The 57,671-nt window shown below is 42.2% G+C and carries 53 protein-coding genes, 1 tRNA gene and 2 pseudogenes (1 of these 56 only partly in view); 41 read left to right on the plus strand and 15 right to left on the minus strand.

Features of this window, described 5'->3' with window-relative positions:
* Positions 1 to 2 precede the first annotated feature (2 nt).
* From HMPREF9007_RS18205 to HMPREF9007_RS25935, 21 genes are all read left to right on the plus strand, one after another.
* Entirely contained in the window at positions 3 to 1,484 is a 1,482-nt protein-coding gene (locus HMPREF9007_RS18205; RefSeq protein WP_008760661.1) for a nucleoside-diphosphate sugar epimerase/dehydratase, read from the plus strand.
* A 34-nt stretch (positions 1,485 to 1,518) separates the two neighbouring features.
* A complete protein-coding gene (locus tag HMPREF9007_RS18200) occupies positions 1,519 to 2,835 on the plus strand; it encodes a nucleotide sugar dehydrogenase (RefSeq protein WP_008760662.1) in 1,317 nt (438 codons plus the stop codon).
* Positions 2,836 to 2,839: 4 nt separating this feature from the next.
* Complete coding sequence (locus HMPREF9007_RS18195) at positions 2,840 to 3,898, plus strand: NAD-dependent epimerase/dehydratase family protein (protein ID WP_008760663.1); 1,059 nt, start codon at positions 2,840 to 2,842, stop codon at positions 3,896 to 3,898.
* A 1,416-nt stretch (positions 3,899 to 5,314) separates the two neighbouring features.
* A complete protein-coding gene (locus HMPREF9007_RS18190; RefSeq protein WP_008760665.1) occupies positions 5,315 to 6,778 on the plus strand; it encodes a lipopolysaccharide biosynthesis protein in 1,464 nt (487 codons plus the stop codon).
* Positions 6,779 to 6,784: 6 nt separating this feature from the next.
* A complete protein-coding gene (locus HMPREF9007_RS18185; protein ID WP_008760666.1) occupies positions 6,785 to 7,969 on the plus strand; it encodes a hypothetical protein in 1,185 nt (394 codons plus the stop codon).
* Entirely contained in the window at positions 7,966 to 9,066 is a 1,101-nt protein-coding gene (locus HMPREF9007_RS18180; protein ID WP_008760667.1) for a glycosyltransferase, read from the plus strand. The genes HMPREF9007_RS18185 and HMPREF9007_RS18180 overlap by 4 nt, the downstream gene beginning before the upstream one ends.
* Before the next feature lie 18 nt (positions 9,067 to 9,084).
* The gene (locus HMPREF9007_RS18175) at positions 9,085 to 10,197 is read left to right on the plus strand and encodes a radical SAM protein (RefSeq protein ID WP_008760668.1); all 1,113 of its coding nucleotides are present in this window, start codon (positions 9,085 to 9,087) and stop codon (positions 10,195 to 10,197) included.
* The gene (locus HMPREF9007_RS18170; protein ID WP_008760669.1) at positions 10,194 to 11,246 is read left to right on the plus strand and encodes a polysaccharide pyruvyl transferase family protein; all 1,053 of its coding nucleotides are present in this window, start codon (positions 10,194 to 10,196) and stop codon (positions 11,244 to 11,246) included. The genes HMPREF9007_RS18175 and HMPREF9007_RS18170 overlap by 4 nt, the downstream gene beginning before the upstream one ends.
* Positions 11,239 to 12,177, plus strand: coding sequence for a glycosyltransferase family 2 protein (locus tag HMPREF9007_RS25930; protein ID WP_008760670.1), 939 nt, complete (start codon positions 11,239 to 11,241; stop codon positions 12,175 to 12,177). The genes HMPREF9007_RS18170 and HMPREF9007_RS25930 overlap by 8 nt, the downstream gene beginning before the upstream one ends.
* Positions 12,177 to 13,073: a glycosyltransferase family 2 protein gene (locus tag HMPREF9007_RS18165; RefSeq protein WP_008760671.1), complete on the plus strand. Its 897-nt coding sequence runs from the start codon at positions 12,177 to 12,179 to the stop codon at positions 13,071 to 13,073. Before HMPREF9007_RS25930 ends, HMPREF9007_RS18165 begins: the two co-directional genes overlap by 1 nt.
* 11 nt (positions 13,074 to 13,084) lie before the next feature.
* Positions 13,085 to 13,606 carry an acyltransferase gene (locus tag HMPREF9007_RS18160; RefSeq protein ID WP_032850173.1) on the plus strand — a complete coding sequence of 174 codons (522 nt, stop codon included), beginning with the start codon at positions 13,085 to 13,087 and terminating at the stop codon, positions 13,604 to 13,606.
* Position 13,607: 1 nt separating this feature from the next.
* On the plus strand, positions 13,608 to 14,642 hold the full coding sequence (locus tag HMPREF9007_RS18155; protein WP_008760673.1) for a glycosyltransferase: 1,035 nt from the start codon (positions 13,608 to 13,610) through the stop codon (positions 14,640 to 14,642).
* A gap of 638 nt (positions 14,643 to 15,280) precedes the next feature.
* A complete protein-coding gene (locus HMPREF9007_RS0124760; RefSeq protein ID WP_008760674.1) occupies positions 15,281 to 16,378 on the plus strand; it encodes a glycosyltransferase family 4 protein in 1,098 nt (365 codons plus the stop codon).
* Position 16,379: 1 nt separating this feature from the next.
* Positions 16,380 to 17,153 (plus strand): glycosyltransferase family 2 protein, encoded by a 774-nt coding sequence (locus HMPREF9007_RS18150; protein ID WP_008760675.1) that lies wholly within the window; start codon positions 16,380 to 16,382, stop codon positions 17,151 to 17,153.
* Positions 17,154 to 17,165: 12 nt separating this feature from the next.
* Complete coding sequence (locus tag HMPREF9007_RS18145; RefSeq protein WP_008760676.1) at positions 17,166 to 17,759, plus strand: sugar transferase; 594 nt, start codon at positions 17,166 to 17,168, stop codon at positions 17,757 to 17,759.
* 28 nt (positions 17,760 to 17,787) lie between these two features.
* Positions 17,788 to 19,119 carry a DegT/DnrJ/EryC1/StrS family aminotransferase gene (locus HMPREF9007_RS18140; RefSeq protein ID WP_032850175.1) on the plus strand — a complete coding sequence of 444 codons (1,332 nt, stop codon included), beginning with the start codon at positions 17,788 to 17,790 and terminating at the stop codon, positions 19,117 to 19,119.
* A 144-nt stretch (positions 19,120 to 19,263) separates the two neighbouring features.
* On the plus strand, positions 19,264 to 19,419 hold the full coding sequence (locus HMPREF9007_RS27045; RefSeq protein ID WP_165000509.1) for a hypothetical protein: 156 nt from the start codon (positions 19,264 to 19,266) through the stop codon (positions 19,417 to 19,419).
* A 71-nt stretch (positions 19,420 to 19,490) separates the two neighbouring features.
* On the plus strand, positions 19,491 to 19,787 hold the full coding sequence (locus HMPREF9007_RS0124765) for a hypothetical protein (RefSeq protein ID WP_129593453.1): 297 nt from the start codon (positions 19,491 to 19,493) through the stop codon (positions 19,785 to 19,787).
* A gap of 893 nt (positions 19,788 to 20,680) precedes the next feature.
* The gene (locus HMPREF9007_RS18135) at positions 20,681 to 21,475 is read left to right on the plus strand and encodes a polysaccharide biosynthesis/export family protein (protein WP_008760680.1); all 795 of its coding nucleotides are present in this window, start codon (positions 20,681 to 20,683) and stop codon (positions 21,473 to 21,475) included.
* Between the two features lie 12 nt (positions 21,476 to 21,487).
* Entirely contained in the window at positions 21,488 to 23,935 is a 2,448-nt protein-coding gene (locus HMPREF9007_RS18130) for a tyrosine-protein kinase (RefSeq protein WP_008760681.1), read from the plus strand.
* A gap of 88 nt (positions 23,936 to 24,023) precedes the next feature.
* Positions 24,024 to 24,257, plus strand: coding sequence for a DUF4248 domain-containing protein (locus HMPREF9007_RS25935; protein ID WP_008760682.1), 234 nt, complete (start codon positions 24,024 to 24,026; stop codon positions 24,255 to 24,257).
* Between the two features lie 73 nt (positions 24,258 to 24,330).
* On the opposite strand, the gene HMPREF9007_RS18125 is transcribed toward HMPREF9007_RS25935, so the two are convergent.
* The 4 genes and pseudogenes from HMPREF9007_RS18125 to HMPREF9007_RS18115 form a co-directional block, all read right to left on the minus strand.
* The gene (locus HMPREF9007_RS18125) at positions 24,331 to 24,774 is read right to left on the minus strand and encodes an N-acetylmuramoyl-L-alanine amidase (protein WP_008760683.1); all 444 of its coding nucleotides are present in this window, start codon (positions 24,772 to 24,774) and stop codon (positions 24,331 to 24,333) included.
* Positions 24,775 to 24,783: 9 nt separating this feature from the next.
* Positions 24,784 to 24,885, minus strand: coding sequence for a smalltalk protein (locus HMPREF9007_RS27050; RefSeq protein ID WP_008766084.1), 102 nt, complete (start codon positions 24,883 to 24,885; stop codon positions 24,784 to 24,786).
* Between the two features lie 34 nt (positions 24,886 to 24,919).
* Positions 24,920 to 25,417, minus strand: a complete 498-nt coding sequence (locus tag HMPREF9007_RS18120; RefSeq protein WP_008760684.1) for an HU family DNA-binding protein — start codon at positions 25,415 to 25,417, stop codon at positions 24,920 to 24,922.
* Positions 25,418 to 25,675: 258 nt separating this feature from the next.
* A pseudogene (locus HMPREF9007_RS18115) lies at positions 25,676 to 28,002 on the minus strand (DUF3987 domain-containing protein).
* Between the two features lie 153 nt (positions 28,003 to 28,155).
* Here HMPREF9007_RS18115 and HMPREF9007_RS18110 point away from each other — a divergent pair.
* Positions 28,156 to 28,515 carry a hypothetical protein gene (locus HMPREF9007_RS18110; protein ID WP_008760685.1) on the plus strand — a complete coding sequence of 120 codons (360 nt, stop codon included), beginning with the start codon at positions 28,156 to 28,158 and terminating at the stop codon, positions 28,513 to 28,515.
* Positions 28,516 to 28,538: 23 nt separating this feature from the next.
* On the opposite strand, the gene HMPREF9007_RS18105 is transcribed toward HMPREF9007_RS18110, so the two are convergent.
* From HMPREF9007_RS18105 to HMPREF9007_RS18095, 3 genes are read right to left on the minus strand one after another with little or no spacing between them, the layout of a single operon-like run.
* Positions 28,539 to 28,796 carry a hypothetical protein gene (locus HMPREF9007_RS18105; RefSeq protein ID WP_008760686.1) on the minus strand — a complete coding sequence of 86 codons (258 nt, stop codon included), beginning with the start codon at positions 28,794 to 28,796 and terminating at the stop codon, positions 28,539 to 28,541.
* An 8-nt stretch (positions 28,797 to 28,804) separates the two neighbouring features.
* The gene (locus tag HMPREF9007_RS18100; protein WP_008760687.1) at positions 28,805 to 29,164 is read right to left on the minus strand and encodes a phage holin family protein; all 360 of its coding nucleotides are present in this window, start codon (positions 29,162 to 29,164) and stop codon (positions 28,805 to 28,807) included.
* Positions 29,165 to 29,192: 28 nt separating this feature from the next.
* Entirely contained in the window at positions 29,193 to 29,402 is a 210-nt protein-coding gene (locus HMPREF9007_RS18095) for a YtxH domain-containing protein (RefSeq protein WP_008760688.1), read from the minus strand.
* Positions 29,403 to 29,603: 201 nt separating this feature from the next.
* On the opposite strand from HMPREF9007_RS18095, the gene HMPREF9007_RS18090 reads away from it, so the two are divergent.
* The 18 genes and pseudogenes from HMPREF9007_RS18090 to HMPREF9007_RS18005 all read left to right on the plus strand — a co-directional run bounded on the left by HMPREF9007_RS18090 (position 29,604) and on the right by HMPREF9007_RS18005 (position 47,958).
* The gene (locus HMPREF9007_RS18090; RefSeq protein WP_008760689.1) at positions 29,604 to 30,374 is read left to right on the plus strand and encodes an SDR family NAD(P)-dependent oxidoreductase; all 771 of its coding nucleotides are present in this window, start codon (positions 29,604 to 29,606) and stop codon (positions 30,372 to 30,374) included.
* A 117-nt stretch (positions 30,375 to 30,491) separates the two neighbouring features.
* Positions 30,492 to 30,986 (plus strand): SPOR domain-containing protein, encoded by a 495-nt coding sequence (locus HMPREF9007_RS18085; RefSeq protein ID WP_008766080.1) that lies wholly within the window; start codon positions 30,492 to 30,494, stop codon positions 30,984 to 30,986.
* Positions 30,987 to 31,179: 193 nt separating this feature from the next.
* Entirely contained in the window at positions 31,180 to 32,004 is an 825-nt protein-coding gene (gene cysQ, locus HMPREF9007_RS18080; protein ID WP_008760691.1) for a 3'(2'),5'-bisphosphate nucleotidase CysQ, read from the plus strand.
* An 11-nt stretch (positions 32,005 to 32,015) separates the two neighbouring features.
* A complete protein-coding gene (locus HMPREF9007_RS18075; RefSeq protein WP_008760692.1) occupies positions 32,016 to 33,569 on the plus strand; it encodes an SLC13 family permease in 1,554 nt (517 codons plus the stop codon).
* A 16-nt stretch (positions 33,570 to 33,585) separates the two neighbouring features.
* Positions 33,586 to 34,191, plus strand: coding sequence for an adenylyl-sulfate kinase (cysC, locus tag HMPREF9007_RS18070; protein ID WP_008760693.1), 606 nt, complete (start codon positions 33,586 to 33,588; stop codon positions 34,189 to 34,191).
* An 8-nt stretch (positions 34,192 to 34,199) separates the two neighbouring features.
* Entirely contained in the window at positions 34,200 to 35,120 is a 921-nt protein-coding gene (cysD, locus tag HMPREF9007_RS18065; RefSeq protein WP_255309879.1) for a sulfate adenylyltransferase subunit CysD, read from the plus strand.
* Positions 35,121 to 35,160: 40 nt separating this feature from the next.
* Positions 35,161 to 36,618, plus strand: a complete 1,458-nt coding sequence (gene cysN / locus HMPREF9007_RS18060; protein WP_008760695.1) for a sulfate adenylyltransferase subunit CysN — start codon at positions 35,161 to 35,163, stop codon at positions 36,616 to 36,618.
* A gap of 11 nt (positions 36,619 to 36,629) precedes the next feature.
* Positions 36,630 to 37,736, plus strand: coding sequence for a sulfotransferase (locus HMPREF9007_RS18055; protein ID WP_008760696.1), 1,107 nt, complete (start codon positions 36,630 to 36,632; stop codon positions 37,734 to 37,736).
* A gap of 18 nt (positions 37,737 to 37,754) precedes the next feature.
* Positions 37,755 to 38,723 (plus strand): PCMD domain-containing protein, encoded by a 969-nt coding sequence (locus HMPREF9007_RS18050; protein ID WP_008760697.1) that lies wholly within the window; start codon positions 37,755 to 37,757, stop codon positions 38,721 to 38,723.
* A 318-nt stretch (positions 38,724 to 39,041) separates the two neighbouring features.
* On the plus strand, positions 39,042 to 40,187 hold the full coding sequence (locus tag HMPREF9007_RS18045; protein ID WP_008760698.1) for an OmpA family protein: 1,146 nt from the start codon (positions 39,042 to 39,044) through the stop codon (positions 40,185 to 40,187).
* 76 nt (positions 40,188 to 40,263) lie between these two features.
* Positions 40,264 to 40,680, plus strand: a complete 417-nt coding sequence (ruvX, locus tag HMPREF9007_RS18040) for a Holliday junction resolvase RuvX (protein ID WP_008760699.1) — start codon at positions 40,264 to 40,266, stop codon at positions 40,678 to 40,680.
* A gap of 44 nt (positions 40,681 to 40,724) precedes the next feature.
* Positions 40,725 to 41,279, plus strand: coding sequence for a peptide deformylase (gene def / locus HMPREF9007_RS18035; RefSeq protein ID WP_008760700.1), 555 nt, complete (start codon positions 40,725 to 40,727; stop codon positions 41,277 to 41,279).
* 76 nt (positions 41,280 to 41,355) lie between these two features.
* Positions 41,356 to 43,408, plus strand: a pseudogene (locus tag HMPREF9007_RS18030) (tetratricopeptide repeat protein).
* A gap of 82 nt (positions 43,409 to 43,490) precedes the next feature.
* Positions 43,491 to 45,431: a threonine--tRNA ligase gene (gene thrS, locus HMPREF9007_RS18025; protein ID WP_008760701.1), complete on the plus strand. Its 1,941-nt coding sequence runs from the start codon at positions 43,491 to 43,493 to the stop codon at positions 45,429 to 45,431.
* A 71-nt stretch (positions 45,432 to 45,502) separates the two neighbouring features.
* On the plus strand, positions 45,503 to 46,108 hold the full coding sequence (infC, locus tag HMPREF9007_RS18020; RefSeq protein ID WP_008760702.1) for a translation initiation factor IF-3: 606 nt from the start codon (positions 45,503 to 45,505) through the stop codon (positions 46,106 to 46,108).
* Between the two features lie 73 nt (positions 46,109 to 46,181).
* Positions 46,182 to 46,379 (plus strand): 50S ribosomal protein L35, encoded by a 198-nt coding sequence (gene rpmI / locus HMPREF9007_RS18015; protein WP_004297539.1) that lies wholly within the window; start codon positions 46,182 to 46,184, stop codon positions 46,377 to 46,379.
* Positions 46,380 to 46,478: 99 nt separating this feature from the next.
* Positions 46,479 to 46,829 carry a 50S ribosomal protein L20 gene (rplT, locus tag HMPREF9007_RS18010; protein WP_004297540.1) on the plus strand — a complete coding sequence of 117 codons (351 nt, stop codon included), beginning with the start codon at positions 46,479 to 46,481 and terminating at the stop codon, positions 46,827 to 46,829.
* Positions 46,830 to 47,187: 358 nt separating this feature from the next.
* Positions 47,188 to 47,958 carry an EFR1 family ferrodoxin gene (locus HMPREF9007_RS18005; protein WP_008760703.1) on the plus strand — a complete coding sequence of 257 codons (771 nt, stop codon included), beginning with the start codon at positions 47,188 to 47,190 and terminating at the stop codon, positions 47,956 to 47,958.
* Here HMPREF9007_RS18005 and xpt read toward each other — a convergent pair.
* From xpt to HMPREF9007_RS17965, 8 genes are all read right to left on the minus strand, one after another.
* Complete coding sequence (xpt, locus tag HMPREF9007_RS18000; protein ID WP_008760704.1) at positions 47,952 to 48,524, minus strand: xanthine phosphoribosyltransferase; 573 nt, start codon at positions 48,522 to 48,524, stop codon at positions 47,952 to 47,954. The two genes, HMPREF9007_RS18005 and xpt, sit on opposite strands and share 7 nt — an antisense overlap.
* Before the next feature lie 96 nt (positions 48,525 to 48,620).
* Entirely contained in the window at positions 48,621 to 49,928 is a 1,308-nt protein-coding gene (locus HMPREF9007_RS17995) for a phenylacetate--CoA ligase (protein ID WP_008760705.1), read from the minus strand.
* Positions 49,929 to 49,939: 11 nt separating this feature from the next.
* Entirely contained in the window at positions 49,940 to 50,524 is a 585-nt protein-coding gene (locus HMPREF9007_RS17990) for an indolepyruvate oxidoreductase subunit beta (RefSeq protein ID WP_008760706.1), read from the minus strand.
* Between the two features lie 3 nt (positions 50,525 to 50,527).
* A complete protein-coding gene (locus HMPREF9007_RS17985) occupies positions 50,528 to 52,120 on the minus strand; it encodes a thiamine pyrophosphate-dependent enzyme (RefSeq protein ID WP_008760707.1) in 1,593 nt (530 codons plus the stop codon).
* A gap of 80 nt (positions 52,121 to 52,200) precedes the next feature.
* Complete coding sequence (gene mltG, locus HMPREF9007_RS17980; RefSeq protein WP_008760708.1) at positions 52,201 to 53,238, minus strand: endolytic transglycosylase MltG; 1,038 nt, start codon at positions 53,236 to 53,238, stop codon at positions 52,201 to 52,203.
* A 104-nt stretch (positions 53,239 to 53,342) separates the two neighbouring features.
* The gene (locus tag HMPREF9007_RS17975) at positions 53,343 to 54,221 is read right to left on the minus strand and encodes a DNA/RNA non-specific endonuclease (protein WP_008760709.1); all 879 of its coding nucleotides are present in this window, start codon (positions 54,219 to 54,221) and stop codon (positions 53,343 to 53,345) included.
* Positions 54,222 to 54,287: 66 nt separating this feature from the next.
* Positions 54,288 to 54,360 (minus strand) — tRNA-Thr (locus tag HMPREF9007_RS17970).
* A 129-nt stretch (positions 54,361 to 54,489) separates the two neighbouring features.
* Entirely contained in the window at positions 54,490 to 55,698 is a 1,209-nt protein-coding gene (locus tag HMPREF9007_RS17965) for an ROK family transcriptional regulator (RefSeq protein WP_008760710.1), read from the minus strand.
* 342 nt (positions 55,699 to 56,040) lie between these two features.
* Here HMPREF9007_RS17965 and HMPREF9007_RS17960 point away from each other — a divergent pair, with 342 nt between their 5' ends.
* On the plus strand, positions 56,041 to 57,671 hold the 5' portion of the coding sequence (locus HMPREF9007_RS17960; protein ID WP_008760711.1) for an FAD-dependent oxidoreductase. The gene runs 250 nt beyond the window's last position; the window shows 1,631 of its 1,881 coding nt (coding positions 1-1,631); it begins with the start codon at positions 56,041 to 56,043; its stop codon lies off the right edge, out of view.

Genomic DNA, 57,671 nt, shown 5'->3' on the forward strand with positions numbered 1-57,671 from the left:
TGCTGAATATGCTGAATAAGAAGAATATGCATATTCTGATCTATGGTATTGATGATAAGAGTGTGGCATTGAAAGTCCGGCTAATGAACAGCTCCCACTATAAAGTGGTAGGCTTCTGTATCTACGGAACGGGCGACTCCATCCGACGCGTGGCTGATCTTCCCGTTTATTCATTTAAGGATGAAGAGTGCTTTAACAAGCTTATTCATAAGAAGTGTATCGGCGGCATCCTGTTTGCCCGTTACGAGAATACCCGTGAAGAGGAAGACCGCCTGCTTCAGTATTGTAAAAGGAGTGGATTGAAAACGTTGATTGCTCCGAGTATCAGTGAGGCTGACGAAAACGGAAGTTTCCACCAATGGGTACGCCCTATCAAAATTGAAGATTTGCTGGGTCGCTCAGAAATTCATATCAATATGGAGGAGGTGATGACTGAGTTTTGTGGCAAGGTTGTGCTGGTGACAGGAGCTGCCGGTAGTATTGGCAGTGAGCTTTGTCGGCAGCTGGCTCAGATGAACATCAAGAAGCTGATCATGTTTGATTCCGCCGAGTCACCTTTGCATAATGTCCGCTTGGAATTTGAGAAGAATTATCCCGGTCTTGATTTTGTTCCTGTCATTGGAGATGTCCGCGTGAAAGAACGTCTTCGTATGGTGTTCGAAACTTATCAGCCTCAGATAATTTTTCATGCTGCTGCCTATAAGCATGTTCCATTAATGGAAGAAAATCCTTGTGAAGCTGTATTGGTCAATGTTGTCGGGTCTCGCCAGGTTGCTGATATGGCAGTTGAATACGGAGCAGAGAAGGTGGTCATGGTCTCTACCGATAAGGCTGTGAATCCGACTAATGTAATGGGATGCTCGAAACGATTAGCTGAAATCTATGTACAGAGTCTGGGATGTGCCATCCGTGAGGGCAAAGTGAAAGGCCATACCAAATTTATCACTACCCGCTTTGGTAACGTCTTGGGTAGTAACGGTTCTGTAATTCCTCGCTTTAAAGAACAGATAGAGAATGGCGGTCCTGTCACAGTGACTCATCCTGATATCATTCGTTTCTTTATGACTATTCCTGAAGCTTGTCGTCTGGTAATGGAGGCAGCTACTATGGGTGAAGGCAATGAGATTTTTGTCTTTGAAATGGGAAAGGCCGTGAAGATAGTTGATTTGGCTACCCGTATGATCGAACTTGCCGGTTATCGTCCGGGTGAAGATATTGAGATAGAGTTTACGGGTTTGCGTCCGGGTGAGAAGCTTTATGAAGAAGTCCTGAGTGATAAGGAGAATACGATCCCTACCGAGAATAAGAAGATAATGATAGCGAAGGTACGTCACTATGAATATACTGATATCCTTGATACTTATACAGAATTTGAGAAGCTATCTCGTTCTGTGCAGATTGTGGATACAGTGAGGTTAATGAAGAAAGTGGTACCTGAATTTAAATCCAAGAACTCACCGAGATTTGAAGTCTTGGATAAATAACCAAAATAATCTATAACACTAACATAAATCAACAATGGATACAAAAGATTTGAAGATTGCTGTTGCAGGTACCGGATATGTTGGTCTTAGCATAGCAACGCTTTTGTCGCAACACCATCAGGTGACGGCAGTCGATGTGATTCCCGAGAAAGTAGATATGCTTAACCGTAAACAGTCACCTATTCAGGATGAGTATATAGAGAAATATTTGTCCGAAAAGGCATTGAACCTAACGGCTACACTTGACGGTGCCAAAGCCTACAGTGATGCAGATTTTGTGGTTATAGCAGCTCCTACTAACTATGATCCGGTGAAGAACTATTTCGATACTCATCATATAGAGGATGTCATTGACCTGGTGTTAAGTGTCAATCCTGATGCTGTAATGGTAATCAAGTCTACTATTCCTGTAGGATATTGTCGGGGACTTTATTTGAAGTATGCCCGTAAGGGAGTCAGGAAGCTTAACTTGCTTTTTTCTCCGGAGTTTCTTCGTGAGAGTATGGCTCTTTACGATAATTTATATCCAAGTCGTATCATTGTTGGTTATCCAAAGTTGATTGACAGCGAGCAGTTCGACGAGGAAAACGAAGCTATTAAGGTCATTGCGGATATTCCTGCCTTAGAGAAGGCTGCACATACTTTTGCCGCATTGCTTCAGGAAGGTGCAATCAAGGAAGATATTCCTACACTTTTTATGGGTATAAAGGAGGCAGAAGCAGTTAAGCTGTTTGCTAATACCTATCTTGCATTGCGTGTCAGTTATTTTAATGAACTTGATACTTATGCCGAGATGAAAGGGCTGGATTCTCAGTCAATCATACAGGGTGTTGGTTTGGATCCTCGTATTGGCATACACTATAATAATCCATCCTTTGGTTATGGTGGTTATTGTTTGCCTAAAGATACGAAACAACTGTTAGCCAATTACCAGGATGTACCTCAGAACATGATGAGTGCTATTGTCGAAAGTAACCGTACAAGAAAAGACTTCATAGCAGATCAAGTGCTGCGTAAAGCGGGGTATTATACCGCCTCCTGTTCATGGGATGCTCAGAAAGAGCAAAAAATAACCATTGGTGTATATCGTTTGACCATGAAGTCCAACTCTGACAATTTCCGTCAAAGTGCCATTCAAGGGATTATGAAGCGTATCAAGGCGAAGGGTGCTAGTATTGTGATTTTCGAGCCTACTATGCAAGATGGTGAAACATTCTTTGGAAGTCAAGTGATCAATAATCTGATTAAGTTCAAGGAAGTAAGTCAAGCCATCATCGCCAATCGTTACGATGCTTGTCTGGATGATGTGAAAGATAAAGTATATACTCGTGATATTTTCCAAAGAGATTAACTTTATGGTAACATACAATGTTAGTTTAGAGAATAAAGTGGTTTTGGTAACCGGTGCAGCCGGTTTTATTGGAGCCAATTTGGTGAAACGTTTGCTGAATGAGTTTAATAGCGTGAAAGTCATCGGCATTGATAGTATTACCGAATACTATGATGTACGTTTAAAATACGAACGCTTACAAGAATTGTCTGCTTACGGTGACAGATTTGTTTTCATTAAAGACAGCATTGCTAAAAAGGAGATCGTTGAGTCTATTTTCACTAACTACCATCCGCAGGTAGTAGTGAACCTTGCTGCACAAGCTGGTGTACGCTATAGCATCACTAACCCTGATGCCTATATTGAAAGCAACCTTATTGGATTTTATAATATCTTAGAAGCCTGTCGTCATCATAGCGTAGAGCATTTAGTATATGCTTCTTCCAGTAGTGTATACGGAAGTAATAAGAAAGTGCCTTATAGTACTGATGATAAGGTTGACAATCCTGTATCACTCTATGCTGCTACTAAAAAGAGCAATGAGTTAATGGCACACGCTTACTCTAAACTCTATAATATCTCATCAACCGGCCTCCGTTTCTTTACTGTCTATGGTCCTTGCGGTCGTCCCGATATGGCTTACTTTAGCTTTGCCAACAAACTTTTGAAGGGTGAGACCATTCAGATTTTCAACTACGGTAATTGTAAACGTGACTTTACTTATATAGACGATGTTGTGGAAGGCATGGTTCGTATTATTCAGCATACACCTGAAAAACGGAATGGTGAAGACGGACTTCCGGTTCCACCGTATAAGGTATATAACATTGGTAATAACTCACCTGAAAATCTTTTTGATTTCGTGACTATCCTTCAGGAGGAACTCATAGCAGCTAAGGTATTACCAAGTGATTATAACTTTAACAAGCATAAAGAATTGGTTGCCATGCAGCCTGGAGATGTACCGGTCACATTTGCTGATACCCGACCACTTGAAGATGACTTTGGCTTTAAACCGGGCACATCTTTACAAATCGGACTTCGTAGATTTGTCGAATGGTACGCAAAGTATTACAGACAATGATAACATTTATATCATGTTAAAATCAGAGGAACGTACACAAAAAGTGCTTCTTTTGAAACTGAATACGGAGGAGCAAGCCTGTCGTGCGGCTGAAAAGAAGGTGCATGACGCATAACTTTGTATTTTCTCCTTGCAGGAACATAGTACTGCACTGGAATCGAGTCTGAACGAAAGGATAAATGAAATGAATGTTTGATAAAGCAGCTTGTGGCGATAATGACAGGTAAATAGTAACGTCTCTCTTCCAGGTTCCTTAAAAGAAGCCTTTATCGGAACTCTCGGTGCCGAGGTTGAAGTACAAAAGCAGGAATTTATTGCATTCTTTGATAAGGAAAAACAAGAAATGTAGGAAACTTTTGTTCGTCAACTTGCTGCTAGAGATAATGAGATAGCTCGTTTAAAAGATTATGACAGTGGTGGAAATGATACTCCTAGTACAACTTTGTCCAAAGGAGTGACCCCGCAGTCCCGACGAGCTTGAATCTCGACAAACAGGCTAAACAGCAGAAAAACCGGATTTGGTATGCGGACTATGGTCAGTATACTTGATGCTTGGTACAAACTTTCTGCCATGGGGTTCTTGGGGCATATGCTTTGTAGTTTCTATTGGATTAATGTTTCTCATTAGGAGGACAAAATTCGGTAAAAGATACATCTAGCAGAGACAACAGCAATTAATTAAAAAGTAAAACAGTACCAGAAACAACTATGAATAAGATATTTACTAAAGAGAATAAGAACAGGCTTAAGATTAAACTTAGAAAAAAACTGAATCCCTATCTGGCACCTTTCAGAAGGCAACTGGAAGGAGTAAATAGCCCTTTTACAATTATATCTAATAACTGCTGGGGCGGATTGGTATATCAGTACTATGGCTTTAGTTATGATACTCCTACTGTTGGCATGTATTTTTTGCAGAGGATTATGTCAAGTTTGTCAGTAATCTGAAGCACTACCTTGAGATTGATATTCAGTTCATTTCATATGAGCAATCTAAGTATAAAGAAACACTCATCAAAAAGGAGCAGACTCAGAAAATAATAGGAGCTCTTGATGATGTTGAGATTGTCTTTCTGCATTATCATTCAATTGAAGAGGCCAGAGAAAAATGGAACAGAAGGAAAGCCCGTATTCATTGGGATAACTTGTTCTTGAAGTTCTCAGAAATGAATCAATGTAAGTTTGAGCATATGAGGGCGTTTGATGATCTGCCATTCGAGAATAAACTCATTCTTGTATCACAAGATTATGGTCTGAAGTCGCAAGTAATTGTTAAGGAATTCACAAGAGAACACGAGGTATATGATGATACCACAAGTTTTAGAGAAGGAATATCATTAAGCCGATGGCTAACAAAGAAACCATTAAAGCGATAGGTTCCATGATTATCATTGTTACGTTGCATTAATTATAATAATGACAAGAAATATTGATGCACAAGTAAAGAACGCGACCAAATGGTCTGCAATTACTGAGATTACAGCAAAGCTTGTAACTCCGGTAACGAGTATGGTGTTAGCGAGACTCCTCACTCCTGAGGCTTATGGTATCATTGCTACGCTAAGTATGATAATTGTCTTTGCTGAGATCTTTACTGATGCAGGTTTCCAGAAGTATATCATACAACATGAGTTCAAGAATGACGAGGAAAAAGATCAGAGTATTAATGTAGCATTTTGGAGTAATCTTATACTTTCTGTATTCCTTTGGATTGTCATTGCACTTTTTTCAAAGCCATTGATGAGGCTTGTGGGCAATCCTGGATATGAGATTCCGTTGATTGTTGTCTGCATATCTATCCCTTTAGCTGCTTTCTCAAGTATTCAGATGGCAGTATACAAAAGGGATTTTGAATATAAGACACTTTTCAAGATTCGCATCATCGGTATTTTGGTTCCATTGTTTGTGACTATGCCATGTGCTTTTATCCTAAGGGACTATTGGGCTCTTTTGATCGGAACTATCGCTTCGAATCTTATCAATGCTTTCGTACTCACCATTTATTCAAAATGGAAACCTAGGCTTTACTATTCGTGGAGCCAGTTTAAGGAGATGTTTTCTTTCACATTTTGGTCAATGTTAGAAGCCATATCAAATTGGTTGGTAACATACTTTGATGTATTTGTGATAGGAACTATTCTCAGCCAGTATTACCTTGGACTTTATAAAACCGGTTCAGGCTTAGTTACACAGGTGTTTTCTTTAGTGACCGCAACAACATCCAATATATTGTTTGCATCACTATCTCGTTCGCAGAATAATTCTGAGGAGTTCAAAAAACTCTTTTTAAAATTCCAAAAGTTAGTAGGGATTTTGGTTATTCCTCTTGGTTTTGGTTTCTTTTGCTATGGTGATTTATTCACAGATATCACAATGGGTGATCAATGGGCAGAAGCATCAAATCTTGTTGGGTTATGGGGCTTGACAAGTGCATATATGATTATTTTGAATCATTACTGTGGGATATCTTATCGAGCACTTGGAAAACCGAAATTGTCTACATTGTCTGAGTGGTTACATATTCTGTTTCTTTGGCCTGCAGTAGTAATAGCTGCACATCATGGATTCGAGAGCTTATATATCACACGGTCATTGATACGTCTTCAGCACATAGTTGTTGATTTATTCTTGATGCAGTTTATAATACACTTCCCAGTGAAGCAAATGGTATTTAATATTCTGCCAGCTACTTTTGCAGCAATTATCATGACATTATTTGTTTTGTGTCTTAATCTGAATCAAGGCTCAATGCTATTCCAAATATCAATGGTGGTGGTCTGTATAATAGTATACTTTTGTGCACTATGTATTTTTAAGAAGGAAAGAGAAATAGTGCTTGATACAATTCAAAAAGGTCTATTCAAATTCAAAAGGAAATAGTTTTTTATGATAGCGTGGTTTAAGTGGTTATATGCATTGCTTATTGCAGATGTATTTCTAATTGGTCAGATTCCAATAGTCGGTGGTATCAACTTATTTCAGGTGACTGCTATCTTAATGCTATTGACATATTTCTCAATGGAGAAGAAATTATTAGTAGATAAGTGGTTAATATTGTATGGACTTTTTGTTTTTTGTTTTTTTATTTCAGCAGTATTGACCGGATATGAATCAGGTTTTTTTAAGTTTGTTAGATCACAGTTAATAGGATGCTACACACTATATCTTGCAACATATGTACTTATTAAAAGAAATATTAGTTGGAATTATTTGCTCTATCCATTAGTGATAATTGGAGTTGTTGATACTATTGCTACTCTTTGTCAAGCAAATGGAATTCCCGTGCAAAATCCTTTATTAAATTACTTTGTGATTGATGTCGAGCAAGAAGAACTATTGTCTTCCAATTTAAATATTCTAGGTCTATCTGTTAGCGGTTTATATGCTAATCCGGTGTTTAATGGCCATAATTTGTTGGTTTTTTGTATAGCCTCGTTATTTCTTCTTTTTAAAGATGATAAGAGACTTCAGTATTTAGGGATAATTGCTTCTACTATAATTCTTGTAGGATTGTTCTTCTGTCAACAACGGGGAGCTTTCTTTATTTCTATAGCCATCTGGATGTTTATGGTCTATAGATACATTTCTAGAAGATTGAATAGTAAATTCTTAACAATGCTCCTTTTCGTTGTGGTTCTTCTCTTCATTGCGTCACATATAATCGGATTTTTGGAATCGTCAGATTCACGTCTAATAAGTGATTCAGATTCTGGTCGAGAAATGCTCCTACGAGAATCTATAAACTATTATATTAAACATCCGCTTTTGGGTGGATATGCAGCATGTATTCATTTATTAGGTAGGCCATCTCATAATCTTTTGGTGTCAGCTTTTCTAGCTGGCGGATTAGTAGGAGGAATTGTACTATTGAGTTTATTGTGGCAATTGTTGATACTAGCAATAAAAAATATTAGAGCAGAAAGCGTAATCTCTCCTATTTCATTTCTTTTTTTAGGATTGCTAGCGGACTCTATGGTTCATAATTCAGGTTTTGTAGAGGGTGACCCATCGACTTTCTTAGCTATGGCTCTTTTGGTATATACATCAACGAATTATAGAAATTGTATATGAATATAAGCTTTATAATCAATAATTTAAGTTTTGGTGGCGCTGAGAAAATGGCAACTTTTGTTACTAATAACCTCGCAAAACGTGGACATGAGGTGTCAATATTTGTTCTAAATGCCATTTCAGATTCACATCAATCTATTGATGAGAATATTAGAGTTTATCACTACAATAGAGCACAGAAGAGCAATAGCTATCTTCAGTACTACGAGTGGATACGCTTTTTTGTACCAATTGCAAAGAAAGAAAGGACAGAAGTTCTCATTTCCTTTCTAGGGACCCCAAATCTAGTGTGCACGCTAATATCTAAAATCCTTTATATTCCGTCCATTATCTCAGAGAGAGGTGATCCTTATACGGCATTTAGTGACGGGCGGCTTGTAACGAGATTATTGTTGTGGATTTATAATTGTTCATCTGGAGCTGTATTTCAGACTATTGAAGCTTCTCATTTCTATGGGAAAAAATTACAGAAGAGATCAAAGGTTATTCCTAATCCTATATTTATATCAGGGAGTATTCAGAATCTTAAATATAAGGCATTGCCTAAAACTATTGTATATTTAGGAAGACTAGATAATCATCAAAAGCGTTTAGACGTTCTTCTTGATTCATTTAAAGAATTTTATGAGTCTCATTGTGATTATAGATTGATAATTTACGGAAGGGGGGCGGCACTGTCCTATATTGAAAATTATATCAAAGAACATTCTCTGTCGGATTGTATAGAACTAAAGGGAGTCTCAAAATCTTCGATGGAAGATATAGCAAAAGAGGGAATCTATGTGATAACCTCAGATTTTGAGGGCATTTCAAACTCTTTGTTGGAGGCAATGGCAATAGGAATGCCAGTTGTGACTACAGATCATTCTCCTGGTGGAGGAAGGTTTTTGGTTCAAGATCATGTGAACGGATTGCTTGTTCCTGTCAGAGATTCTCATGCAATAGCTAAGGCTTTGTCAGAGTTCGCAGATAATGCTGAACTGTGCGAGAGGTGTGGGAACGAAGCCAAGAAAGTCATTCAGAGATTTGAACCAAAGAAGATAATCGATATGTGGGAATCTTATATTTGTGAGGTTGCTAATAGAAAAAATGAATAAAACTGATAAAACAACCATATGGAACCTATAAAATATTTCTTTGAGTGTCTCATACCCATTACGGTGTGTAATATGAAGTGTCACTACTGTTATGTAGTACAACGTGGTTATCGTACCATGAAGATGGCAGAGATGAGGTATTCTCCCAAGCAGATTGCTGAAGGACTTAGTCATAAAAGATTGAATGGAGCGGCTTATATCAGTATATGTGGAATTGGAGAGACGACTATGGTAAAAGAGTTACCCGAAATCTGCCTTGAACTTCTGAAAGAAGGTCATTATATCAATATCACAACGAACGGAACATTTATTCGTTTTTTTGATCAGTTTTTGGAATTGATACCATCGGAGATGTTGGCTAGGGTGAATTTTTCATTCTCTTTTCACTACTTGGAATTAGAGCGTATGAAGGCCTTTGAGAAATTTTTTGCTAATATCAATCGAGTAAAGGATGCTGGTTGCTCAATACTGGTACAGTTCAACCTTTGCGATGAGTACGAGCCACATCTTGAAGATATTAAGAGGATGTGTTTGGAGAATGTGGGGGCTTTACCACAGATTGCAGCCACTCGAGATGAGTTTAGCCTTTCAAAGGATATACGCCTTTTTACAAAGCATTCAGTTGAGGAGTATGTACACTCTGTTGATGACTTTGATTCGCCTTTGTTTAAGTTTACCATGAAGAACTTTATGGTAAAGCGCAGGGAATACTGTTATGCTGGAAAGTGGGGAGGCAGTCTCAATCTAGCGACAGGTATCTTTCATCCCTGTTATGGTAGTCCCGTTGCATTTGACATCTTTAAAGACCCGTCGAAGCCGATACCATTTAGAGCAATGGGCAAGCATTGCTGCTCTTTATTCTGTACAAACTCAAGTCATTTTATCAGCTTAGGTATGATACCAGAATATGATGCTCCAACATACGCTGAATTAAGAAATCGCCAAACAAAGAAAGGAGAATGGTATAATGAAACCATGAAGGAGGTTTTAAGTCAGAAACTGTATAACAATCAAGAACTTGATACTGCCATCCAAAAAATAACTTCCGATATATACTACAGAATAATGGGGGGGGGATATAATTGTAAACAATTGCTAAAGAAAGTACTGAGACCAATAATTAAAGAATGATCAAGCGAATTTCTTCATTGATACCAAAATCATGGATTTCGGGAATTAGATATCTACTGACTCCAGCTAAGAAACCCAATATTCCTCCTGAAAGAAAGGCATATATATTCTTGGCTGCTGACTATGGTAATCTTGGAGATATCGCCTTAACGTTTGCCCAAAAACAGCTACTTTTAAAGCATTTTCCAAATCACTATCCTGTAGAGGTGCCTTCTTCTATATCGCTCAGTGAATTGAAAGGCTATATTCAAAGTGTATCAAAGGACGATATAGTTACAATCATTGCCGGTGGTAATATGGGGGATGTTTGGAGTTGGTTCGAAAGGTATAGGCAGCTGATTGTTAGCAAACTAAGGAAAAACTCTATTTATCAGTTTCCTCAGACAACAACCTATACAAATACTACACTCGGAAGGAATCTTCTTGCTTGTGCTAAGTACATATATTATGGTAGTAGTATAAAATTGATGGCACGTGAAAAGATGTCCTATGATTTCATGCAAAGTAATTTTGACTGTTCATCATACCTTGCTCCTGATATCGTAATGACTTTGAAGTATTGGAAAAAACGAGAAAGAAATGGGATTCTTCTCTGTTTGCGTGATGATAGAGAACAGTCGTTGAACAATGAAGAACAATCTGAGATTAAAAGGATTATTACTGATATCAACATGGATGTATCTGTTATTGACACAAAGATCGATGATACGTTTAAGTATGATATCCGATATGTTCAATTGGAACAGTTTATCAATAGGGTAAGTTCTGCAAAGGTAATTGTAACTGATAGATTACACGGAATGATCTTCGCCTATATCACTGGAACTCCGGCTATTGTCCTCCCAAATTCAAATCGTAAGATTGAGATGTGTTATGAATGGATTAGCAACTGTGGTTTCATCCGTTTTTTTCCCTCATTTTCTGTTACCGCATTTAGCGATGCTTTGAATACTGCATTAACTGACAAGGTAGATGTAGATAAAGATATCTTAGATTCAAATTATAGTCGATTCCAGACAATATTCAACACGATCTTCAAAAATGAATAGTAAAGTAAGCATTGTAGTTCCAGTTTACGGAGTAGAGAAATATATAGAACGTTGTGCTCGATCTCTTTTCACGCAAACATTTGGAGACATAGAATATATTTTTGTTAATGATTGCACGAAAGATAGCTCTATGCAAGTACTGGAGTTCGTAATGAAGGATTATCCTGCTCGAAACGTTCGTATTATCAACAAGGAAAAGAATGAAGGACTTCCGCAGGCGAGAAAAACCGGCGTACTCGCATCAACCGGGGATTTCATCATGCATATTGATTCAGATGATTGGGTTGAGCATGATATTGTAGAGAAACTCTATGCAAGAGCAATGGAGGAAGTTGCTGATATGGTATATTGTGACTGGGTCGAAGAGTATGAAGATAGGAGTGTACTTTTTTCTCAGCACCCTATGTCTATAGAAAACTACTACAAAAGTATTCTTGGCTTCAAATCTTTCTCTTATGTATGGAATAGACTTACGAAACGCGAGCTCTATGATGGGATTGAGTTTCCCATACCGTATATGCTTGAAGACTTTGTAATTACTTCACAACTTGTCTCAAAAGCAATGAAGGTTTCTCTTGTTCAGGAGCCTCTGAATCATTACTCAAAGATGAACACCGGTCAGAGTATGTCTCAAGAGAAGCGCAAGCAGAATATGGTACAGAAGGTCCGAAATCTCTATTCTGTATGGAATAGGCTGAATACTTCATCTCAAATGGCTTTGTTCAATGCTGAACGTAATAATATGGTGTATTATATGTTGAGTATATGCCTTTGGGACAAGATAGTTACGGATATTGATCAAGATGTGCTCAAAAAGTTAATTAAAGAGCTTAAACACCTGGGCATATCAAAAATGAATACTAATACTTTATTGCAACAAATAGTCACTAAATTGTACTTCGGTACATCACTATACAAACTTTTCAAATAATGAAATTATCTATAGCAGTAGTAACAATGAATAGAGTTAAGCAATTAATTGAAGCTCTTCAAAGTTGTATAGATTGTATTATCCCGGAAGATACTGAGTTTGTAATCATCGACAATGCATCGACTGATGATACAGCTGTAGCAGTAGAACAATTTTTCGTAAATCACCGATATTATTATTATTATGAGCGGTTAGAAGAGAATATCGGTTGCGGAAATGGACGTAATTATGCTTACTCAAAGTCTCATGGAGATTATATATATTTCCTTGATGATGATGCTTATATAGATACTTCAAAGAACAGGGATTTCTTTAAGAGTGCAATCAAGATTCTTGACGATAATTCACAGATTAAAACACTGACTACACAGATTTATGATCTTGTGTGGAAGAAAGATAGAGTAGATTCTATAGGGCCAAAGATTGCAGATGACCTTTATAAGGTGTATATGTTTTGTGGTGGTTCTCATTTTCTCAAAAAAGATTTCTTCAAAAACACTAGGCCGTACTATGCCAATAAGTATGGGTATGAGGAGATTTTCCCATCGCTAAGTGTGTATAATGAGGGGTTTGTAAACGCTTTCACTTCTGAGTTGTTGATAATACATAATCCTCTTGTCAATAAATGGAGCGAAAAAAGCAAGGGCGGAATTCGCTTAGCTGCTACAGGGATGGCTCAAACTTTTTTGATGCGTTCTGCATTGTTTCCTGTGTTGTTAAAGCCATTAAACTTTCTTGCTCTTTTTGCAAGATTAGTTTCACGTATGTCTTGGGACCTTACCACTAATACTGTATCAATTATTAGGAATACGACGATAGATAAAAGAGGCAAAGCTACACTGAAGTATTCAACTGTGTTTAAGTTGTTTCATGACTTTCGATTTTCAATTTTTTAAAGGTGTACTCTATGAAAAAGATATATTTAGCATTGTATCTAATCTTTCTTAAACATCTTCCTGCAACAAATGGTGCAATTCCTATGCGTTCTCTAATTCGACGTATGAGGTCTTCAGTAGGTAAGCATCTGTTCGACTCTTGCGGAAAGAACATAAACATAGAGAAGGGAGCAGACTTTGGCAAGGGGGATGGCATTAAGATAGGAGACAATTCAGGGCTTGGTATTAATTGTTATGTTAGAGGCCCTCTTGAAATCGGTAATGATGTTATGATGGGACCGGATGTGATGATCTTCCATGCTGACCATGTTATGTCTCGAAGGGATATACCAATGAGACTACAAGGAGATTCTGTGTCTAAAACCGTGATAATTGGTGATGATGTATGGATTGGTGCTCGCGTAATCATCCTTAAGGGTGTATATGTTGGAAAGGGTGCTGTGATTGCAGCTGGTGCTATACTGACAAAGGATGTTCCAGAATATGCTATTGTTGGAGGAGTTCCTGCTAAGGTAATAAAGTATAGAGAATAAAATGTCAAGAATATGTGTTTGTGGAGCGTTTCGTCTTTGGGATGTTCCAAAGGGTGGTCAAGAGGTCAAAACTTGCATTTTGACCGATGCTCTTGAGGCAAAATATGGTAAGATTTATCGTGTAGATACGCTTGCAAAGAATAGTAGGTTCTTAATGCCATTTCAGTTGGTGTGGGCAATGATGACCTGTAAGGATATTATTATTTTGCCAGCTCATAATGGACTAGTGGTGCTCTCGAAGTTTCTCACTCTGCTGAATACTATCTTCGACCGTCGGCTTCATTATTCGGTGATCGGTGGATGGTTACAGGATCTGTTGCCTGAGCATCCAGATGTGATAAAGGCGCTCCATAAGTTTACAAGTATCTATGTGGAAACACAGACTATGATGGATGCTTTGCAGAAACTTGGATTTACCAATGTGTGTGTGGTACCAAACTGTAAACCACTATCTATTCTGAAAAGAGGGCAGATGCCAAAGATGTACACAGAGCCATACAAACTCGTCACCTTTTCTCGTGTAACAGAGAAGAAGGGTATTGGCACAGCTGCGGATTTAGTGATGAAACTGAACGAAAAGTACGATAGAGAAGTGTTTACACTTGATATCTACGGTCCGGTAGATCCAGGAGAGGACAAAGGTTGGTTCGCAGAGCAGCAGAAGCATTTTACCGGCGCTATCACTTATAAAGGTAATGTTCCATTTAACAAGAGTGTGGAGATACTTTCTGGTTATTTCGCCCTTTTGTTCCCAACCCAATATTATACTGAGGGCATTCCGGGGACCATCATTGATTCATATGCAGCAGGTGTCCCAGTTATCTCTGCAAGATGGAAGAGTTATGCTGATGTGGTGATAGAAGGAGTGACAGGATTGGGTTATGAATTCAATACAAATGTTGACTTCGAGAGAATTTTGGAAAGCATTGTGGCTGATCCTTCAATTGTAGCTCGCCTGAAAGACGGATGTATCAAGAAAGCTGAAGACTTCTTGCCTGAAAATGCAATCAAACCTCTATTTGAAAGAATAAAGTGAAAAATAAGAAACAGATATCGTCAGATAGCCTAATACTCCTATGGGTTATAGCAATGACGATGGTGGTGCTTTACCATTGTACTTACTATTATGTTTATCCGTCTTGGTTGTTTAGCGAGGGACCATATAACTCATAGTTGAAGGTTGTGACTACTTTTTTTAATGGAAGGTATTCTATTTTTTTTGTCTTTTTTTCTTGACATGATATGTCATGTAACGAAGGGGAAATATGACTTTGTATTGTGATAGGATATTTTGGATGAGCATAATAGGTACTTTGATTGTGCTCTTTGTATTGTGCCCCGTTCATTGTTTGTGTGATAATATGGTTAGGGAATTTGTCAACCTTATGGTAATAATAGCTGTTTCATTGATTCTGAACTTTTCGATTTCAAAGAAGATAATGGGGCATTGTAGCGAACTTTTTGGATAATTCTATGGGCATTATCTTATCCATCATATTATTATCAGTTATGTGGTAATGGTACGTACTTTCGATAAAGCTGTGGCTTGATACGACGAACTGTTATTTCGGAGCGTTGATGTTGTTTTTGTCTGCTCTTAGCTATTAGTATCCTGTGTAACAGATTCAATGTGGCGAGATTCATGATAAGAGGTAAAATCAAATAATAACATATATGAAACTGTGTTTTTTCATTGACGATATTACGCACACAGGAGGAATCGAACGAGTGGTTTCTCTCTTATGTGGTCAGTTTGCAGTCAGTCATCAGGATTTGGAGATAGAGATTGTTTCTCAGTTTAGATCAAGTAAAGTATTGGCTTACGAATTTGTCGGAGCCAAGATTACTTATTTGTCAGAAAAGGATTATGACGCTAAGCCGCATTCGTTTCAGAGAATGTTTCGCATTCTTGGCAATGTGCTGAATGTGCGCAAACATTTCAAGAAGAATAAGTATGATGTAATTGTGGGGCAGTCGTATCCAAACAATATCTTGTTGTATTTGGCTGGTGTGGATCTTAGCAATGTGATTGCTGCAGAGCATGTGTATTATGACTACTATGGTAGCTTTCTGAAGAAGTTACGACTCCACGTCTACAAGAAGTGTTTCAAAGTGGTAGTATTGACATCGAAAGATAAGGAGTGCTATGATAATCACTTTCCATCAGAGCATACTTACTTGATTCCAAATCCTGTAGTATTGACTGAAACCTTTGCTTCTCCGCTTGATAGCAAAGTGGCTATTGCTGTTGGGCGTATTCAGTATCAGAAAGGTTTTGATACATTGGTAGAGGTGTTCAAGCGTGTGCATGAAAAGCATCCGGATTGGATTGTTCAGATCTATGGTGATGGCAGCCTGAGAGCGGAACTTGAGCAGCAGATTGCAGGTGCAGGCCTAAATGGCATTATTAATCTGATGGGATGCTCAAATGAGATTTACAAGAAGCTTCGTGATGCAGCCTTCTACATCATGTCATCCCGCTTTGAAGGTTTCCCTATGGTGCTTATTGAGGCTCAGTCTCAGGGTATACCTATCGTTAGTTTTGACTGCCCTAATGGTCCTTGGGACATCATTGATAATGGTGTGAACGGCATCCTTGTAGAAGACCAGAACAAGGATGCTCTCTGTGATGGTATCTGCTACATGATAGAGCATCCGGAGGAACGCAAGGCTATGGGTAAGAAGTCCCTCAAAAATGTTGACCAGTATAGTACGGTCGTGGTCTGTAATATGTGGAAAAGGCTGTTTGAGGAGATTATAAGGAAAAAGTAATATGCAAGATTATGGATTAGTATCTATTATCACGCCAACATGGGCGTGTGCAGGATTTATTAGTGAGACCATCAAGAGTGTTCAGACTCAAACATACCAAAATTGGGAATTGCTGATTCAGGATGATTGTAGTACGGATGGTACAGATAGGGTGGTGGAAGCTTTAGCACAGGAAGACCCTCGCATTAAATATGAGTGCAATCCTAAAAAGAGTGGTGCTGCTATCACTCGCAACAATGCCCTTCGACGTGCGAAGGGGCGCTGGATTGCGTTCTTGGACAGCGATGACCTGTGGTTACCAAAGAAGTTTGAGCATCAGTTGAAATTTATGGTGGAGAACAACTATGCCTTCTCTTATCATGAATATACAGAGATGAATGAGGATGGTAAGGAGTTGGGGGTGTATGTGAGTGGAAAAAAATGCGTGAGCGAGTTTGATATGTACGCTTGCTGTTGGCCTGGATGTTTAGCTGTGATGTATGATGTAGAGAAGATAGGTCTGGTTCAGATAAAGGATGTGAAAAAGAACAATGATACTGCCATGTGGCTGAAGGTGGTGAAGAAGGCTCCTTGCTACCTGCTGAAGGAGAACCTGGCTCGTTATCGTCGACGTTCTGTATCTATCACTCCAAAGCCTCTGTACAAGCGAATTTGGGCGCATTATCCGCTGTTCCATATTGCTGAAGAGATGAATCCAGTAAGGGCTACCTTTTGGGTACTAATGAATGTATTAGGTAATGCGTTTAAGAAGATTTTTTATGTTAAGCATATCTAAAGACAGAAACTTATGAAGCGACTTTTTGATATTATCGCCAGTGCTTGTGGCTTGCTCGTTTTGAGTCCAGTCTTCCTGATTATGGCTATCTGGATTAAGCAGGACAGTAATGGACCTGTCTTCTACCGTCAGGTACGTGTGGGACGGCACAACAAGGATTTTCGTATCTTCAAGTTCCGCTCGATGCGAGTTGGTGCTGATAAGGGTGGCCTTGTGACCATTGGTGGTCGAGACCCTCGTATCACTCGTAGTGGTTACTTCATTCGTAAGTACAAATTGGATGAGTTCCCTCAGTTAATCAATGTGTTCTTGGGTGAGATGAGTGTGGTTGGTCCACGCCCTGAGGTGCGTCACTATGTGAACTACTGGACCCCTGAGCAAATGCATGTCCTTGATGTTCGACCTGGTATCACCGATCCAGCCTCTATCAAGTTCCGCAATGAGAATGAGTTAATGGAGAAAGCGGAGGATCCTGAGGATTATTACATCAATGTAATCATGCAAGAGAAGATCAAACTTTATTTGGAATACATACAGAATGCTTCATGTTGGTCTGATATTAAGTTGATATTCAAAACATTCAAAGTAATTATTACAGAAAGATAATATAATAATATCAAAAATAAAAAGTACAATGAGTACAGATTTGAAAAGAAGGAACATTCCTTTTAGCCCTCCAGATATGACAGAGGTAGAGGCTAACGAAGTGCGTGATGCTATCTTGAGCGGTTGGATCACAACTGGTCCTCGCACAAAGAAACTAGAAAAACTCGTAGCTCAGTATGTAGGCGTGAATACTGATAAGGATGAGAAGACTCCAAACTGTGTGTGCTTGAACTCACAGACTGCATGTGCTGAGATGGCATTGCGTATTTTAGGTATCGGAGCTGGAGATGAAGTGATTGTTCCTGCGTATACATATACAGCAAGTGCATCTATCATTGATCACGTAGGAGCAAAGATTGTCTTTGTTGATGTGCAGAGTGATTGCCTTGAGATGGACTATGATGTCGTAGAGGCTGCTATCACTGAGCATACAAAGGCAATTATTCCTGTAGATCTTGGTGGCGTACCTTGTGACTATGATCGTATCATGGCAATTGTAAAGCGCAAGGAGGGTTTGTTTCGTCCAAAGACAGATCTCCAAAAGAAGATTGGTCGTATTGCAATCTGTTCTGACTGTGCACATTCATTCGGTGGCTACCGTATGAAGGATGGCAAGAAGATAATGTGTGGCGCTATGGCAGACTTCTCATCATTTAGCTTCCATGCAGTGAAGAACTTTACAACAGCGGAAGGTGGTGCACTGACCTGGAATTTACCTTTCGGAGAAGAACCTGCTGTTCTCGACCTTGATTTGAATCCAGAAAATACCTTCAGTAAAGTATCAATGAATGAAGGTAGCAATTGGAATCAGCGTATTTATCATATCTGTCAGTTGCTTTCACTCCATGGCCAAAATAAGGATGCTTTTGCTAAGACAAAGCTGGGCGCATGGGAATATGACATTGTTGGCCCATGGTTCAAGTGCAACATGACCGATGTCGTAGCAGCTCTTGGTCTCATTCAGTTTGAGCGTTATCCAGAGATGCTTGTAAAGCGTAAGGAAATGATAGAGAAAATGGATACTGCTTTTGCTGACATAAATGTAGCTGTACTGAATCACTATGGCAAGAATCACGTTTCAAGCGGTCACTTATATATTGTTCGTCTATTGGGTAAGACTCGTGAACAGACAAATGAGGTGATTGAAAAGATGGCAGAACGTGGTATTGCTACCAACGTTCACTACAAACCACTTCCTATGATGGTCGCTTATAAGAAGATGGGTTTCGAAATCAAGGATTTCCCCAATGCATATCACATGTTCGAGAACGAAATCACCCTCCCTTTGAATACAAGGATGACAATGGAGGACGTTGACTACGTTATTGAGAATTTCGTGGATATCGTCAAGTCTCTCTAATCTTTTTATCTTATGTCAATGAAAAAACTTAAGAAGGTCATAAGAGGTTTGTGTAGATTCTGCGCATGCATCTATTGACCTTAAAAGACAGACAAAACAAGGTATAACAGAGCAGTGAATAGAATAACTATCAAAGTCAATATTATGATTACAAAAGAATTAAAAAAGAGAGTTGTTGATTTCATAAAAATGGAGCAGCGTTTGGATTCTATGCAGTTCATGACAGCGGAGTATGTGGTTCGTTGCATGCAGATCAGCAAAGAAGATGCTTTTGAAGCTCTCGAAGCACTCAAAAAGTAACAATGGTTATCCAGCAGCACAAGTAAGGCTAATACCTGCAGTTCGATAGGAATATAATAATATCAGAAAATATGAAATTCACATACATTTCCCATAAAAAGACGATGAGCATTACATTGTTTATATATCGTAGGTGTTTGGAGATAGTCCATAAGGGGGCTCTTTCTCGTATTGCGGCTTTCCTTGGTATGTCCATCAGCAAATCTGCCAGCAAACCTTCTATGGTTGGTGATACCAATTCATATGTTAAGTCAAATTGGGCAGATGTATTGGAAAAACTGTGTGTGAAGGAACTGGAACTGACTAGAGAAGTTCATCAAGGCAGGCCCCGATACCCCTGTGGTAAAAGCGTCGCGCTGAAACCATGATACCCTGAAGATGCTACTTTGGACCTTTGTATATTATGATAAGAGGACGAGGAAGGAGAACTTATTGATTGCCGGTGACTTTGATGATAAGGAGCCTGATGGAACCGATGGCAATATTGAACTTTCTCCAACGACAAAATACTCAATGACATCTAACCTTGTGAAAGCAGTCTGCGAATTGCACTACAATTCTTAAGTAGTAGTGTTTAGAGTATTCTATAAATTCATCAGGAAGGGGGGGGATATATGAGAATATGTATTGGGAACGTTTCGAGGAGAGTTATGGAACATTTGTCTTGATGGTGACAAGGTAGACTTTGATACCCTTGAATGAGGGCACTATACACTCAATGCTTGACAATGCTATCTCGGCTTGACTATAGCGATATCATGACCTTCTTTGAGGTCATAAAGAGGCTGGAGGCTGTAATAGTCCAAAAGGAGGGGAAGAAGTAAATCACCTATTTGTCGGATGGCAGATTACGAATAACGTTAATAGTGAATTAATGGCAGGAGAAAACGACCGTAACTTTATCGCCTTCTATGGCGATACGTTTCTGAAAACCACCACTTCCCCAATAAGTATACCACGCTCCTGAATAAAATAAAATTTGTCCGTCGAAAGATAAGTCAGAGTACGTTGGAGGAATGGAAACTGAAGATGTTCCTTGAAATAGCGGCCGTGAGGGATATGGATGAGCATACCGGAGGGAGAAAGAAGAAGGGGTAGGAAGGTAAATAAAGATAGCTTGAGCCCTGTTTTATCCAATTACGATATAAAAAAGAAGTTATTTGATGATGCAGATCAACATAACCGTATTGGTCGGGCTAAATGGGGATACCCGGTCTTGCGAAGAACGAAGAATTGTATAACCCCACTAAGAAAGAAATATATGAAACGATTGAAACAATTATTCTATTGCGTATTGGCGGCATTAATGTTTACTGGCTGCCAGTCCTACAAAAAAGTACCTTACCTGCAGGATGCTGAATTTGTATTGTATAGTACTCAAGATGCAGAGCTGTATGATGCAAAGATTATGCCTAAAGATCTACTGACTATTGTCGTGTCATGTACTAGTCCTGAACTGGCTGCGCCTTTTAATCTGACAGTGGCTACGCAGAATAGTGTAGCTTTGAGTTATACAACTACCCAACCTGTTCTGCAGCAATACCTAGTTGATAACGACGGTAATATAAACTTCCCTGTACTGGGTGAACTTCATGTGGGTGGATTGACCAAGAAGGCAACCGAACAAATGATCGTGGAAAAACTGAAACCTTATATTACGGAAACTCCTATTGTAACGGTACGTATGGTGAATTATAAGATTTCCGTGATTGGTGAAGTTGCCCGTCCCGGTACATTTACGATTTCCAATGAAAAAGTGAACATTCTAGAAGCTTTGGCTATGGCAGGTGATATGACCGTATATGGTCTACGTGATGATGTTAAGCTGATACGGGAGAATGCCAATGGTAAGCAGGAAATTATTCCTTTGGATCTGAACAAGGCGGAGACTATTCTTTCTCCTTATTACTATCTGCAGCAGAATGATATTATTTATGTAACTCCGAATAAGGCAAAAGCACGAAATTCGGATATCGGTACTAGTACAAGCTTGTGGTTCTCTGCTACTTCGATCCTTGTTTCTATTGCCAGTTTGTTGTTTAACATCTTGAAATAAAAAGAAAGAGTTATGAAGGAAGAAAATCAAAACGTGAAGGTACGTGAACTGACTGAGGAGCAAATTGATTTCCGGGCGCTTCTTTTTAAATATATCATTCATTGGCCCTGGTTTGTAGGTGCGGTGTTGTTATGCTTGGTTGGTGCTTGGTTTTATCTGCACTGGGCTACGCCAATTTATAATATTTCCGCTACAGTTTTGATAAAAGACGAGAAGAAGGGTGGAGGTGCAGGACTTTCTTCGGAATTGGAGGATATGGGATTAAGCGGCCTGATGACTTCCTCTAAAAATATTGATAATGAGTTGGAGGTTCTGCGTTCGAAAACACTTGTAAAAGAGGTTGTTAATCAGTTGGCGTTGTATATAACCTATAAAGATGAGGATGAGTTTCCTACTAAAGGTTTATATAAGACCTCTCCGGTGCAGGTAAGCTTGACATCTCAGGAGGCTGAGAAATTAACTGCACCGATGATGGTGGAAATGACCTTGCAACCTGAAGGTAGTATGGATGTGAATGTGACTGTAGGTGAGAAGGGGTATCAGAAGCATTTTGAAAAGTTGCCTGCTATCTTTCCGACTGATGAAGGTACATTGGCTTTCTTTCAGGAAGTTGATTCGGTTACCTTACAGGATGGAACGAAAGTTCCTCGGATAGGGAAGAGTGTACGTCATATAACTGCGACAATAAACAAACCGATGAGAGTGGCAAGAGGATATTGTAACAGCTTGTCTATTGCCCCTACTTCTAAGACTACTTCCGTAGCCGTAATTTCATTGAAGAACTCCAGTTTGCAGCGTGGTCAGGATTTTATCAACCAGTTGCTTGAAATGTATAATCGCAATACGAACAATGATAAGAACGAAATTGCCCAGAAAACAGCAGAGTTTATCGATGAACGTATTGGCATTATCTCAAAAGAATTGGGTAGTACAGAAGCTAATCTGGAGTCCTTCAAGCGTGATGCCGGTATCACGGATTTGACGAGTGAAGCTCAGATAGCCTTGGCCGGTAATGCGGAATATGAAAAGAAGAGTGTGGAGAATCGTACTCAAATCAGCTTGGTGAATGACTTGCGTAAGTATTTGCGAGGTAATGAATATGAAGTTTTGCCAAGTAATGTGGGTTTACAGGATGCTGCCTTGATTGGAGCGATTGAACGTTATAACGAGATGCTTATTGAACGTAAACGCCTGCTGCGTACGTCAACAGAGAATAATCCCACGATTGTTAACTTGGATACGAGTATCCGTGCCATGAAAGCCAATGTGCAGGCTACTCTTGAAGGAACCTTGCAGGGACTGATGATTACCAAAGAGAGCCTTGACCGTGAAGCGAGTCGCTATTCCCGCCGTATCAGCAACGCTCCGGGGCAGGAACGTGCTTATGTAAGTATTGCCCGTCAGCAGGAGATCAAGGCCGGATTGTATCTGATGTTGTTACAGAAACGTGAAGAGAATGCTATTGCGCTTGCTGCTACTGCGAATAATGCGAAGATCATTGATGAAGCGATAGCTGACGATATTCCGGTATCTCCCAAACGCTCTATGATCTATTTGATTGCATTGGTACTTGGTGTTGGAATTCCGATTGGTATCATCTATTTGATTGAACTGACTAAATTCAAGATCGAAGGTCGTGCCGATGTAGAGAAACTGACAAGTGTGCCTGTTGTCGGTGATATTCCATTAACTGATGAGAAGAATGATAAGAATGGTTCTATCGCTGTCTTCGAGAACAAGAATAATCTGATGAGTGAAACCTTCCGTAATATTCGAACCAATCTTCAGTTTATGCTCGATAATGATCAAAAGGTGATTCTTGTGACTTCGACTGTCAGTGGTGAAGGTAAATCATTCGTTTCCTCGAACCTGGCAATCAGTCTTTCTCTTTTGGGAAAGAAGGTGGTGATTGTAGGTCTCGATATTCGTAAGCCAGGACTGAATAAAGTATTCCAGCTCTCTAATAAGGAGAGAGGTATTACTCAGTATCTTTCCAATCCTGAAACGGATTTGATGGAACTTGTTCAGCCTTCTGATGTAAATAAGAATCTGTTTATTCTTCCGGGTGGTACTGTTCCTCCTAATCCAACAGAACTGTTGGCTCGTAACGGTCTGGATAAAGCGATTGAAACCTTGAAGAAGAACTTCGATTATGTCATTCTTGATACTGCTCCTATCGGCATGGTAACGGATACCTTATTAATCGGCCGTATAGCAGACTTGTCAGTTTACGTGTGCCGTGCTGACTACACTCATAAGGCGGAATATACATTGATCAATGAACTGTCTTTTGAGAAGAAGCTGCCTAATCTTTGTACTGTCATCAACGGTGTAGACCTGAAGAAGCGAAAATACGGTTATTACTACGGCTACGGTAAGTATGGCAAGCATTACGGATATGGCAAACGTTATGGTTACGGCTATGGATATGGTCAGACCAAAAGTAAAAGAAAAGACTAGTAAATTTGAAATAAAATATGAAAAAAGCGTAGGAAATGGGTGAATAATTTTGTATCTTTATTGCTTATAAACCAAGCATAAAGATACAATGAATCAACCTGATTTTGTAGTGAAATGCTACAATAAACAAGACTTAGCCCAAATGTATTTCCCTGATATAACTGTTCGCGCTTCAGTAAATAAACTTCGTCGCTGGATGCGTAGATGTCAACCATTAATGGATGAGATACTTTCTACGGATTTTCATCCGAAAACGAAAGCTTTTTCTGTGCGGGAAGTAAGGTTAATCACCTACTATTTGGGTAAGCCGGGAGATTTGTAACCCCAAATCTTTTTTATTCATTCAACAAAAAAACTACGGGAGGCAGCACTTTCGCCATCTCCCGTAGTTTTTTTTATAATCCTGAATATTCTTTTCTCGGATCGTAGCAAGGACATGCCTTGTGGATCGTAGCACTCAGCTGATAATGTCCCGCTATCTGCGCCTCCGGATACTGATGCTTGAGAATCGTCAACAGATCGAGCAGAGCAAAGCGTTGTGCCGTAGTTCTCGTATCCGCCGGTCTGCCATTTTCATCCAGCCCGCCTTCATAACAAATCCCGATACTATGCCTGTTAAATCCACGCACATGGGCACCGATTTCGGAGACGGGACGACAATGATGAAGAACTCCGTCCCGGGTGATATAAAAATGATAGCCAATATCACGAAAACCCCGTTGCAAATGACATTCTCGAAGCCGTTCTACAGGGAAGGAAACATTGCAGCGCGTAGCGCTGCAATGAATCACCAACAACTTAATCTCTCTCGGGAGATACTCATCTTTAGAACTTTCCATGCGGATGTATTACAGATGAGCCGTACAGGACGTTACCCCGATAGCAGAAATGATAGACGTTGCAATTGTCACAATGAACTGAAGAATATTCTTCCAAACTTGCTTTTTCATACAATTTTAATCTTTAATAGTAAATAATGATTGATTAAACAGTCGGGTCCGGAGCTTCATCGCCATCGTCACCTGAACCACCGCCGGGCTGATCGCCCTTACCATCGTCCGGCAACGGTTCGTCTCCCGAATCGGGCTTACCGTCACTCTTATACAGTGCAAAGTCCAGTGTTTTACACAACTTGCGGAGATCACTTCCCGGATAGAAAAGCACTTTACCTTTCTCGATACACGATGCCTTGAATTCCTTCTCCGTTGCGGTAGCCGTTGCCGTCTTAAGACTCATGCGGAAATTCCCCAGATCGCCCATCTGAACGATATTCCCTTCATTCAGTACATTGACGATTTCGAGTAGAAACTCTCCGATACAACCTTCCAACTCGCCTTTTGAATAAGACGAACGTTCGGTAATACGTTTGCAGACCTCCTTGACGGTCACTTTCCGTCCGCTACGTGCCACTGCATAATACTTGGGAGCTTCACTAGGTTTCAACAGGTTCTTGCGAGCCATAACAACATAATTCTGTGCCATAATTTTTAATACTTAATACTTATTACTTAATATTTATTACCTGTAACCGATTACACAACAAAGATACTACATGGGCAAGTGCCCGTGATGTGCACTGACGCACACAGACGCACTGATAAAAGGAAAAAACATTGAGAAGATTGTATTGAATCTTCCCAATGTTTGCATCCGATCATTGAGAAGGTTTTTTCAAACTTTCCAATGTTTTCAGAGAGTCTTCAAAAGGACAAAAGGACAAAAATGACAGATAGGACTATTTTATGAGATCTTCTGATACTTACCATGAGATATCTTATTGATTTTGACGCCAATGAACGATTTTATCAGCCTGCTGATCTTGCGGCGGCTGAAATCGTATTTTACGCCGATCTGCATTGCATCTTCGGTAGTGAATGTTTCTGGCAACTCGCCGATGAACTTCCGTGTACTGTTCGGATCTTTCAACGGATGGAGCTGGGAAGACGGCATGGAAGACAATAATAGCCTGCTATGCTCATAACAGCAGAGAACGATCTGGAGAGAACGATCGAAATCTACATCCTCACAATAGATATCCGGTGCGCCATCATTCGCCTCGAACTGGCGGATGCGTGCCTGGATCATGCTGATGCGCATCACAAGACAGGCATACCGCTTGACAACGGCCTGAAGGTCATCGTTACCTTCCAGAACCACTTCGGCAAGCAGCTTAGAAAACGTATGATTCAGATAATCCCATTGAGAACGGCTGAAGTGAAACAATACAGGATGATTCTTGCAGAAATGATAAAGCTCGAAGACACGATGTGCCAGCGGTTTGAAAGACTCTTCGAGCGAGATACTGTCATCTCCCATGGGCTTCCACTTCGGAATGCTGCGGAAAGTGTAGAGCATGATACGGCTCGGAAGTCCTTTTTCCGAAGTCTCTATCAGTGAAGCCATCTGACTCGGGGTGCCGGTGAGGAACATGGCAAGCATGGGAAAACGGATATAAATGGGGGTTAAGCCATTGATCTTGAAAGCGGAATCGATATTTTCATGCTCGAATGCCTTGCGGAGCATATCGTCAAAGTTACCGCAATCCAGATGATTGGCTGTAGCCAGCGTCTGCGCCTCGGTATCGAATATGATGCTTCCTTGCGGACCGTTGTCCCGCATTTGGATCTGCATACGGCTGTAGCTGGTAGTGGCAGGGAGAAAAAGCATTTTGTAAGCTGGTTTTTCCGGCTCTTCGGGACACTCTTCATGTGCCTTTTTCTTATAAGTACAGTCCAGTTTCCATTGGGTGTACTTATGGTTATAAATTTTCTGCTGAAGTTCGCTATTGGAAAGTATCCAGTCGTGGACCTCTTCCAGCAGATAACGTCCTGTTTGCGCAATGCTCTTGTTGCTCCCAGCGGGGGCAATGCCGAAACTGTAGAAATGGGGAGAATACTTTTTGTGATTATAGATGCCGAATGTGCCGGGCAGTACGGAACTCAATGCGGTGAGGTTGGAGAGAAAGGAAAGATCCTGTTCACGATCACCTTCCTCTTCGAGGATACATTCGTTCAGCAGATCGGGCAGATATTTGTACACGCTTTTGGGAAAACAGGGCGTTTCTTTTCTGAATTCTTCGCCTTGCCAATACGCTTCATCTGCTTCATAGATGTTTTCGGATGGGCTATATGTCACTTTTGTCATTTTGTCCTTATGAAGAGAAGAGCAAAGCGGAGAGGCGGAGACGGATGGAGTAGAGGTAACTTTTTGGTAACCAGATTGTAGGATGCTCCTGATTTCCTGTGCGGGAAAGTCGGAGTGCTCAAAATAAACCGTAATCCCGCGTAATATGCTTTCTTGCGAATATCTTCTCCGGCAAGCTTCGCAGGCGAGTTTAAACAGATTGGTGTGTCGTTGCCCGGCGGTCAATGGATTTAAGAAAATGTAGGACGAAAGGAACAAGTTGACTTCCTCTTCCGAGAAGTTCTCGGAGGTTTCGTTTGCTTTTGCAGGTAGCGGAGGAGAGGGGAGGTTTTCTGCTGTCGGCTGGAACGGTTGTGTTTCCACAGCTGCTTCCAGAACGAATGACTGATAGAGACTGGCTACGTATCCGTCCGGTGAATAGGTGAAATAGCACAGGCGGCTTTCGTCTTTACAGGCGGGATCGCTGGTGAGCCCGGTCAGCTGGTCGTAGTAACGGCTGACCAATAGCTGCCCTTCTCGGTGATGGCCTTCGATGCCTTCCACATAGGCGAAGATTTTCACACCGTCCGTAGGGCTTTCCAGAGCAGCTACGGTATGAGGGTCGGCAGCGCAAAGACGGATAATCTCCAGCCGATTGGGAACGTGGTCGTAGTCGAGTCCGATAATGTGACTGGGCAACTGGAAATTTCGGATGGCATGCGCTCCGTCGAAGGTGCCGGCAGGAGTGAAGCAGGGGAGCTGGCTTTTTAGTTTTGGGCGGCTTCATGGTCGCCTTCCTGATGATACCGCCGGATGGATTGGATGATGGAAGCATAAACCGGATGAATACACATAAAGATGACTTCGAGGAAAGACATGATTTTAGGCTTTTTGGAATACACATTTTCGTAAACGGAAACTTTAATTTCTTCGAGTACTTGCATTTGATTTTGATGTTTTATGATTGTATATCCCACTATCGGGATAGCGGGTGCAAAGGTAAAGGAGGGTGAATTAGAACTTGTTTCATAGGTTGAAACAGATTGAATAACCAAATATATATCTATTTTTTATTAAATTTTAAACAAAGAGTAAACATGACAAAAGAAAATCATGGACCTTATGAGTTTTTGGGAAGTATGGTAGTGAACCTGATGAATATCGACAAATCGATTTCGTATTCTTTTCTGGAAGATGAGTTGCATATCTCCGGAAGGGATGTGAGTGCCATGCGGCAGGGGAAGGATTTACACGTTTATCAGTACGTGCGTGTCGTCAGCTGTATCATGGATGAGATACATCTGGAAATTCTGTTGAATGCACTGCTGAAGGAATTGAAGAATGTATTTGCAGCCCATTGTGATTTAGTGATCGGTACGATTCCACATCGGCTTTACGGAAACGGACAGCCGGCAGAATGGGTGGTAGTGATGAGATGGGACGGGGTAGGGGTCTGATCCTTCTTGTCATACCCGGATTGCTATCTTAGTCTTCTAAAGTACGTCCGCATTTTTTTCATGATCTTGATACCCAAAACTACTCCGTCAAAGATGGCCATGCCGGTATTGAACGAACGCATGAGCGAATCCGCTTTGTTGGCGGCGGGTGCAAGAGGCGAGAATATTTCGCGGGTGGTGGCCGTCATAGCTCGTTTTTGAGCCTGAATTTCATTCAAGAGCTTCTTTTTGCGTTGGGTGATCTCTTCTAATGTAATTTTGGCAGGTGTTTGCGCACTCATAACTTCATTTATTTTGAATCGGTTAAAAACAAGTTAGCGAGGAAGTTTACCATCGGGGAGATGATAAGCTGTTTGCGGAAAATAATGACTAAAGCCATAATCAGTATATTGATGCCGGCAATGATAGCGAAGCTTGCCATAAGTCCGCCTACCAGAGGTTCCAATACATAAGCCAAGGCAAATAACAGATAAAACAGGGCTACCATGCCAAGGATGATAAGTATTACAATCATGATTAACGTTGAAAGAAGTATGGTCAGCTTCTCCGTCAACTCTAACTTGGTGTATTCTTTTTGAAGTTCCAGATACTTTTTGAACTCAAAAAACAACTGTTGAAAGTTCTCAATACTTTTATCGTCTGCAAACATGGTCGCTCTGTTTTAGTCCTTTACTTACTTATTCTCCTATTTCTCCTTTAATTTCAGCTGCGATTTCGTCAACGAGATTTTCCATTTCGTTGCGGTTCAGCTTGATTCCTTTTTTACGAAGAATTTCTGCGATCTTATTACGGGTATCTTCTCCCTTTTCAGGAGCAAACAAAATACCAAGGGCTGCACCTACGGCTGCACCACCCAGAAAAGCTGCTAATACATTTAATCCTTTCATAATTTATACTGTTTAAAATGATTATGATACAACAAATATAACATTTTTCTCCAAAGGTTGTTCGCAAAAACAGAAAAAAAGTACTTCCTTTTTATCATTCTTGATTTCTTTTATGGTTTAATCTTATTTAACTAGACTTTTGGACTAACAAATGAGACTTAAGGCGTACTTTTGTCATTCAATATTGTAATTCAAAACATAATGAAAGCGAAGATTGTTTTTATAACCGGAGCGAGCAGCGGAATCGGCGAAGGATGCGCCCGTAAATTTGCTAAGGAAGGATGGAACCTGATTTTGAATGCCCGTACAGTGTCGAAGCTGGAAGAACTGAAGGCTGAACTGGAAAAAGAGTATGGAATACAGGTCTGTGTGTTGCCTTTTGATGTTCGCGACCGGAAACAGGCTGCCGCCGCACTGGAAGCGTTGCCGGAAGAATGGAAATCGATTGATGTATTGATTAACAATGCCGGACTGGTGATCGGAGTGGACAAAGAGTTCGAAGGTAGTCTGGACGAGTGGGATATCATGATCGATACGAATATAAGAGGTTTGCTCGCCATGACACGTCTGGTAGTTCCGGGCATGGTGGAACGGGGGTGCGGACACATTATTAATATAGGTTCTATCGCCGGAGATGCCGCCTATCCCGGAGGCAGTGTTTACTGCGCCACCAAAGCTGCTGTGAAGGCACTTTCGGACGGACTTCGGATAGACTTGGTGGATACGCCGCTGCGGGTGACGAATATCAAACCGGGCATGGTGGAAACAAACTTTACAGTGGTCCGTTACCGTGGTGACAAGCAGGCGGCTGACAATTTTTACAAGGGAATCCGCCCGCTGACCGGAGACGATATTGCCGAAACGGTATATTATGCTGCCTCGGCTCCTGCGCATATTCAGATTGCAGAGGTGCTTTTGATGCCGACTTATCAGGCAACGGGCACTATTTCTTATAAGAAGAAGGCAGAATAGACGTTTTTTCGCTCATTTTCTTTGCCGGATGATAAAATTTCTATTATTTTGTTGCCCGAAAACTAAATGTGAACGAACAAGATTATTGAATTATTAATTAAATACAGAATATTGGATATGAAAAAATTGGTCGTATTAGGAATGGGAGTATGCATGGTGCTTGCGTTTGCATCTTGTAAATCCAGTGAAAGCGCCTATAAAAAAGCTTACGAAAAAGCAAAACAGCAAGAATTGGCAGAACCGCAGGTGGAAGCTCCGGTAGAAGTGACTCCGGTTGTTGCAGCTCCTGTGACAACACCTAAGGCTACAGATACAACCGGCGTTCGTCAGGAAAAGGTGACAGTCGTTTCCGGTACCGACGGATTGAAGGATTACAGCGTAGTAGTAGGCAGCTTCGGTGTGAAAGCGAATGCTGAAGGCTTGAAAGACTGGTTGGACGGACAAGGTTACAACGCAACAATCGCATTCAATGCGGAAAAAGCAATGTACCGTGTGATTGTAAGCTCATTCGCTGACAAAGCGGCTGCTGTCGATGCACGTGACGCATTCAAGGCTAAATACCCGAGTCGTACAGACTTCCAGGGAGCTTGGTTGCTGTATCGTATTTATTGATTTCTTTTTGGTAATATATATCGGGATGGATAACCTGTTTTCCCGAAATAAGAAGGCGGTAACTGGGAAGTTACTGCTTTTTTGTTACACATTGTAAATTCGTTTTTTAGAAATTTTTATCATTCTACTAAAAGAAGTTATAAATAGCAGGTGGGAAACTTTTTTCGTAAATAAAGTTTTTACTTTTGTCATTATGAAACAGAAATATGTAATGGCTGCTATCGATGCAGCGTTGAAAGCGGGTGAAAAAATCCTTTCTATCTATGAAGATCCGAAGTCGGATTTTGAAATAGAGAGGAAGGCGGATAACTCTCCCTTAACGATAGCAGACAGGAAAGCCCACGAGGCGATTGTGGCCATTTTGAATGAAACTCCTTTTCCGGTTCTTAGTGAAGAAGGAAAGCATATGGACTATGCAGTGCGGCGAGGCTGGGATACTTTATGGATTGTAGACCCGCTGGACGGAACGAAGGAGTTCATCAAGCGTAACGGAGAATTTACGGTAAATATAGCTTTGGTGCAGAACGCTGTACCTGTAATGGGTGTTATTTACGTGCCTGTAAAAAAAGAACTTTATTTTGCAGTGGAGGGGACAGGTGCCTATAAGTGTTCCGGCATTGTCGGTCTGGAAGACGAGGGAGTGACCTTACAGCAGATGATTGAGAAATCGAAACGGATGCCATTGGCGGATGCGCGCGACCATTTTATTGCTGTCGCTTCCCGTTCACACCTGACGCCTGAAACTGAAACATATATTGCAGACTTAAAAAAGAAACACGGCAATGTGGAACTGATATCAAGCGGAAGTTCTATTAAAATCTGTCTGGTTGCCGAAGGAAAGGCGGATGTCTATCCGCGTTTTGCTCCGACGATGGAATGGGATACGGCTGCCGGACATGCGATAGCCCGTGCCGCAGGGATGGAAGTATATCAGGCAGGGAAGGAGGAACCTTTGCGATATAACAAAGAGGATCTGCTGAATCCGTGGTTTATCGTTGAAGCAAAAAGAGAACGCTAATTAATGTTTATATGACATTTGAAATTGTATTTGTACTATTATCCTTATTAGGAATGATGGCTGCCCTGATCGCGGATAAGATGCGGCCGGGCATGGTGCTCTTTTCGGTAGTGGTTTTATTTCTGTGCATCGGCATTCTGACTCCGAAGGAAATGCTTGAAGGTTTCAGTAATAAAGGAATGATTACCGTCGCCTTGTTATTCCTGGTTAGTGAAGGTATCCGTCAGTCGGGTACATTAGGGCAAGTGATCAAGAAACTGCTTCCGCAGGGGAAGACGACGGTGTTTAAAGCGCAGCTGCGTATCCTGCCGTCTGTTGCATTCATTTCTGCCTTTCTGAATAATACTCCGGTGGTAGTCATCTTTGCCCCGATCATCAAGCATTGGGCGAAATCGGTAAAACTTCCGGCCACCAAGTTCCTGATTCCCCTTTCTTATGTGACTATCCTCGGCGGTATCTGTACGCTGATCGGCACTTCTACCAATCTGGTAGTGCATGGTATGATTCTGGAAGCCGGCTATGAAGGCTTCACCATGTTCGAACTGGGAAAGGTCGGCATCTTTATTGCCATTGCCGGTATCATATATCTTTTCATTTTCTCCAAACGGCTCTTGCCCGATGCACGTCCGGATACGGCTGTACCCGATGAAGAAGTGGAGGAAGGAGAGAAGCTGCATCGTGTAGAAGCTGTATTGGGAGCCCGTTTCCCCGGTATCAACAAGAAACTGAGTGATTTCAATTTCCAGCGTCACTATGGTGCGGAAGTGAAAGAGATCAAAACACGTAACGGTCAGCGCTATGTCGATCATCTGGAGGATGTAGTGCTCCGTGAGGGTGATACGCTTGTGGTGATGGCGGATGATACGTTTATCCCGACTTGGGGAGAATCTTCGGTATTCGTGCTGCTTACCAACGGCAATGATCCGGATACTTCGGGAAAGAAGAAGCGCTGGTTGGCGCTAATCTTGCTGGTACTGATGATTGTCGGTGCTACGGTGGGCGAACTGCCGGCAACCAAAGAGATGTTTCCCGATATCAAGCTGGATATGTTTTTCTTTGTCTGCATTACTACTATTATCATGGCGTGGACCAATATTTTCCCCGCCCGTAAGTATACCAAATATATTTCGTGGGATATTCTGATTACGATTGCCTGCGCGTTTGCCATCAGCAAGGCTATGGTGAACTCCGGTGTGGCCGATTGTGTGGCAGGATTTATCATCGGTTTGAGTGACGATTACGGACCGCATGTATTACTTGCTATATTGTTTGTCATCACGAATTTGTTTACGGAACTGATCACGAACAATGCGGCTGCGGCTCTGGCATTTCCGTTGGCACTGTCCATCTCGGCGCAGTTGGGCGTAAGTCCGACACCTTTCTTTGTCGTGATCTGTATGGCTGCGTCTGCCAGCTTTTCCACACCGATCGGTTATCAGACTAATTTGATTGTGCAAGGTATCGGCAACTATAAGTTTACGGATTTTGTCCGTATCGGTCTGCCGCTCAATATCATCACTTTCTTAATCTCTGTGATCCTGATCCCGTTGATCTGGAACTTTTAATAAACATATTCTATAAATGGAAGAAAAAAATCATATATATCCGATTTTTGACCGCATGATGACGCGGGAGGACAAAGAAGAACTTCTGGGACAGCATAGCGTGATGATCTGGTTTACAGGTCTGAGCGGATCAGGTAAAAGTACGATTGCGATTGCATTGGAACGTGAACTCCATAAGCGCGGACTGCTTTGCCGTATTCTGGATGGAGACAATATCCGCAGCGGTATCAACAATAATCTGGGCTTCTCCGAAACTGACCGTGTAGAGAATATCCGTCGTATCGCCGAAGTATCCAAGTTGTTTCTGGACAGCGGCATCATTACGATTGCGGCATTTATCAGTCCCAATAATGATATCCGTGAAATGGCAGCGAATATTATCGGAAAAGATGATTTCCTGGAAGTTTTCGTAAGCACCCCGCTGGAAGAGTGTGAAAAGCGGGATGTGAAAGGACTGTACGCCAAAGCGCGCAAGGGAGAAATTCAGAATTTCACCGGAATTTCCGCACCGTTTGAAGTGCCCGAACATCCGGCCTTGTCATTGGATACTTCGAAGCTGAGTCTGGAAGAGTCGGTCAACCGCCTGTTGGAGATGGTGTTGCCGAAAATAGAAAAGAAATAAATGAAGAAATTTCAAAAAAGATGGAAGAATATAAACTGAGCCATTTGAAAGAACTCGAAGCCGAGTCAATTCATATCATCCGCGAGGTGGCGGCGGAATTTGAGAATCCGGTGATGCTGTACAGCATCGGAAAAGATTCTTCGGTGATGGTGCGCTTGGCTGAAAAAGCGTTTTATCCGGGAAAAGTTCCCTTCCCGTTGATGCATATCGATTCGAAGTGGAAGTTTAAGGAAATGATCCAGTTCCGCGACGAATATGCCAAGAAACATGGCTGGAACCTGATTGTGGAAAGTAATATGGAAGCGTTTCATGCAGGGGTAGGACCTTTCACGCATGGAAGCAAGGTACATACGGACCTGATGAAGACTCAGGCATTGCTGCATGCGCTGGATAAATATAAATTTGACGCTGCATTCGGCGGCGCGCGCCGGGATGAAGAAAAGTCACGTGCCAAGGAGCGTATCTTCTCTTTCCGTGATAAATTCCACCAGTGGGACCCGAAGAACCAGCGTCCTGAATTGTGGGATATCTACAACGCCCGTGTACACAAAGGTGAGAGTATCCGTGTGTTCCCGATCAGCAACTGGACGGAGCTGGATATCTGGCAGTATATCCGTCTGGAGAATATTCCGATCGTTCCGCTGTATTATGCCAAGGAACGTCCTGTGATCAATCTGGATGGTAATATCATCATGGCGGATGACGACCGTCTGCCGGAAAAATATCGTGATCAGATCGAAATGAAGATGGTGCGTTTCCGTACTCTGGGCTGCTGGCCGTTGACGGGCGCAGTAGAGAGCGGTGCGGCTACCATCGAAGAGATCGTGGAAGAGATGATGACGACTACCAAGAGCGAACGTACTACCCGTGTGATCGACTTTGACCAGGAAGGCAGCATGGAGCAGAAGAAACGTGAAGGGTATTTTTAAGCAATTAAAAATGAATGATTAAAAAAACTAAAAGTTGGAAATGGATAATAAGCTGGATATAAAGACCTTTCTGGATAAAGACGAACAGAAAGACTTGCTGAGACTGTTGACTGCCGGTTCGGTGGATGACGGAAAATCGACTTTGATCGGACGTCTGTTGTTTGACAGTAAGAAACTGTACGAAGATCAGCTGGATGCATTGGAACGTGACAGTAAGCGTGTAGGTAATGCAGGCGAACATATAGACTATGCTTTGTTGCTCGATGGATTGAAAGCGGAGCGTGAGCAGGGGATTACGATTGATGTGGCTTACCGCTACTTCTCTACCAATGGCCGTAAGTTTATCATTGCGGATACTCCGGGACACGAACAGTATACACGTAATATGATTACCGGTGGCTCTACGGCCAATCTGGCAATTATCTTGGTAGACGCCCGTACGGGTGTGATTACCCAGACCCGTCGTCATACTTTCCTGGTATCTCTGCTGGGCATCAAGCACGTGGTGCTGGCGGTCAATAAGATGGACCTGGTGGACTTCTCCGAGGAACGGTTCAACGAGATTGTATCGGAATACAAGAAATTCGTAGAACCGCTGGGTATTCCGGATGTGAACTGTATTCCTCTTTCTGCTTTGGACGGTGACAACGTTGTGGATAAGTCCGAACGCACACCATGGTATAAAGGAATCTCTTTGCTGGACTTCCTCGAAACGGTTCATATCGATAATGATCATAACTTCACGGATTTCCGTTTCCCTGTGCAGTATGTGTTGCGCCCGAACCTTGACTTCCGTGGTTTCTGCGGTAAAGTGGCATCGGGTATTGTCCGCAAGGGAGATACAGTGATGGCATTGCCTTCCGGAAAGACTTCCAAGGTGAAGAGTATCGTGACATACGACGGCGAACTGGATTACGCTTTCCCGCCGCAGTCGGTTACACTGACACTGGAAGACGAAATCGACGTATCCCGTGGTGAAATGCTGGTGCATCCGGACAACTTGCCGATCGTTGACCGCAACTTCGAAGCGATGATGGTATGGATGGATGAAGAACCGATGGACATCAATAAATCGTTCTTTATCAAGCAGACTACCAATTTGAGCCGTACCCGCATCGACGCGATCAAATATAAAGTGGATGTCAACACGATGGAGCATCTTTCCATTGACAATGGACAACTGACAAAGGACAATTTGCCATTGCAGCTCAATCAGATCGCCCGCGTTGTGCTGACTACTGCCAAGGAGCTTTTCTTCGATCCTTATAAAAAGAATAAATCTTGCGGTTCTTTTATCCTGATCGATCCGATTACGAATAATACCTCTGCCGTAGGTATGATTATCGACCGGGTGGAAATGAAAGATATGGCTGCCACGGACGACATCCCCGTACTGGATTTGTCGAAACTGGACATTGCCCCGGAACATCACGCCGCCATAGAAAAAGCCGTGAAGGAACTGGAACGCCAGGGACTCTCCATAAAAGTGATTAAATAAAATGTAGAACGATGGGATTACTTGAATTTAATAAACTTCCGATTAATACGTTGGTAGGTGCCGACTGGAAAACGTTTAAGGCAATCACTGCCGGCCGTGATATTGATGCTGCTTATAAAGGCAAGTACCGGTTGACGAAAGCGGTGTGCCGCCTGCTTTCTCCGTTGGCTGCATTGCAGGATAAACGCTACGAAAAGTTGTTGGCCAATCAGCCGCTGGAACATGATCCGGTATTCATTCTGGGACACTGGCGGAGTGGAACTACTTTTGTACATAACGTGTTCTCCTGCGACAAGCATTTTGGGTATAACACAACTTATCAGACCGTATTCCCGCATCTGATGATGTGGGGACAGCCTTTCTTCAAGAAGAATATGAGCTGGCTGATGCCGGACAAGCGTCCGACGGATAATATGGAGCTGGCAGTGGATCTTCCGCAGGAGGAAGAGTTTGCATTGTCGAACATGATGCCGTATACCTATTATAATTTCTGGTTCCTGCCGAAATATCAACAGGAATATGCGGACAAGTATCTGCTGTTTGATGATATCACGGACAAAGAACTGAAAGTGTTTGAAGAGGTATTCACGAAATTGATCAAGATTTCTTTGTGGAACACCAAGGGTACGCAATTCCTCAGCAAGAACCCTCCTCATACGGGCAGGGTGAAAGAATTGGTGAAAATGTTCCCGAACGCCAAGTTTATCTACCTGATGCGTAATCCGTATACGGTATTTGAATCTACACGCAGTTTCTTTACAAATACAATCCAGCCTCTGAAACTGGAGGATGTCAGCAATGAACAATTGGAGGAGAATATCCTTTCTATTTATGCAAAGCTGTATCATAAGTATGAATCGGATAAGAAATTCATTCCGGAAGGCAATCTGATCGAAGTGAAGTTTGAAGACTTTGAAGCGGATGCGATGGGAATGACGGAGAATATTTATAAGTCACTTTCTATCCCCGGCTTCGCCGAAGCACAAGGAGATATCGAAAAATATGTCGGCGGCAAGAAGGGATATAAGAAGAATAAGTATAAATATGATGACCGGACGATTCGATTGGTAGAGGAAAACTGGGATTTTGCTTTGAAACAATGGAACTATAATTTATAAAAGAAAGGATAAGTATTGATGATTAAGAAAATGGTTCATCGCCTGTTTCTGACAGGCTTCGTTGCATTTTTTTCTTCCTTGTCTTTGATGGCGCAGCATAAAGTGGAGATTGTCCCCTTCGGGGATATGGACCAATGGGTGGACCGCCAGATAAAAGAGTCGGGGATTATCGGAGGGAATACGAAGAATGTGTATGAGATTGGTCCGACGACTGTAATTAAGGGAGATCAGGTGTATAAGAATATGGGTGTCTCACCGTGGGCGACTTCGAATGTGATGGCGAAAGTGGCAGGTATTACCAAGACAAATACGTCGGTTTTTCCGGAGAAACGGGGAGACGGTTACTGTGCACGCCTGGATACGCGTATGGAGAGTGTGAAGGTACTGGGGCTTGTCAATATAACCGTATTGGCTGCCGGCTCTATCTTTACGGGATCTGTGCACGAACCGATCAAGGGTACCAAAAACCCGCAGAAGATGCTTCAGACGGGGATTCCGTTTACCAAGAAGCCGGTTGCCCTTCAGTTTGACTATAAAGTGAAGATGTCCGACAGGGAAAAACGTATACGTGCTACCGGTTTCAGTAAAATTACAGATGTAGCAGGCAAGGATTATCCGGCTGCTATTTTATTTTTGCAGAAACGCTGGGAGGATGCCAACGGAAATGTTTATGCCAAGCGTATCGGAACGTTGGTGACTTATTACTATCACTCTACCGACTGGAAGAATAATGCCACGTATGAAATTATGTATGGAGACATTACCAGCCGTCCCGAATATAAACCTCACATGATGCGTCTGCAGGTGACTGAGAACTATACAGTCAACAGCAAAGGTGAAAGCGTGCCTATCCACGAAGTGGCATGGGGGGATGAAAATGATGAGCCGACTCATCTGTATCTCCAGTTCACATCCAGTCATGGCGGAGCTTACGTCGGTTCACCCGGAAATTCATTGTGGATTGATAATGTAAAACTGGTATATTAATTAAGGTAGCGGAAAAAATAAGGGATAACCAATGATATAGATTATCATTGGTTATTTTTTTGCTTTTATTTTTCTTTCAAAAATGTTGGCTATACCCTTTGTAGGCTATCCAACACTTTTATCATCCCATATAAATATCACGAAGAAATGTTTTTTTACGAGTTTTTTTGTGTGTATTACAATAAATATCTATATTTGCACTAAATTTAAAGAAAAAGGGTAGAGATTTATATCTCTTTGTTTAAGATTTAGAGCCTGTAGAGTTGTGGTTATAGCGTAACACAAACTGCATTATATTATTTACTAAAATAAATTGAGATGAAAAAGGGTTTATTGTTTATTTTAATGGTAGGGGCTTCTGTGTGCCTGTCTGCTCAGGAAAAAGGAAAAACAGAAGGTAAAGCCTACACTGTAGAGACTAATCGTTTTGGGGCCAATTGGTTCATTAGTGGTGGCGTTGGTGGTCAAATGTACTTTGGCGACAACGACGGTAAAGCGGATTTCGGAAAACGCATTGCTCCGGCACTTGATATTGCCGTAGGTAAATGGTTTACTCCGGGTATCGGATTGCGTGTTGCATACAACGGTCTTCAAGCTAAGGGAGCTGCTCCTAGTGCTAATGACTTGTATACAAAAGGTGGCAAGTATTCTAACGGTTACTACAAGCAGAAATGGAACATGGCTAACTTCCATGGTGATGTTCTCTTCAACCTTTCTAACATGTTCTGCGGTTACAACGAGGATCGTCTTTATTCATTCATTCCTTATGTAGGTGCAGGTGTGGCTCTTTCTTGGTCAGAACCTCATCAACAAAACTTAGGTATCAATGCCGGTTTGATCAACCGCTTCCGTGTATCGGATGCTTGGGATATCAACCTTGAATTGCGTGGCCTTTTGATGAAGGATGCATTCGGCGGAACTTCTAAAGAAGGTATGGCCGGTGTAACTGTAGGTGTAACTTACAAGTTCAAAAAACGCGGATTCAACGCTGTTCCTACTGTACCGATGGTACCGGAAAGTCAGTTGGACGACATGAGAAACAGACTGAACTCTCTGAAGGGTGAAAACGAATCTCTGAAACGTGACTTGGTTGAAGCACGCAACAAGAAGCCGGAAGTAATCGTTAAGAAAGAAGGCGGATTCGTTCCACGTCTGGTTGTTGTATTCAACATTGGTAAGAGCAACATCAGCAAGAGAGAGTACATGAACATCGAAGCAATGGCTAAGGGTATCAAAGCTAATCCGGAAAAGACATTTACTGTTACAGGATATGCTGACAAGGGTACTGGTTCTGCTGAGTACAACATGAAGTTAAGTAAGAAGAGAGCTGAAGCTGTACGTGACCTGATGGTGAACGAATTCGGTGTACCTGCTTCTCAACTGAAGGTTGATTACAAGGGTGGTGTAGGCAATATGTTCTACGATGACGCTAAGTTGAGCCGTGTTGCTATCGTGGAAGAATAATCCACAGTTGAAATAATAGAATAAAAGAGACGTTTCCTTTCGCGGGAAGCGTCTTTTTTGTATTTTTGTACCCCATATGAGCAGAATAGTAGCTATAGATTATGGAAGGAAGCGCACAGGGATAGCTGTGAGCGATACGTTGCAACTGATTGCAAACGGGTTGACAACTGTACCCACACATGAACTTCTGAACTTTATCGGTGAGTATGTGGCAAAAGAACCGGTAGAGCGGATTATTATAGGATTGCCCAAGCAGATGAATAATGAAGCTTCGGAAAATATGAAGAACATCGAACCCTTTGTTCGTTCATTGAAGAAACGTTTCCCGGAACTTCCTGTAGAATATGTGGACGAACGTTTCACATCTGTTCTCGCACACCGTACGATGCTGGAAGCCGGACTGAAAAAGAAAGACCGGCAAAACAAAGCATTGGTGGATGAGATAAGTGCCACTATTATTCTGCAAACATATTTGGAGAGTAAACGTTTTTAATAATAAGACAGAGAATAATTTAATTTTTTAGTAGAGTATAAAGTATGATTTTACCAATTTATGTATATGGCCAGCCTGTTTTGAGAAAGGTGGCAGAGGACATAACCCCGGAGTATCCGAACCTGAAAGAGCTGATCGCGAATATGTTTGAAACAATGGTGCACGCCGATGGCGTGGGACTGGCTGCTCCACAGATCGGCTTGCCTATCCGTGTCGTTACGATTACATTAGACCCGCTTTCGGAAGACTATCCGGAATTTAAGGATTTTAATAAAGCTTATATCAATCCTCATATCATCGAAGTGGGTGGGGAGGAAGTCAGTATGGAAGAAGGTTGTCTGAGTCTGCCCGGCATTCATGAGTCTGTGAAAAGAGGAAATAAGATCCGTGTGAAATACATGGACGAGAACTTTGTAGAGCATGATGAAGTGGTGGAAGGCTATCTGGCAAGGGTGATGCAGCATGAGTTCGACCATCTGGACGGAAAGATGTTTATCGACCACCTTTCGCCGTTGCGCAAACAAATGATAAGAGGAAAATTAAATACGATGCTGAAAGGAAAAGCGCGTAGTTCATATAAGATGAAACAGGTGAAATAAAGATAAAAAACGTTTATATCCCTGTTAAGTAAGCGAAAAGCATTATTTTTGTTTCGTTTACAAGCATAAAATATCAATGATTAAAAGAATACTAACAGTTTTATTGCTGTTCCCCACACTGGTTTGTGCTCAGATTAATACGGAGCGGGTGATGACTATTGCCCGCAATGCGCTGTATTTTGAGGACTACGTGCTTTCTATTCAGTATTTCAACCAGGTAATTAATGCGAAGCCATATTTGTATGAGCCTTATTTTTTCAGGGCGCTGGCAAAGGTGAACCTGGAGGATTATCAAGGAGCGGAAGCGGATTGTGACGAGGCTATCAAACGGAATCCGTTTGTAGTAGGTGCATATCAGGTTCGTGGACTGGCACGGATTCGTCAGAGTAAATTCGACGGGGCGATTGAGGATTATCAGAAAGCATTGCATTATGATCCGGAAAACATCACCTTGTGGCACAATCTGACCTTGTCTCATATTCAGAAAAAGGATTATGACGCAGCCAAGGAGGATTTGGAGAGCTTGCTGAAAGTGTCTCCGCGCTATACACGTGCCTATCTGATGGAGGGGAGAGGTTTCTTTGCAGCAGAAGGATACGGTTGCGGCACTGAAGGACTTTAATACGGCTCTCGAACTGGATAAGTATGATCCGGACGCATGGTCGGCAAGGGCTATTGTCCGCTTGCAGCAGTCCAACTATGCAGAAGCGGAATCGGATCTGGACCGTGCGATTCATCTGAGTGCGAAGAACGCGGGCAATTATATAAACCGTGCTTTGGCCAGATTCCATCAGAATAATCTGAGGGGTGCTATGAGCGATTATGACCTGGCTTTGGATATTGATCCCAATAACTTTATCGGGCATTATAACCGTGGTTTGCTTCGTGCCCGTGTCGGGGATGACAACCGCGCTATCGAGGACTTCGATTTTGTGATTCAGATGGAACCTGATAATATGATGGCTATCTTTAACCGTGCGTTGCTTCGTGCTCAGACGGGAGATTACCGGGGCGCTATCAAAGACTATACGACAGTTATCAACCAGTATCCGAACTTCCTCGCAGGATATTATCATCGTGCGGAAGCCCGCAAGAAGATCGGCGACAAGAAGGGGGCCGAACAGGATGACTTCAAACTGTTGAAGGCTCAGCTTGACAAGCAGAATGGAGGGACGAACAAAGACGTTGCCCAGAATCAGAATAAAGATAAAGAAAACCAGAGCGGCGAGAACGGCGACGAAAGCGAGGAAGGAAAAACTCGTAAGAAGTCTGACAAGAACATGAACAACTATCGCAAGATTGTGATTGCCGATGATTCTGAAGCGGATCAACGCTATACAAGTGATTATCGCGGACGCGTACAGGATAAGAATGTGAACATAAAACTGGAACCGATGTTTGCCTTGACTTATTATGAAAAGTCGAGCGAAGTGAAGCGTTCGGTGAATTTCCATAAGTTTATTGAAGACCTGAATCTGTCGAATGTACTTCCGAAGCGTATCCGTATTACAAATATGGAGGCCCCGCTGACGGAAGAACAGGTGAAATTCCATTTTGCCCTGATTGATGCGCATACATCGGCTATTGTGGACGATGACAAGAGTGCTCCGAAGCGTTTTGCCCGTGCCATTGACTTTTATCTGGTACAGGATTTCTCCAGTGCGGTTGCCGACCTGACTCAGGCGATATTGCTGGACGGAGATTTCTTCCCGGCCTATTTCATGCGTGCACTGATTCGTTGCAAACAACTGGAATATCAGAAGGCTGAACAGGCTGCCGAAGCGGATATGCCGAGTGGCGCTGCTGTCAAGGAAGTGAGTGCGGTGGATTATGAAGTTGTCAGAAAGGACCTGGATAAGGTGATAACTCTGGCTCCGGACTTCGTTTACGCTTATTATAACCGTGCCAATGTGGCGGCTATGCTGAAAGATTACAGGGCTGCGATTGTCGATTACGATAAGGCGATTCAGCTGTCTCCGGACTTTGCTGACGCTTATTTCAACCGGGGACTTACGCATATTTTCCTGGGTAATAATAAGGCGGGAATCTCAGATTTGAGCAAGGCCGGTGAACTAGGAGTTGTTTCTGCTTACAACGTGATCAAGCGTTTCACGGATCAGACAGAATAACATTTTTTTGATAAAAAATAGAAAACTCAAAAGATTTCGTTACTTTTGCGTTCTCATTATGAAAATATAACATCATCATATTATGATAAAGATAACATTTCCCGATGGCTCCGTTCGTGAGTATAACGAAGGAGTGAACGGTTTACAGATTGCAGAAAGTATCAGTTCGCGCTTGGCACAGGATGTACTTGCATGTGGCGTGAACGGTGAGACTTATGATTTAGGACGTCCTATTAATGAAGATGCTGATTTCGTACTTTACAAATGGGACGATGAAGAAGGCAAACATGCATTTTGGCACACAAGCGCCCACTTGCTGGCTGAAGCTTTGCAGGAACTTTATCCGGGTATCCAGTTTGGTATCGGACCGGCTATCGAAAACGGTTTCTACTATGATGTGGATCCGGGAGAAGCTGTGATTAAAGAAAGTGACCTGCCTGTCATCGAAGCAAAGATGCTTGAATTGTCGGCAAAGAAAGAAGCGGTAGTCAGAGAAAGTATTTCGAAGACGGACGCTCTGAAAATGTTTGGCGACCGTGGCGAAACGTATAAATGTGAATTGATCTCAGAACTGGAAGACGGACATATTACTACCTACACCCAGGGTGCGTTTACTGACCTTTGCCGTGGTCCTCACTTGATGACGACTGCGCCGATCAAGGCTATCAAGCTGACAACTGTTGCCGGTGCTTACTGGCGCGGTCACGAAGACCGTAAGATGCTGACCCGTATCTATGGTATCACATTCCCGAAAAAGAAAATGCTGGATGAATATCTGGTGTTGCTGGAAGAAGCCAAGAAACGTGACCACCGTAAGATCGGTAAGGAAATGCAGTTGTTCATGTTCTCTGAAACAGTAGGTAAGGGACTTCCGATGTGGTTGCCGAAAGGTACTGCACTACGTTTGCGTCTGCAAGAGTTCTTGCGTCGTATCCAGACCCGCTATGACTATCAGGAAGTAATTACTCCGCCTATCGGTAATAAGTTGCTGTATGTGACTTCCGGTCACTATGCAAAATACGGTAAGGATGCGTTTCAGCCGATCCATACTCCGGAAGAAGGAGAGGAGTATTTCCTGAAACCGATGAACTGTCCGCATCACTGCGAGATATATAAGAATTTTCCGCGTTCATACAAGGACCTTCCGTTGCGTATTGCAGAATTCGGTACGGTTTGCCGTTATGAACAAAGTGGTGAGCTTCACGGTTTAACTCGTGTACGCAGCTTTACTCAGGATGACGCACATATTTTCTGTCGTCCGGATCAGGTGAAAGATGAGTTCCTCCGTGTGATGGATATCATTTCTATCGTGTTCCGTTCGATGAATTTCCAGAACTTCGAGGCTCAGATATCACTCCGTGATAAAGTGAACCGTGAAAAATACATCGGTAGCGATGACAACTGGGAGAAAGCTGAACAGGCGATTATCGAGGCTTGTGAGGAAAAAGGCCTGCCGGCTAAGATTGAGTACGGTGAAGCTGCTTTCTATGGTCCCAAGCTCGACTTTATGGTGAAAGATGCCATCGGTCGCCGTTGGCAGTTGGGAACCATTCAGGTAGACTATAACTTGCCGGAACGTTTTGAACTGGAATATATGGGCTCTGACAACCAGAAGCACCGTCCGGTGATGATTCACCGTGCACCATTCGGATCAATGGAACGTTTTGTGGCTGTATTGATCGAACACACTGCCGGTAAGTTCCCGTTGTGGCTGACTCCGGATCAGGTAGCTATCCTGCCGATCAGTGAAAAGTTCAATGAGTATGCAGAGCAAGTGAAGATGTATCTGAAAATGCATGAAATCCGTGCTATTGTGGATGATCGTAATGAAAAGATCGGCCGCAAGATCCGTGATAATGAAATGAAACGCATTCCTTATATGTTGATTGTGGGTGAAAAAGAAGCTGAAAATGGTGAAGTTTCTGTTCGCAGACAAGGGGAAGGCGACAAAGGAACCATGAAATATGAAGAATTTGCTAAAATTTTGAACGAAGAAGTTCAGAATATGATAAATAAATGGTAACTTTGCAGCCGTTTCATGATAAATATTTAGTAGAACAATAAAAAAATCAAACTAGGAAGTAAACGTTTTTAATGAAGAATGACACTTTAAAAGGGCAATATAGAATCAATGAACAGATTCGTGCCAAAGAAGTCCGCATCGTGGGCGACGAGATTGAACCGAAAGTATATCCTATCTTTCAGGCCTTGAAAATGGCTGAAGAGAAAGAGCTGGATCTAGTTGAAATTTCCCCCAATGCTCAACCTCCTGTTTGTCGTATTATTGATTACTCTAAATTTCTTTATCAATTAAAGAAACGCCAGAAGGAGCAGAAAGCGAAGCAGGTAAAAGTGAACGTAAAGGAAATCCGTTTCGGACCGCAGACTGACGATCATGATTACAACTTTAAGCTGAAACATGCCAGAGGATTCTTGGAAGACGGGGATAAAGTGAAGGCATATGTATTCTTTAAGGGGCGTTCCATCCTTTTCAAGGAACAAGGTGAAGTGTTATTGCTTCGTTTTGCCAACGATCTTGAAGATTTTGCAAAGGTGGATCAGATGCCCGTACTTGAAGGTAAGCGTATGACAATCCAGCTTTCTCCGAAGAAAAAGGAAATGCCTAAAAAGCCAGTGGCTCCCAAACCGGTAACTCAGGGACAGAAGGCTGAAAAGCCGGAAGCGGGCGAGGAAGAATAAAAAAGAATGAATGCGTGGCGCGCAGGTATAGTGCGTCACCATTATATATTTAATAATTTTAAAAACAAGTAAGATGCCAAAGATGAAGACTAACTCCGGTTCTAAAAAAAGGTTTACCCTTACCGGAACAGGTAAAATCAAAAGAAAGCACGCTTTTCACAGTCACATTTTGACTAAGAAATCGAAAAAGAGAAAAAGAAATCTGTGCTACTCTACAACTGTTGATACAACAAATGTAAGCCAGGTTAAGGAACTCTTAGCAATGAAGTAATCAAAAGCGTACAAAGTATTATTAAAGTATTAACCGAATGCTTTAGCCTGAAGTTCGTTGCGTGAAGTAACGGCGCTAACATTCAAAAAAAGTAAAACTATGCCAAGATCAGTAAATCATGTTGCTTCAAAAGCAAGAAGAAAGAAAATTTTGAAATTAACCAGAGGTTACTTTGGTGCAAGAAAAAATGTATGGACCGTAGCAAAAAACACCTGGGAAAAGGGTTTGACTTACGCGTTCCGTGACCGTAGAAATAAGAAAAGAAACTTCCGCGCTCTTTGGATACAACGTATCAACGCTGCTGCACGTCTTGAAGGAATGTCTTATTCTAAATTGATGGGCGGTTTGCACAAAGCCGGTATTGAAATAAATCGTAAGGTTTTGGCTGATTTAGCTATGAATCATCCGGAAGCTTTCAAAGCTGTAGTTGCTAAAGCAAAAGCTGCTTAAGTTTCAATAGTTTAGGATTTACAAAGTGTCAGTTATCGATCCGATAACTGGCACTTTTCTTTTGTTAGGCGGAGAGAAAGGATGAAAAAAAATGTTAGTGGACGAACAAATTCTTTCTTTTTCTTGCTATTCTCAGAGAATCTTATTACATTTGTGATAGAAAAATATTAGCCGTATCGACTGGATCGGGAAACTCTTCAAATTAATCTGATGCACCGAGAAAGCTTCGTTCTTCAATGGCGGGCCACATCCTTCGGGACAGCTTTAAGCCAGTGGATTACAAAGAGGGCGAGCGCTCAAATCTTGTTCTATCAGAGTTTCATCACATCGTCGATGCGGCTTTTTTATATACTCTTCTATGATATTTTATTTCTCAGGTACAGGTAACTCTAAATGGATTGCTAATCAGCTTTCTAAAGAACAACAGGAAGATTTGTTTTTTATCCCGGACGCATGGAAGAATGACACATGGGAGTTCTCTTTGCGGGAGGATGAGAAGATCGGTTTTGTCTTTCCGGTCTATTCGTGGGCGCCTCCCGTGATTGTACAGGAGTTTATTCGGAAGCTGGTTCTGAAGGGGTATCAGCAGCAATATCTGTTCTTTGTGTGTTCGTGTGGAGACGATACGGGGCTGACCCGGCAGGTGATGGAAAAGGCATTGGCTGCGAGGGGATGGAGATGTAATGCAGGCTTTTCTGTAATTATGCCCAATAACTATGTGTTGTTCCCCGGATTTGATGTGGATAGCAAGGAACTGGAAAAGAAAAAACTGGCAGAAGCGGTTCCGGCTCTTGAAAAAGTCAGTAGACTGATAACCGGGAGAGAAACTGTCTTTGCATGCAAGGAGGGGAGTTTGCCTTTTATCAAGACGAGGATCATCAATCCGTTATTTGTTCGTTATCAGATGTCTCCCAAACCTTTCCATGCAACGAGTGAGTGCATCGGGTGCAAGCGCTGTGAAAAAAGTTGTCCGGTAGGGAATATAACGATGAAGGAAAGAAGACCGGTTTGGGGAAAGAATTGCACCGCCTGCCTGGCATGTTATCATGTGTGCCCTGAGCATGCGGTGCAATATGGTAAAAAGACAAAAGGCAAGGGGCATTATTTTAACCCCGACTCAGCTTATTGATCTTTTATTTTAATACAGCAGTTGGATAAGTCTTCGATTATGGCAAGGCTTTCTACTCTGACACCTTTCTCTTCCAGTATTTTACGTCCATTTTGGAAGGCTTTTTCGATAATGAACCCCATGCCTACCAATTTTGCTCCGGATTGCTCTATGAGGTCGAGAATGCCTAATGCGGCATTTCCGTAGGCAAGGAAATCATCAACAAAAAGAACATTGTCATTTGGAGTCAGAAAATCGGCACTGATCACTACTTCATAATCACGGTCTTTGGTGAACGAGTGTACGGTAGTGCTTAGTGCGTTCTGAATGGTTTTGGGTGATTTCTTTTTGGCGAATACAACCGGTAAGTCCATGAGATAGCCCGTCATGATGGCAGGAGCGATACCGCTTGCTTCGATAGTCATGATCTTGTTTACGTTTGTGGCTGCAAAGCGGCGGACAAATTCTACTCCGATGGATTTCATCAGGACAGGATCCATCTGGTGATTGATAAAACCATCTACTTTAAGGATGCCTCCTTCGTAGCATTTTCCGTCCTGCAGAATTCTTTTTTTTAGTAATTGCATTATAATCTGATAATTAAATAATGTGCTAATATGCCATTTGTTACTGATATCATACAGTATTGGGTTGGCATATTAGCACATCGGGCATTTGAATATTTATTTGTTGTCTCTTAAGTCCTTCACTCTGACGGCTTTTCCCTCGCTCTGCGGGAGAGACCCTTTCTTTACCAGTTTTACTTTCGGGGTAACCAGTATTTCATCTTTTAATTGACGGATAATATCTCTGCGGATCTTTTCCAGTTCGATATAGTTGTCTGTAGAAAGATCACTTAATTCCACTTCGACGATCATCTCATCCTGATTGTTGACTGTCTCCAGCGTAATCAGATAATTGCTGCCTAATTCGGGGAACTGAACCAGAATCTTTTCGACTTGCATGGGGAAGATGTTGACTCCCTTGATGATAAACATATCGTCGCTGCGTCCCTTGATCCGGTCGATGCGGAGATGGGTGCGGCCGCACGGACATTTTCCGGGTAGTATACGGGTAAGGTCGCGGGTGCGGTAGCGGATAAGCGGCATCATTTCACGATCAAGTGTAGTGAGTACCAATTCACCGATTTCTCCTTCGGGAACGGGTTCTCCTGTTTCAGGATCGATGATTTCTACCAGATAGCAATCTTCCCAGAAGTGCATTCCGTTCTGCTCCTGGCATTCGAAGGCAACACCGGGGCCGTTCATTTCCGTCATACCGAAACTATTATATGCTTTCACATTGAGCATCCGTTCTATTTTACGGCGCTGTTCGTCAGTATGCGGTTCGGCGCCGATCACCAAGGTTTTCAGGGTTGTTTCTCTCGGGTCGATACCTTCTTCCTGAAATACTTCGGCAAGACGGATAGCGTAGCTTGGGATGGCGTGTAAGGCGGTAGTCTTAAAGTCACTGATGAATTTAATTTGCCGTTTACTGTTTCCGGCTGCGGCAGGTACGGTAAGGCAGCCAAGGCGTTCTGCACCATATTGGAAACCTAATCCACCTGTAAACATTCCATATCCGGAGCTGTTCTGGAAGACATCTGTCTTGCGGATCCCCACCATGTAAAGGCAACGGGCTACCAGATTTGCCCATGAGTCGAGGTCATGTTGTGAATGTACGATGACTGTAGGGTTTCCTGTAGTTCCACTGGAAGAGTGGATACGTACACCGTCTCTTTTCATGTCGCCGGCCACTAGCCCGAAGGGATAGTTGGCACGCATGTCCGATTTAGTGGTGAAAGGAATTTTGCGGATGTCGTCCAGTGACTGGATACTATCTCCGGTGATGCCGTTTTTGCTGAAAACCTCTTTGTAATAAGGTGAGTTTGCGGCTATGTTAATCGTTTTTTTGAGTCGCTGAAGTTGCAGTTCCTGCAACTTCTCGCGACTCATGATTTCAATTTCTTCTTCCCAGTATTGTGTACTCATGATTGTGATAGTTATTGCATTAGCTTTTCCGCAATTTCCTTGCCGGCAGCCAGTGCTTTAAGATTCATTTCGACAATAGCTTCTCCTTTGCGCAGGAAGATTTCGCGGATACTGTCTTGTACTTTCTCGTAATCGATGCCGAGGAATGGAATGGTTGCGCCCAGCAAAACGATATTGGCAACTCGTGCAGAACCTACTTCTTTGGCTACTTTATCCACGTTCAGTACGATCTTATGCGGCAATTTGTTGATTTCAGCCATTACTTTGTCTTCTTCCGGATAATTGGGGATGTTGACAAACGGAGTTTCGTTGGTTACCAGCCATCCTTCCGGACTGAGATAGGGGAGATAGCGCAGACCTTCCATCGGTTCGAGCGAAATGATAAGGTCGCATTTGCCGGATGGTATCAGATCCGAAGCAATCGGTTTGTCGCTGATGCGGAGGTTGGACTGAACATCTCCGCCACGCTGGCTCATTCCGTGTACTTCTGCTTGCTTCATGTAAAGTCCTTCTTTCAAAGCAGCTTTACCAATAACTGTAGCGATGGACAAAATACCCTGTCCACCTACTCCTGATAATATAATGTCTTTTTTCATGGCTTACTTACTTCTTTTTTTGCGTGCTAATGTTTGAATACACTCTCTGCGCGGGATGATAACGGATACGCCATTGTATTCGATTTCTTCGCGTATGATCTGTCTCATTTCCTCGTGGTTCTTCTTCAATGGAACAACGACACGGATATGGGCAGGGTCGACTCCTAAACCGATACAGATGGATTCAATACGTCCTGTGCCCGCAGAGTCCTGACCACCGGTCATTGCTGTTGTCTCATTGTCTGAAATGACAATAACGACATTGGCATTTTCGTTGACGCAATCCAGCAAACCTGTCATTCCGGAGTGAGTAAATGTAGAGTCACCGATTACAGCTACGGACGGATGAAGACCTCCGTCGGCCGCACCTTTCGCCATTGTGATGGAAGCTCCCATGTCTACGCATGAATTGATGGCGTTGAACGGAGCGTTGGCTCCCAGCGTATAGCAACCGATGTCGCTGAATACTTTATGGGAAGGATATTCTTCTTTGAGTACTTCTGTCAGTGTGACGTACATATCACGGTGTCCGCATCCTTCACACAGTGCGGGAGGACGCATTTCGACTACAGAAGGGACGCCGAATTCCGATTTGTTTTCTTTGCCGACCGCGCGTGCTACAGAGTCCGGATTTAATTCTCCGTCTTGTGACAGTGTGCCGTCCAGACGTCCTTTTACTTTGATACCAATGCCCAGATAGCCTTTCAGATGTTTTTCAACGAATGGCTGTCCGTCTTCCAGTACCAGAATCTCGTCGCAGGATTCAACCAATTGCAGCAATTGCTTTTTAGGCAATGGATACTGGCCGATCTTAAGTACCGGGTATTCACAACCTTCCGGATAGTTTTCCATCAGATAATTGTAGCCGATACCGCAAGCGACGATTCCCAGTTTTTTGTTAGGGCCGTCTATGTATTTGTTGTAAGGAGATTCCTCGGAAGCTTTGATGAATTCGTCCTGGCGGGCAAGCAATACTTTATAGCGTTTGCGGGCATTTCCCGGCAACAGGATAAACTGACGGGGATCTTCACTGAATGAAATGCTGTTCTGTGGCTTCTGCTCTTTGCGCTCTACTCCGGAACGGGAGTGTGCGAGGCGGGTGACCATACGCATTAAGATCGGTTCGCCTGTTTTCTCAGAGAATTCGAATCCGTTGTATACCATGTCGTATGCTTCCTGTTGGTTGCTGGGCTCGTACATCGGTATCAGGGAGAAGTCTCCGTAGAAGCGGCTGTCCTGTTCATTCTGTGAAGAGTGCATGCTGGGGTCGTCTGCCGCTATCACAATCAGTCCTCCCTTCACACCCGTGATGGCAGAATTGACGAAACAGTCTGCAGCCACATTCATGCCTACATGCTTCATGCACACTAAGGCGCGTTTGCCTACAAATGACATACCCAGTGCGGCTTCCATGGCAGTTTTTTCGTTGGCACACCAACGATTATGTATGTTCTGCTCAGTGGTTATAGGCGCCATTTGGATATATTCAGTAATCTCAGTTGAAGGAGTACCGGGGTAGGCATATACACCTGAAAGTCCGGCATCCAGTGCAGCTTGTGCAATGGCTTCATCGCCAAGTAAGAGTTGCTTGCTCATATATTTCCTTTATTAGTGTTGATCACAGTTTGTTATTATATCGGGCAAAGATAGCCTTTTTGGCTCGTTTTATCACAAAATTACTTGAAAATCTTTCTTTCATTAAGTGCTTTCCAATATTTTCTTGCATTTGCCATGTGGTCGGCATAATTGGATGCGAAATTGTGAGTACCTGAAAAATCTTCTTTCGCACACATGTAAATGTAATTGTGTTTCGTGTAGTTTAATACACTGTCCAAGCCCTTTTTAGAGGGGATGCGGATAGGTCCCGGAGGTAAACCGCTGTTGATATAAGTGTTGTAGGGCGAGTTGACTTTCAGATGCTCATTGGTGATGCGTCGCAGCCCGAAATCCTGTAAAGCGAACTTGATGGTAGGGTCTGCCTGCAGGGGCATACCTGTGTGCAGGCGGTTGATGTATAGTCCGGCTACCATCGGCTTTTCTTCGTTGTTGTTGGTTTCTTCTTCAACAATGGAGGCGAGGGTGCAGACTTCTTCCGGTGTCATGCCGATAGCGGTTGCCTGGGCAAGACGTTCGTCATTCCAGAATCGTTTGTGTTCTGTCTGCATACGTTTGAAGAAGTCGTCGACACTCATATCCCAATATACCTGATAGGTCTCGGGGATGAAAAGACAGGGCATGGTGACCGGCGTATACCCCATTTCGGCCTGAAAAGCGGAATCGAATAGTTGGCGGGCTATTTCGGCGGAGTCGATCATCAGTTGCTTGCCGATGCTTCGCGCCAGCCGGTCTAGTGTCCGTACGCTTCCGATAGTGAGATTCATCGGTTCCTGATAACCTCTGAAGAAGCGGCTGAATACATGGTATACGTTTTCGTTGGGGCGGATGGCATAACGTCCGGTATGTATATTCTGGTCGAATTTTCTATATTTTGCCATCCATTGAAATCCGGTGAATTTGTTGACATGACCGGTTTGTCTGATCTTATTGTAGATTGAATCTGCCGTGTCATCCCGGTCTACATATACATAGACGGTTTTGGAGGGATGAAACTGAGGAGCAAAGAGATAATAATAGACTGTTCCTCCGGCAATGGCGCAAAGAAGGAGAGCTCCGGTCAGAACGGATAATAAGATATTTCTTGTTTTCTTTTTCATCTTGTGACGTAACTTTAAAAATTGCGTCAAAGATAGGAAGATTTTGGATAGGAGCGATTCCTTTCAACGATGAATAGTTGAAATCCGACTGATTTTGTCAACTGTTAGCGTGGCCATTGGTAGTAATCGGCATTGGCTTCTACCGCATTTTCTATTTCATCGGGCAGGGGAGAGAAAAAGTCCATATGGGTAAGTTGCTCGATGCTGTCGATTGATACCGCATAGGTGGAAAGGGGCTCTACCGCCTGCCTGTTGTTGAATAAGAACCCGATGCCGCGAACCGGTTTGACAAAAGGAGAGAGGATTACTTTGAAGAATCGTTCGGGCACTGCCACCTTATTTTTTCCGATGGTTTTGGACGGCTTGTCGATGATAGGACCACATATAATGATAATGGCGCTATCGGCTACCGCCCAGTCTCTTATTTTTTCTTCCAGATTTTTCCAGCCTCTTCTGTTCAGCTGAGGATGCTGCGGGCACATATTGCTGAAATAGAAGGATTCTTTCATGACATCCGGACTCCATTTCATGTCGGCGGCCGGTGCCATATGTCCTTTGTCATATCCCGAGCGTGCATAATCCGCATTGGTCGCAATGGCGCCTTTTACTAAAGGATCGGCGATGAAGTTGTCACCTCTCTTTTCTTTTCCTTTGGTTTCCTGACGGGTCAGTTCGTAAGAAACCCAATTCGGAATCTTCAGGTCTTTATTGTAGGAAACTGTATAGCCTTTATGACGAATGATCTGCTCCTGACGGGGAATCAATGAAACGGGAATCTCTAAATCTTTGCCGGATGGAGTGGGGAGGGAGACGGAAGTCTCTATCTGCGGTTTGCTACTGTGCTGGACACTGTATTGCTGATAATACAGATAAAGCCCGTAACAAATGGGAATAAGTACGATGATAGCGATGATACACCCTAATCTTTGATTGGAATGTGACTTCTTTTTCTTAAATAATCTCCTGCTCTTACCTCGTTTCATGCGATTTGCTTTGGGGGTTAATAAGAAAAGCGCTAACTATTCTGTAGTTAGCGCTTTATTGTCAAGAGCCGCTAGCCAGACTTGAACTGGCGACCTACGCGTTACGAATGCGTTGCTCTACCAACTGAGCTATAGCGGCGGTTTGTTTCTCGTTTACGGCGTGCAAAATTACAGCTTTATTTGAGAAAACAAAAGGATTCTGAATATTTTTTGAGCTTTAATTTAAAATCTTCCTTTACCATAACTCTTTGCATAAAGTAACGGTAGTTTAACTTTCGAACATTCTGCTGCGTGCCAGCATACACGCGCCTACAATACCTGCTTTATCCTTCAATTTGGATGTAATGATGGCAGAGTCTTTGTTGACCAGATTGAGTGAATACTTACGTACCGCTGTTTTGATGGGTTGGGTGATATAATCTCCCGTTAAAGATAAAGTTCCGCCTATAATGACCAGTTCCGGATTGAAGATATTGATTAATCCTGCAATTTGTTTTCCCAGCTTTTGCCCTATTTCTTCAACAATTTCAATACAAAGCAGATCTTCCTTGTTGACGGCTGTGATGATTTCGTCAAGCGTGATGGGGTCTTCTTCACCGGATATTCGGGTGGAAAGAATAGAGCTTTCTCCGCTTTTAATACGCTCCAAAAGAATGCGATGAAGGGCAGAGCCGGATGCTTCTGTTTCCAGACACCCTTTTTTGCCGCAATGGCAGATGATTTCATTGTCGTATGCATTGACGTGACCGAACTCTCCCGAGAAACCGGATTTTCCTGTGTAGACTTTGCCGTCGATAATAATTCCGATGCCGACTCCCCAGCTGACGTTGACGAAAATAATATCTTTTTCTCCTTTTACACACCCTTGCATATATTCTCCGTAAGTCATGGCACGGGTGTCGTTGTCAATGGTTACTTTATGACCCAGCTTTTCCGACAGGACATCCGCCAACGGGCGTTCCTCAAAATTGAACTGGCTGAAACTATATCCGGATTCCGGATTTACCCGTCCCGATACATTTACATTGATATTTAAAATCTTCTCCTTATTGATAGGAAGTTTTTTGATGAAGTTGAGAATGAGTTTGCACAACTCGTTCATCCCTTCTATCGAATTCTCAAATTTATAGGGGATATTCATTTTTAACTCTACCATATCACCTTTAAAATTGATCAGTCCGATATTGACTGCAAATCTTTTGATGTCTACACCTATAAAATAACCGGATTCCGGATTCAATCCATAGAGATTCGGGTGGCGTCCACCGCTGGTTTCCAGTTTTCCGTAATCATTGATATATCCGTCCTCACACATTTCACCGATAAATTTGGTGACTGTGGGCACGCTTAGATCTAGTTCTTTTGAAAGATCGGGAATAGTGGAACTACCATTATATATATAATGTGTAATGATCCTCTTTTTAACGAGGGCATTTTTAGAGCCCATTTCTATTTCTTTCAAGAATTGTTGGTTCATACGTCTCTTATATTTTGTAATATCTACAAAGATAATTAATTTTTTTATTAACTAATAAGGTTCTTGACGAAAAAATTAGAATTGAATCTGAGATGATGCTGTGCTGATTCCTTATAGAAAGTGAATTCTCTCATTGATAGTTATTTGAAATCTTCTTATATAATAAGGTAATAAGGGTACTGGTATCTGAATAGCTTCATATTTATAGTCTTATTAATGAATAAAGAAGCGAAAATCAACTTTATTAATAAAATATTTTATTATCTATTGTTTATTTAATAAATATAGCTATATTTGTACCGTGATATTAATTAAGATGTACCGTAACCAAATCGTATTATGATGAAAAACTTATTCCAAATACTCTGTGGGCTGTTTCTGGTAGTATCATACTCTTCTTGTATGCACTCAGAGGAAGATAAGGTAGATGTACTTATTATAGGTGGAGGTGCCAGTGGTGTAACATCCGGCATCCAGTCTGCTCGTATGGGAGCCAATACACTGATTCTCGAAGAAAGCACCTGGTTGGGTGGGATGCTGACTTCTGCCGGTGTGAGTGCTGTGGATGGAAATTACAGATTGCCTGCCGGACTTTGGGGAGAATTTAAGAATAGATTGTCTGATTATTATGGCGGGCTGGATTCTTTGAAGACGGGTTGGGTAAGTAACGTATTGTTTGAACCGTCAGTTGGAAATAAGATTCTTCACGAAATGGTAGCGGCGGAAAATAATCTAAAAGTCTGGAAACAGGCTTGCCTTGAAGAAGTAAAAAGGACGGGAGATGAGTGGGTCGCTAAAGTGAAGGTGGAAGGACAAGGTGTGAAAACGGTTCGGGCGAAGGTCATGATTGATGCCACCGAACTGGGTGATGTGGCAAAAATTTGTGGAGTGAAGTACGATATTGGTATGGAAAGCAGAGATGACACGCACGAGGATATTGCTCCGGAAAAGAAGAATAATATTGTGCAGGATATTACTTATGTTGCCATATTAAAAGATTATGGTAAGGATGTGACTATTCCGGAACCTGAAGGATACGATCCTAAAGAATTTGCCTGTGCCTGTGCCAGTCCGGTATGCATAACTCCTAAAGAGCCGGATCGCGTCTGGTCTAAAGATATGATGATTACCTACGGGCGGTTGCCGAATCATAAATATATGATTAATTGGCCGATAGAAGGTAATGATTATTATATTAATCTGATTGAAATGACTCCGGAAGAACGCGTGAAAGCATTGGAATATGCGAAACATTATACGATGTGTTTTGTTTACTTCCTGCAACATGAACTGGGGTATAATACACTTGGATTGGCGGATGATGAATATCCGACAGAGGATAAGTTACCTTTTATCCCTTATCATAGAGAGTCCAGAAGAATTCACGGATTAGTCCGCTTTAACTTGAATCATGCACTCAATCCATATACACAGGATGAAAAACTGTACCGTACTTGTATTGCTGTGGGAGATTATCCGGTAGATCATCACCATACCCGCTATCATGGTTATGAAGAGTTGCCTAATCTGTATTTTCATCCGATCCCTTCGTATGGGTTGCCGTTAGGTACATTGATTCCTCAGGAGGTAGACGGGCTGATTGTTGCCGAGAAATCTATTTCCGTATCGAATATTATGAATGGAACGACTCGTTTGCAACCGGTTGTACTGCAGATCGGTCAGGCAGCGGGAGCTTTGGCTGCACTTGCTGTGAAGAATAATCAGAAGATAAGTGATGTTTCTGTTCGTGATGTTCAGAATGCTATTCTGGATGCTAAAGGATATTTGCTTCCTTATCTGGATGTTCCTGTCTCGGATGTGAAGTTCGCTCCTTATCAGCGGATTGGCTCTACGGGGATTCTGAAAGGAGTCGGTAAGAATGTGGACTGGTCCAATCAGACTTGGTTGAGAGCGGATACGGTATTGCTGGCGTCAGAACTGGATGGTCTGTTTGAAGTGTATCCGGCTGCCAA

It is taken from the genome of Bacteroides sp. 1_1_14, assembly GCF_000162515.1.
Classification (GTDB): domain Bacteria; phylum Bacteroidota; class Bacteroidia; order Bacteroidales; family Bacteroidaceae; genus Bacteroides; species Bacteroides thetaiotaomicron.

What these genes read in the sequence shown, in the direction of transcription:
- HMPREF9007_RS18200 (WP_008760662.1), top strand. Translation starts at nt 1,519, where the DNA reads ATGGATACAAAAGATTTGAAGATTGCTGTTGCAGGTACCGGATATGTT.
- HMPREF9007_RS18195 (WP_008760663.1), top strand. Translation starts at nt 2,840, where the DNA reads ATGGTAACATACAATGTTAGTTTAGAGAATAAAGTGGTTTTGGTAACC.
- HMPREF9007_RS18190 (WP_008760665.1), top strand. Translation starts at nt 5,315, where the DNA reads ATGACAAGAAATATTGATGCACAAGTAAAGAACGCGACCAAATGGTCT.
- HMPREF9007_RS18185 (WP_008760666.1), top strand. Translation starts at nt 6,785, where the DNA reads ATGATAGCGTGGTTTAAGTGGTTATATGCATTGCTTATTGCAGATGTA.
- HMPREF9007_RS18180 (WP_008760667.1), top strand. Translation starts at nt 7,966, where the DNA reads ATGAATATAAGCTTTATAATCAATAATTTAAGTTTTGGTGGCGCTGAG.
- HMPREF9007_RS18175 (WP_008760668.1), top strand. Translation starts at nt 9,085, where the DNA reads ATGGAACCTATAAAATATTTCTTTGAGTGTCTCATACCCATTACGGTG.
- HMPREF9007_RS18170 (WP_008760669.1), top strand. Translation starts at nt 10,194, where the DNA reads ATGATCAAGCGAATTTCTTCATTGATACCAAAATCATGGATTTCGGGA.
- HMPREF9007_RS25930 (WP_008760670.1), top strand. Translation starts at nt 11,239, where the DNA reads ATGAATAGTAAAGTAAGCATTGTAGTTCCAGTTTACGGAGTAGAGAAA.
- HMPREF9007_RS18165 (WP_008760671.1), top strand. Translation starts at nt 12,177, where the DNA reads ATGAAATTATCTATAGCAGTAGTAACAATGAATAGAGTTAAGCAATTA.
- HMPREF9007_RS18160 (WP_032850173.1), top strand. Translation starts at nt 13,085, where the DNA reads ATGAAAAAGATATATTTAGCATTGTATCTAATCTTTCTTAAACATCTT.
- HMPREF9007_RS18155 (WP_008760673.1), top strand. Translation starts at nt 13,608, where the DNA reads ATGTCAAGAATATGTGTTTGTGGAGCGTTTCGTCTTTGGGATGTTCCA.
- HMPREF9007_RS0124760 (WP_008760674.1), top strand. Translation starts at nt 15,281, where the DNA reads ATGAAACTGTGTTTTTTCATTGACGATATTACGCACACAGGAGGAATC.
- HMPREF9007_RS18150 (WP_008760675.1), top strand. Translation starts at nt 16,380, where the DNA reads ATGCAAGATTATGGATTAGTATCTATTATCACGCCAACATGGGCGTGT.
- HMPREF9007_RS18145 (WP_008760676.1), top strand. Translation starts at nt 17,166, where the DNA reads ATGAAGCGACTTTTTGATATTATCGCCAGTGCTTGTGGCTTGCTCGTT.
- HMPREF9007_RS18140 (WP_032850175.1), top strand. Translation starts at nt 17,788, where the DNA reads ATGAGTACAGATTTGAAAAGAAGGAACATTCCTTTTAGCCCTCCAGAT.
- HMPREF9007_RS27045 (WP_165000509.1), top strand. Translation starts at nt 19,264, where the DNA reads ATGATTACAAAAGAATTAAAAAAGAGAGTTGTTGATTTCATAAAAATG.
- HMPREF9007_RS0124765 (WP_129593453.1), top strand. Translation starts at nt 19,491, where the DNA reads ATGAAATTCACATACATTTCCCATAAAAAGACGATGAGCATTACATTG.
- HMPREF9007_RS18135 (WP_008760680.1), top strand. Translation starts at nt 20,681, where the DNA reads ATGAAACGATTGAAACAATTATTCTATTGCGTATTGGCGGCATTAATG.
- HMPREF9007_RS18130 (WP_008760681.1), top strand. Translation starts at nt 21,488, where the DNA reads ATGAAGGAAGAAAATCAAAACGTGAAGGTACGTGAACTGACTGAGGAG.
- HMPREF9007_RS25935 (WP_008760682.1), top strand. Translation starts at nt 24,024, where the DNA reads ATGAATCAACCTGATTTTGTAGTGAAATGCTACAATAAACAAGACTTA.
- HMPREF9007_RS18125 (WP_008760683.1), bottom strand. Translation starts at nt 24,774, where the DNA reads ATGGAAAGTTCTAAAGATGAGTATCTCCCGAGAGAGATTAAGTTGTTG.
- HMPREF9007_RS27050 (WP_008766084.1), bottom strand. Translation starts at nt 24,885, where the DNA reads ATGAAAAAGCAAGTTTGGAAGAATATTCTTCAGTTCATTGTGACAATT.
- HMPREF9007_RS18120 (WP_008760684.1), bottom strand. Translation starts at nt 25,417, where the DNA reads ATGGCACAGAATTATGTTGTTATGGCTCGCAAGAACCTGTTGAAACCT.
- HMPREF9007_RS18110 (WP_008760685.1), top strand. Translation starts at nt 28,156, where the DNA reads ATGACAAAAGAAAATCATGGACCTTATGAGTTTTTGGGAAGTATGGTA.
- HMPREF9007_RS18105 (WP_008760686.1), bottom strand. Translation starts at nt 28,796, where the DNA reads ATGAGTGCGCAAACACCTGCCAAAATTACATTAGAAGAGATCACCCAA.
- HMPREF9007_RS18100 (WP_008760687.1), bottom strand. Translation starts at nt 29,164, where the DNA reads ATGTTTGCAGACGATAAAAGTATTGAGAACTTTCAACAGTTGTTTTTT.
- HMPREF9007_RS18095 (WP_008760688.1), bottom strand. Translation starts at nt 29,402, where the DNA reads ATGAAAGGATTAAATGTATTAGCAGCTTTTCTGGGTGGTGCAGCCGTA.
- HMPREF9007_RS18090 (WP_008760689.1), top strand. Translation starts at nt 29,604, where the DNA reads ATGAAAGCGAAGATTGTTTTTATAACCGGAGCGAGCAGCGGAATCGGC.
- HMPREF9007_RS18085 (WP_008766080.1), top strand. Translation starts at nt 30,492, where the DNA reads ATGAAAAAATTGGTCGTATTAGGAATGGGAGTATGCATGGTGCTTGCG.
- cysQ (WP_008760691.1), top strand. Translation starts at nt 31,180, where the DNA reads ATGAAACAGAAATATGTAATGGCTGCTATCGATGCAGCGTTGAAAGCG.
- HMPREF9007_RS18075 (WP_008760692.1), top strand. Translation starts at nt 32,016, where the DNA reads ATGACATTTGAAATTGTATTTGTACTATTATCCTTATTAGGAATGATG.
- cysC (WP_008760693.1), top strand. Translation starts at nt 33,586, where the DNA reads ATGGAAGAAAAAAATCATATATATCCGATTTTTGACCGCATGATGACG.
- cysN (WP_008760695.1), top strand. Translation starts at nt 35,161, where the DNA reads ATGGATAATAAGCTGGATATAAAGACCTTTCTGGATAAAGACGAACAG.
- HMPREF9007_RS18055 (WP_008760696.1), top strand. Translation starts at nt 36,630, where the DNA reads ATGGGATTACTTGAATTTAATAAACTTCCGATTAATACGTTGGTAGGT.
- HMPREF9007_RS18050 (WP_008760697.1), top strand. Translation starts at nt 37,755, where the DNA reads ATGATTAAGAAAATGGTTCATCGCCTGTTTCTGACAGGCTTCGTTGCA.
- HMPREF9007_RS18045 (WP_008760698.1), top strand. Translation starts at nt 39,042, where the DNA reads ATGAAAAAGGGTTTATTGTTTATTTTAATGGTAGGGGCTTCTGTGTGC.
- ruvX (WP_008760699.1), top strand. Translation starts at nt 40,264, where the DNA reads ATGAGCAGAATAGTAGCTATAGATTATGGAAGGAAGCGCACAGGGATA.
- def (WP_008760700.1), top strand. Translation starts at nt 40,725, where the DNA reads ATGATTTTACCAATTTATGTATATGGCCAGCCTGTTTTGAGAAAGGTG.
- thrS (WP_008760701.1), top strand. Translation starts at nt 43,491, where the DNA reads ATGATAAAGATAACATTTCCCGATGGCTCCGTTCGTGAGTATAACGAA.
- infC (WP_008760702.1), top strand. Translation starts at nt 45,503, where the DNA reads ATGAAGAATGACACTTTAAAAGGGCAATATAGAATCAATGAACAGATT.
- rpmI (WP_004297539.1), top strand. Translation starts at nt 46,182, where the DNA reads ATGCCAAAGATGAAGACTAACTCCGGTTCTAAAAAAAGGTTTACCCTT.
- rplT (WP_004297540.1), top strand. Translation starts at nt 46,479, where the DNA reads ATGCCAAGATCAGTAAATCATGTTGCTTCAAAAGCAAGAAGAAAGAAA.
- HMPREF9007_RS18005 (WP_008760703.1), top strand. Translation starts at nt 47,188, where the DNA reads ATGATATTTTATTTCTCAGGTACAGGTAACTCTAAATGGATTGCTAAT.
- xpt (WP_008760704.1), bottom strand. Translation starts at nt 48,524, where the DNA reads ATGCAATTACTAAAAAAAAGAATTCTGCAGGACGGAAAATGCTACGAA.
- HMPREF9007_RS17995 (WP_008760705.1), bottom strand. Translation starts at nt 49,928, where the DNA reads ATGAGTACACAATACTGGGAAGAAGAAATTGAAATCATGAGTCGCGAG.
- HMPREF9007_RS17990 (WP_008760706.1), bottom strand. Translation starts at nt 50,524, where the DNA reads ATGAAAAAAGACATTATATTATCAGGAGTAGGTGGACAGGGTATTTTG.
- HMPREF9007_RS17985 (WP_008760707.1), bottom strand. Translation starts at nt 52,120, where the DNA reads ATGAGCAAGCAACTCTTACTTGGCGATGAAGCCATTGCACAAGCTGCA.
- mltG (WP_008760708.1), bottom strand. Translation starts at nt 53,238, where the DNA reads ATGAAAAAGAAAACAAGAAATATCTTATTATCCGTTCTGACCGGAGCT.
- HMPREF9007_RS17975 (WP_008760709.1), bottom strand. Translation starts at nt 54,221, where the DNA reads ATGAAACGAGGTAAGAGCAGGAGATTATTTAAGAAAAAGAAGTCACAT.
- HMPREF9007_RS17965 (WP_008760710.1), bottom strand. Translation starts at nt 55,698, where the DNA reads ATGAACCAACAATTCTTGAAAGAAATAGAAATGGGCTCTAAAAATGCC.